We start from the raw sequence: 53104 nt of genomic DNA, 5'->3' as shown, positions 1-53104 counted from the left end.
CTCGACGACCCCGCCGCCCCCGAGGACCCCGCCGACACCGGGGAGCCCCGCGATCTGCGGCCGCGGGGCGCCGGGCGCGGGGGGGGGGGCGGGCCCGGGGCCGCACCCGGCCCCCCCCGGCCGCGGGCCCCCCGCGCGCCCCCCCCCCGGCCCCCCCACGTCCGGCTCAGCTCTGCACGAGCCCCTTGGCATCGCGGGCCAGGGCCGTCAGACGGGATATCGCGCGGAAGTACTTCTTGCGATAGCCCCCGTTCAGCATCTCCTCGCTGAACAGCTTGTCGAAGGGCTCGCCGGAGGCCAGGACCGGGATCTCGCGGTCGTACAGGCGGTCGGCGAGGACCACGAGCCGCAGCGCCGTCGACTGGTCCGGGATCGCGCTGACCTCGGTCAGGCAGACCGCCTTCAGATGGTCCGTCAGGGCGCCGTAGCGGCTGGGGTGCACGCGCGCGAGGTGCTCGAGCAGGTGCGGGAAGTCGTCGAGCGAGGCGCCCTCGGTCGCGTACGCGGCCTTGGTGACCTGCTCCTCGGAGTACGGGGGCGGGGCCTCGGGCAGGCCCCGGTGGCGGTAGTCCTCGCCGTCGATGCGCAGCGGGCGGAAGTGCGCGGACAGGCCCTGGATCTCGCGCAGGAAGTCGGCGGCGGCGAACCGGCCCTCGCCGAGCTTGCCCGGCAGCGTGTTCGACGTGGCGGCGAGCGCGACGCCCGCGTCGACCAGCTTGCCGAGCAGGGTGGAGACCAGCACGGTGTCGCCCGGGTCGTCCAGCTCGAACTCGTCGATGCACAGCAGCCGGTGGCCGCTCAGCGTCTTCACGGTCTGCTGGAAGCCCAGCGCGCCCACCAGGTTCGTCAGCTCGACGAAGGTGCCGAACGCCTTCTGCTCGGCGGGCGCCGGGGTGGCGTGCCACAGGGAGGCGAGCAGGTGGGTCTTGCCGACGCCGTAGCCGCCGTCGAGGTAGACGCCGCGCGGGGCGCTCGGCGCGACGGCCGGCTTGCGGCCGAAGCCGAACAGGCCGCGCTTCTTGCCGGTGCCGGCGGCGGGCCCGCCGAGCCCGGCGGCGAAGGAGCCGAGGATCTGGACGGCCTGCGTCTGGCTCGGCTGGTTCGGATCCGGGATGTACGTCTCGAAGCGGGCCGAGCTGAAGCGCGGCGGCGGCACCATCTCGGCGACCAGGCGCTCCGCCGGGACGTGCGGTTCGCGTTCGCACAGGGACAGCGGGCCCGCGTCGGTCAGGGGGGCGGTACCCGCATGGCGGATGTCTGCGGCTTCGGTGGAGGACGACACAGCTCCTCAGTCTAGGCGCCGTGCCAGACTGCACCCATGCGACGCCTGTTCCCTGTGACGTACGAAACAGCAGATCACCAGGGCCGGGAGGGGCGGGACGGCCCCGCGGACGGTGAGTGGGGCCTCGACGCGCTCGCCGACGCCTACGCCTACCCCGACCTGGCCGAGGGGGACGTGTGGCTGCGCGCCAACATGGTCTCCACCCTGGACGGCGCGGCCCAGCACGACGGCCGCTCCCAGCCCATCTCCTGCCCGACGGACATGCGGATCTTCGGCACCCTGCGTGGACTCGCCGACGTGGTCGTCGTCGGGGCCGAGACGGTCCGCCTGGAGGGGTACCGGCCGGCCCGCGCCCGGGAGGCCTTCACCGCGCGCCGGGAGGCGGCGGGGCAGGGTCCGGCCCCGTCCATCGCCGTGATCAGCGGCTCCCTGGACCTGGACTTCACCCTGCCGCTCTTCACCGCGCCGCTGGTCCCCACGTACCTGATCACCGGTGCGGGGGCTCCGCCGGACCGGGTGGAGGCGGCGCGCGAGGCGGGTGCGGAGGTGCTCATCGCGGGCGAGGGCCGGGCGGTGGATCCGCACCGCGCGGTCAGGGCGCTGGCCGGGCGCGGGCACCGGCGGCTGCTCACGGAGGGCGGGCCGCGGATGCTGGGTCAGTTCATCGCCGCGCAGGTGCTCGACGAGCTCTGTCTGACGCTCTCGCCGATGCTCACGGCGGGCGACGCGCAGCGCATCGCGGGAGGTTCCGCTCTTGTCGTGCCGGAACGTTTCGACCTGGCATCTCTTCTGGAGGAGGACGGTTTCCTCTTCTCCCGGTACCGGTGTCGCCGACACTCGGCGGAATGAGTCGTTCCGTTTCGCTTCCGCTGGGCACACTAAAACTCGCAGACCCCGTGCGGCCACGGGGCAGGATGGTTTCCGCAGGTCCCCAGTGACCCGCTCCCGGGCGGGCCACGGTAGGAGAAGAAGGGCGCCCGTCGTGTTCACGAGCGTATTGATGATCGAGAAGGCCCTGACGTCCGCCGACGTGGAGTTCGTCACGACCTTGCACGGCGACGAAGAGGTCTCCTTCCACGTGCTGCTCCAGCCCCGCGGCGACCAGGCGGACCGCCTGCTGCGGGCCATCGACGACGTCGCGATGGGGGAGCTGGACGAGGCGGCCAAGGAACGCGACGTCCCCGAGGGCGACGACGCCCGGGGCCCCGCCGAGCAGGCCCTCGCGGTCTCGCTCACGGCCCTGCACCAGGCCGGCTGCGCAGCCGAGGGGCGCCTCGTCGAGGACCACCCGCTGGACGCGCTGAAGACCCGGGTGGACGAGGTCGACGCGGACGAGGTCATCGTCCTCACCGACCCGCACTACGTCGAGGAGTTCTTCCACCGCGACTGGGCCTCCCGAGCCCGCCACAAGGTCGGCGTCCCGGTCCTCAAGCTCTTCTCCCACAGCAAGGCGTAGCGCCTGCCGGCGGGGTCGCGGATCTCTGCCGCTCCGGGCCGGAGAGCGGCCCGCCAGCGCCCGCGCTCTCGCCCGGCGGAGGGGGCGAGCGCCTGGAGAGCGGGCGGCCCGGGGGACCACCCGTCGGGCCGGCGCCCGCTCGCCGGGTGGGATCGTGGCCCGTCTGCCGAGCCCGCGCCTTGCCGCGTCCGCGGGGGTGGGGCGACCCGCCGTGGGGCGAGGCGGGCCGTGGTGCGGGAGCCGGAGCGGTGAGGCAATAGGCTGGGAGCGGCCCGGGGGCTTTGTGACCGCGGGCCCGGCACGGCCGGTACCTCACCGGCACCTCAGAGGACTCAGGGGAGACACACCTATGGCACCGGGCCTTCCTACCGCCATGGACCGACCGCACTTCATCGGCATCGGCGGCGCCGGAATGTCGGGCATCGCCAAGATCCTCACCCAGCGCGGTGCCCGCGTCGCCGGCAGCGACGCGCGCGAGTCCGCGACCGCGGAGGCCCTGCGCGCGCTCGGCGCCACGGTCCACATCGGGCACGACGCCGCGCACGTCGCGCCGGACGCGACCGCGATCGTGGTCTCCTCCGCGATCCGCGAGGACAATCCGGAGCTGGCCCGCGCCAAGGAGCTCGGCATCCCGGTCGTGCACCGCTCCGACGCCCTCGCCGCCCTCATGGACGGCCTGCGCCCCATCGCGGTGGCCGGTACCCACGGCAAGACCACCACGACGTCGATGCTCGCGGTGTCCCTGTCCTCCCTCGGCCTGAATCCGTCGTACGCGATCGGCGGCGACCTCGACGCCCCGGGCTCGAACGCGCTGCACGGCGAGGGCGACATCTTCGTCGCCGAGGCCGACGAGTCGGACCGAAGCTTCCACAAGTACACGCCGGAAGTCGCGATCATCCTCAACGTCGAGCTCGACCACCACGCCAACTACGCGTCGATGGACGAGATCTACGACTCCTTCGAGACCTTCACCTCGAAGATCGTCCCCGGCGGCACCCTCGTCATCGCAGCCGACCAGGCGGGCGCCGTCGAGCTCACCCGCCGCATCCGCGACACGACGTCCCTCAAGGTCGTCACGTACGGCGAGTCGGAGTCCTCCGACATCCGCATCCACAAGATCACCCCGCGCGGCCTCACCAGTGAGGTGACGGTTCTGCTCGACGGGAAGCTGCTGACCTTCACCGTCTCGGTCCCCGGCCGCCACTACGCGCACAACGCGGTCGCGGCCCTCGCGGCGGGCGTCGCCCTCGGCATCCCGGCCCGCAACCTCGCCTCCGCCCTCAAGGCGTACACCGGCGTCAAGCGCCGCCTCCAGCTCAAGGGCGAGGTGAACGGCGTGCAGGTCATCGACTCGTACGCGCACCACCCCACCGAGATGACCGCCGACCTGGAGGCCATGCGCTCGGCCGCCGGTGACGCCCGCCTCCTCGTCCTCTTCCAGCCGCACCTCTTCTCCCGTACCCAGGAGCTCGGCAAGGAGATGGGCGACGCCCTCGCCCTCGCCGACGCCTCCGTGGTCCTCGACATCTACCCGGCCCGCGAGGACCCGATCCCGGGCATCACGAGCGCCCTGATCATCGACGCGGCCCGCGCCGCCGGCGCCGACGTGCAGGCCGCGCCCGACAAGGACGCCGCCGTCGCCGCGATCGCGGGAATGGCCAAGCCCGGCGATCTCGTTCTCACCATGGGCGCGGGCGACGTCACGGACCTCGGCCCGCGGATCCTGACCCAGCTGGAGGGATGAGCACATGTCGTACGACGTCGAGAAGCCGGACGAGCAGTGGCGCGCGGAGCTGAGCCCGGCGGAGTACGCGGTACTGCGCCAGGCCGGCACGGAGCCCGCCTTCGTCGGTGAGTACACGGACACCAAGACGCAGGGCGTCTACTCCTGCCGCGCCTGCGGCGCCGAGCTCTTCACCTCCACGGAGAAGTTCGAGTCGCACTGCGGCTGGCCGTCCTTCTACGACCCGAAGGACTCGGACGCCGTGGAGCTGATCGAGGACCGCTCGCACGGCATGGTGCGCACCGAGGTCCGCTGCTCCCGCTGCGGCTCCCACCTCGGGCACGTGTTCGAGGGTGAGGGGTACCCCACCCCGACGGACCAGCGGTACTGCATCAACTCGATCTCGCTGCGCCTGTCGCCGACGGAGTAGCCGGTCAGCTCCGGGTCACCCGGAGCTCCTTGATCCCGTTGATGAAGTTCGACACCAGCTGGCGCGGCGGCTCCGCGAGCCGCAGCGCCGGCGCCGCCCGGCCCAGCTCCTCGTGGAGCACCCGCAGCTGAAGCCGCGCGAAATGCGCGCCGAGGCACACGTGCGGGCCGTCGCCGAACGAGACGTGCGGGTTGGGGGAGCGGCCCAGGTCCAGGCGGAACGGGTCGGGGAAGACCCGCTCGTCGTGGTTGGCGGACGCGTGGAACACGACGACCTTGTCGCCCCGCGCGATGCGCGTGCCCGCGAGCGTCGTGTCCCGCGCCGCCGTGCGGCGGAAGGTCAGCACCGGCGGGTGCCGGCGCAGCAGCTCGTCCACGGCCGTCGGCACGTCGGCCCGGCCCGACCGCAGCCGCTCGTACGCGGACGGGTCATCGGCGAGGAGCGCCACGCCGCCGGGGGCCGCGCTGCGCACCGTGTCGTTGCCCGCGATCGTGAGCAGGAAGAAGAACATCTGCCGCTCGCCCGGGGTGAGATCCGGGTCCGTCGCGAGCGTCGTCATGATGTCGTCGGCCGGGTGCGCGCGCTTGTAGGCCGACAGTTCGTCCGCGTACGCGAACATGTCGGCCAGCGCCGAAGGGGAGCGCGGGTTCACCAGCGGGCCGCCGTCCGCGGACCCGGCCGCCTCGTCCGGGTCCTGGTAGCCGATGACCCGGCGCGTCCAGTGCAGCATCAGGCCCCGGTCGGACTCCGGGACGCCGAGCAGGTCCGCGAGATTCAGCAGCGCGTAGTCGTCGGTGACCGTGCCGACCAGGTCCACCGTGTCCGCGCCGTCGGGTCCGAGGGCCTTGGCCAGCAAGGACGCCGCCCGCTCGCGCACCGACCTCTCGAACGCCTCCACGCGGCGCGGCGTGAACGCCCGGCTGACCAGACGGCGCAGCCGGCCGTGGGACGGCGGATCCTGGTTGAGCATCATGCCGCGGATGAACGGCAGGTCCGCCGGGTCCGGGTCGCGGATCTGGGTGGCGCCCAGGAACGACGAGTACGTCCGCGCGTCCTTGAGGACCCGCACCACGTCCGCGTGCCGGGTCACCGCCCAGAAGCCGGGGCCCTCGGGCCAGCCGAGGACCGCCGGTTCCGCCTGCCACGCCACGGGGTGGCGGTCGCGCAGGACGCGGTACCGGTCGTGCGGGACGCCGTGACCGTACAGCCGCGGGTCGAAGACGTCCGGCACCGCGCCGCTCACGCGCCGTCCGCCCGCAGGAAGTCCTCCACCACCCGGATCAGCGCGAGCGGCGCCTCGTCCATCGCGTAGTGCCCGCACACCGGCAGGTCGACGAGCTCGCCGCGGGTGAACCAGCGCAGCCACGTGCCGCGCATCAGCTCCGCCGACAGCGCCGGGTCGAGCTGGCCCGTGACGGTGAGCGCGGGGGTCGTACAGCCCTCCAGGTCGGTGTGGAAGTCGTCGCCGGTCCACGAGTCGAGCCAGGCGCGGAACGCCTTGACGTCGCTGACCGCCAGGGAACGCTCCACCATCCGGTCCAGCCACGCCGCCGGGCGGACGCCGCCCGTCGTGACGTCGAGGATCGCGCGGCGGTGCTCCGGCTTCGTGTCCGCCGTGGAGAACAACTCCCACTGCTCGGGCGGGAGTTGCAGACCCGACGCCGGGACCGGCGAGACGCCCGCGAGCCGCCGCACCCGGTGCGGGGCCGTCGCGACCACGCGCTGCGCCACGCTGCCGCCCATCGAGTGCCCGATCAGCGAGAAGCGCTCCCAGCCGAGCCGGTCCGCGAGATCCAGCACGTCGGCCGCGCCCTCGGCGGTCGTGTACGCGCCCGGGGTGTCCTTCGCCTCCCCGTAGCCGCGCAGGTCGACCAGCGCGTACTGGAAGGAGGAACGGTCCAGATCGGGGACGACCGGCGCGTAGGCGGAGCGGTCGGCGAACCAGCCGTGCACCGCGATCACCTTGTGCGGACCGTCGCCGTGCAGTGCGTGCGGCAGGACAAAGGAGGAGGCCACGTCGACTCCTGGGGATGAGGGGCGGTGCCGGACGCCGTCCACGGTGACGCGGGGCCGCGAAGGCCACAAGAGGGCGCGCGGGGGCGATCGGCGACAATGGGGGGCGTGACCTCCCGCGAGACCCCCCGCACCACGCCCGACCCCACCGCCGCCACCGCCCCCGAGGCCTCCGGCACCGGCCGCCGGCGCCTCGATCTCGTCGCCGACTGCGGCGACTGCTTCGGCCTGTGCTGTGTCGCGCTGCCCTTCGCCAAGTCCCACGACTTCGCGGCGAACAAGGCGGCGGGCTCACCGTGCCGCAACCTCCAGGACGACTTCCGGTGCGGCATCCACGCCTCGCTGCGCGACCGCGGCTACCCGGGGTGCACCGTCTTCGACTGCTTCGGCGCGGGCCAGAAGGTCTCCCAGGTCACCTACGAAGGCGTCAGCTGGCGCGAACGGCCCAAGACCGCCCGGCAGATGTACGAGGTCTTCCCCGTCATGCGCCATCTCCACGAACTGCTCTGGTACTTGAGCGACGTCCTGGACCTCGACCGGGCCCGGCCCGTGCACCGCGACGCCGAGCGGGCCCGCGCCGACCTCGAGCGGCTCACCCGCGCGAGCGCCGGGGAACTGCTCGCCGCCGACGTGCCCGCGATCCGCGACGAGGTCAACACGCTGCTGCTCAAGGCCAGCGAACTCGTCCGCGCGCAGGTGCCGGGCCGCAGGAAGAACCACCGGGGCGCCGACCTCGTGGGCGCCCGCCTGCGCAAGGCCGACCTGCGCGGCGCCACCCTGCGCGGAGCCCTCCTCGTCGCCGCCGACCTGACCGGCGCCGACCTGCGCCACGCGGACCTCATCGGCGCCGACCTGCGCGACACGAACCTCACCGGCGCCGACCTCACCGGGGCCCTGTTCCTCACCCAGGCCCAGCTCAACGCGGCCCGCGGCGACGCCACCACGCGCGTACCGCAGGGCCTGAACCGGCCCGCGCACTGGGCCTAGGCCCGCTAGCCGCACACCGAGGGCAGCGCGCGGGCCAGCGCGCCCGCGTGGAGCGCGTCGAACCCGTGCGTGTGCGCCGCGCGCAGGGCCGCCGAGGCCAGCAGCGGCGTGCAGGCAGGTGACGTACGGGCGGGGGCCGTCGCGCGCAAGGCGTCGAGGAGTGCGACCGTGATGCGGTCGAGCGCCGGGCGGACCTCCTTCGCCAGGTCCGGGCGCTCGGCGGGCCGCTCCTCGGGATGCGCGTCCCAGCGGGCGTACAGGCCGCGCTGCACCTGCTTGTTGGCCTCCATCTGGTCGCGGAACACGGCCTGCGCCCACGCGGGGTCCAGGCCGAGCGCCACCGCCCGGCGGGCCACGTCGTCGAGGACCTGCCGCTCGCGCGCCGGGTCGTCGATCGGGGCCGGCGTGCCGTACTTCGCGGCCGCCACCTTGTCGGCGAGCGCGAGCCGGTCCGCCGCGAGCGAGGAGACCTCGGTGAGGGCGTGCGGGGCCGCGCGCGCCGTACGCGGCGCGGGCGCGGCAGAAGCCGTGGCGGGGAGCGCCGCGCCGCCCAGGGCGAGCACGGCGGCGCAGCCGGCGGCGAGCAGGCGAGGGGACAGGCAGGCACGTACGGGCGTCTTCGGCACGGGACGTGTATAGCGCGCCACTCTCCCGAAGTCGCCCCGAACAGGCGTCCGTTCACGCGATAGGACGATCATGTGCTCCGTCGCGGATGGGTGGATCGGCCCCCGGGTAGGGCCGCGCACATGACTGACCCGTCCTCGCAGCCGTTCCACCTGCCGCGCTTCTACATGCCGTACCGCGCGCGGCTCAACCCCCACCTCGACGAGGCGCGCGCCCACTCCACCGCGTGGGCGCGCGAGATGGGCATGCTGGAAGGAAGCGGCGTCTGGGAGCAGAGCGACCTCGACGCGCACGACTACGGGCTGCTGTGCGCGCACACGCACCCCGACTGCGACGGCCCCGCGCTGTCGCTGATCACCGACTGGTACGTGTGGGTCTTCTTCTTCGACGACCACTTCCTGGACATGTACAAGCGCACCAACGACCGGGAGGCCGGCAAGCACCACCTGGAGCGGCTGCCGCTCTTCATGCCGATGGACCTCGCCACGGCCGTGCCCGAGCCGGAGAACCCGGTCGAGGCCGGTCTGATCGACCTGTGGCGGCGCACCGTGCCCGCCATGTCCCTGGACTGGCGCCGCCGCTTCGCCGAGTCGACCGAGCACCTGCTCAACGAGTCGATGTGGGAACTGTCCAACATCAACGAGGGGAGGATCGCCAACCCCGTCGAGTACATCGAGATGCGCCGCAAGGTGGGCGGCGCCCCTTGGTCGGCCGGACTCGTCGAGTACGCGACCGCCGAGGTCCCCGCCGCCGTCGCCCGCTCCCGGCCCCTGCGCGTCCTCATGGAGACGTTCTCCGACGCCGTCCACCTGCGCAACGACCTCTTCTCCTACGAGCGCGAGGTGCGCGACGAGGGGGAGCTCAGCAACGGCGTCCTCGTCCTGGAGACCTTCTTCGGCTGCACCACCCAGGAGGCGGCCGAGGCCGTCAACGACGTACTGACCTCGCGCCTGCACCAGTTCGAGCACACCGCGCTCACCGAGGTGCCCGGCCTCGCCGCCGAGCACGGACTCACCCCGGACGAGGTCGCCGCCGTCGCCGCCTACACACAGGGGCTGACGGACTGGCAGTCCGGAGGCCATGCCTGGCACATGAAGTCCAGCCGCTACATGAACAAGGAGGCGCCGCCCGCCACCGCGCCCCTGTTCGGGCCGGCCGGCCCCGGCTCCGGGACGACCGACGTGGTCGGGCTCCTCAAGGACCTCGGGGCGCAGCGGCTGCGCGCCTACACGCACGTGCCGTACCAGAAGGTGGGGCCGTCCCGGATCCCCGACATCTACATGCCGTTCGCGCTGCGGCTCAACCCGGAGCTGGACGGCGCCCGCGCCCGGCTCGTGCCCTGGGCGCACCGCACGGGCATCCTGTCCGAGGGCGTCTGGGACGAGGACAAGCTGGCCTCCTGCGACCTCGCGCTGTGCGCGGCGGGCATCGCCCCCGACAGCGACGCCGAGGCCCTCGACCTCAACGCCCAGTGGCTGGCCTGGGGCACGTACGGCGACGACTACTACCCGCTGGTCTTCGGGCACCGGCGCGACCTGGCCGCCGCCAAGGCGTGCACGGCCCGGCTGTCCGCCTGCATGCCCGTCGAGAGTCATGAGCCTCCGGTGGTGCCGGTCAACGCCGTGGAGCGCGGCCTGATCGACCTGTGGCGGCGTACCACCGCGGTCATGACGCCCGACCAGAAGCGCACCGTGAAGGCGTCCGTCGACGTGATGACGGAGAGCTGGGTGTGGGAGCTCGCCAACCAGATCCAGAACCGGGTCCCCGACCCGGTCGACTACCTGGAGATGCGCCGCGCCACCTTCGGCTCCGACCTCACGATGAACCTGTGCCGCATGGGCCACGGCCCCGCCGTCCCGCCCCAGGTGTACCGCAGCGGACCCGTGCGCGCCCTGGAGAACGCGGCGGTCGACTACGCGTGCCTGCTCAACGACGTGTTCTCGTACCAGAAGGAGATCGAGTACGAGGGGGAGATCCACAACGCGATCCTGGTCGTGCAGAACTTCTTCGGCATCGACTACCCGCGGGCGCTCGCGATCGTGAACGACCTGATGACCCAGCGGATGCGGCAGTTCGAGCACATCGCCGCGCACGAGTTCCCCGTCCTCTACGACGACTTCCGGCTGTCCCGGGAAGCGCGCGCGGTGATGGAGGGATACGTCCAGGACCTGCGGAACTGGACGTCCGGCATCCTCAACTGGCACGCCGAGGTGGACCGTTACCGGGCCGGCTACCTCGCCGGCCGGGCCCACGGCTTCGTACCCGACCGGACCCCCGCGCCGCCGCCCGGCGGTTTCCGGAACTTCGCGTCCGGAATGGGTGGTTCAGGGAACTTCGCCGGAACTCGGGTCGTCTAGGGAGGTGAGAGCGCCGCACGGCGCGGCTCACGGCCACTGACCGGCCGTACAACGGGGGAATCGAGAAGAACACACGGGGGTGTTCTTGCCTTGACCGACATCATCGAGCACACACAGACCGGCACGGCGTCAGGCCCGGCGTCCGGGGCGGGGACCGGGGGAGCGGAACTGGCGCCGTACGTCGCGCCGTTGACCGTGCCGCCGGTGCTGCGGCCCGCCGCCGGGGACGTGCGCAGGGAGACCGAGATCGCCCTGCGCCCCACCTGGCAGCGGCTGCACCCGCAGCTCCCGCCGACCCTCATGTGGGGGTACGAGGGCACGGTGCCGGGCCCGACCATCGAGGTGCGGCGCGGACAGCGCGTGCGCATCGCGTGGACGAACCGCATTCCTAAGGGCGGCGCGTACCCGGTCACGGCGGTGGAGGTGCCCATCGCCGCACCGAGCCCGACCACCCGCCCGGGCCGCGAGGGCGCGCCGCCGAACGAGGACGTGGCGGCGCTGCCCGCCTGGTCCGTGACCCATCTGCACGGCGCCCAGACGGGCGGCGGCAACGACGGCTGGGCGGACAACGCGGTGGGCTTCGGCGACGCCCAGCTCGCCGAGTACCCGAACGACCACCAGGCGGTGCAGTGGTGGTACCACGACCACGCCATGAACATCACGCGGTGGAACGTGCAGACGGGCCTGTACGGCACCTACCTGATCCGGGACGACGAGGAGGACGCCCTCGGGCTGCCCTCCGGGGACCGTGAGATACCGCTCCTGCTCGCCGACCGGAACCTGGACACGGACGAGGACGGGGCGCTCAACGGGCGGCTGCTGCACAAGACGGCCGTCGTCCAGGCGGCGAACCCGGAGACGGGCAAGCCGGTCTCCATCCCGTTCACCGGCCCGTACACGACGGTCAACGGCCGGATCTGGCCGTACGCCGAGGTGGACCCGGCCTGGTACCGCTTCCGCCTGGTCAACGCGTCGAACGCGCGCATCTTCGACCTCGTCCTCGTCGACGAGGACGGGCAGGCGGTGCCCGGGGTCCTGAAGCAGATCGGCAGCGACGGCGGCCTGCTGCCGCGCCCGGTGCCGGTCGACTTCGAGGGGGCGCTGCCGGCGCTCACGATCGCGCCGGCCGAGCGGATGGACCTGCTGATCGACTTCGGGGCGCTCGCCGGCCGCCGCGTCCGCCTCGTCAACAAGGGGCCGGGCGAGGCGCCGGGCGTGCCCGATCCGGCGGGCGACGTGCCGTACCCGCACGTGCTCGAGTTCCGCGTGGGGACCTCGTGCGCGCCGGACCCGTTCACCCTGCCCGAGGTGCTCTCGGGGTCCTTCCGGCGGCTGACGCACGACATCGAGCACGGGCACCGGCTGATCGTGCTGACCCCTCCGGCCACGAAGGGCGGCGGCGGGCACCCCGAGATCTGGGAGATGACCGAGATCGAGGAGCCCGAGGGGCTGAGCCTGCCCGCCGAGGGCATCATCCAGGTCGCCGACGCCGAGGGGGCGGTGAAGACCTACCGGCGCACCGCGCGGACGTTCAACGACGGGCTCGGCTTCACCCTCGCCGAGGGCTCCCACGAGCAGTGGAGCTTCCTGAACCTCGCGGTGAACCCGCCGGTCGTGCACCCCATGCACATCCATCTGGCCGACTTCCAGATCCTCGGCCGCGACGTGTACGACGTCACCGGCTTCGACGTGACGACGGGCGGCACCGCGAAGCCGGTCCGCCCCGAGCCCGGCGGCGCGGTCCCGGTCCCGCCGAACGAGCAGGGCCACAAGGACGTCTTCCGCGCGCTGCCCGGGCAGATGCTGCGTGTCATGGGGCGCTTCGACGGGGCGTACGGGCGGTTCATGTACCACTGCCACCTGCTGGAGCACGAGGACATGGGGATGATGCGGCCGTTCGTCGTGATGCCGAAGGAGGCGCTGAAGTTCGACCACGGCGCCGGGCACGGCGGAGACCACGGGGGAGGTCACGAGGGAGGTCACGCGAGCCACGGGGGATAACCGGGGCGGTCGTGCCGGGCCGTGCTCGATCACGGCCCGGCATGCTCACTCGTTCGAGGAACGTGGCGCGCCCGCCCGGAGGGTAGAGCTCCGGCCGGGGGACGGGCGAGCTACGGAGGCGAGCGAGCTATGGAACAGACCGCGTTGCGTCCCAAGTCCCTGCCGGGGTCCGGTCCGGCGGGAGGCTCCGGTGGCCGCGGGGGCACCAGTGGTACGGATCGGGAGCCGCGGCCCAGGCGGCGGCCGCACGCGGCGCGGCGTCGCGGCCGGCGGCTCGTCACCTGGCTGACCGGGCTGTGCTGCGCCGTGGTCCTGGTGCTCGCCGGGATCGGCCTCGGCACCGTCGGGACCGGTGTCATCGCGCTGAGCAGGATGGCCGAGATGCGGGAGGCACAGCAGGCGGTGCCCCCGGGCACGGGCGGGACGGCCGGGACGCCTGGGGCCCCGGGGGCGTCGGGAACGGCGTCCGCGCGGCAGTCCGGACCGGCCGGTTCGGCCGGAGCCGCCGCGTCGCCCGCGCGGTCGGCGGCGCCGGGCCCGGACCGGGCGCCGGCGCGCGCCGGCCTCGGCCTGGAGGTGGTCGACGCACCCGGCGGGCCCGGGGCGCTGGTCGTGGCGGTGCACGTGCCGGGGCCCGGCTACACGGCCGGGCTCGTGCGCGGGGACGTGCTGCTGCGGCTGGGGGCGGACGAGATCGGCTCGGCGAGCGACCTCGCCGCCCGCGTCGCGGACGCCCGGCCCGGCCGCGAACTGCGGGTGAAGGTCCGTCACGGCGACGGCGGGCGGCAGGACCTGACGGTCGTGCCGGGCGTCGTCACCTGAGGCCTCCCGGCAGGGGCCGCCGGGTTCAGACGGTGCGGAAATGGGTCGTCAGGCGGTGCGCGTCGTCCAGGACGTGGAAGGCGAGGCCCACCGGGGCGTCCCGGTCCGCGATCTGCTCGCCCTCCCAGGGCAGGCGCAGGGTCCAGGTGACTCCGGGGCCCACGAGCAGCGGCCGGCCCGCGAAGGAGGTCGCCGCCGGGCTGTGGGCGTGGCCGGTGATCAGCGCGACGATCTCCGGGCGCCGCTCCAGGAGCCGGGCGAGCCGGCCCGGGCGGCCCAGCGGGTAGCGGTCCGGGAGCGGGTGGTGCAGGGCGACCGGCGGGTGGTGGAAGGCGAGCAGCACCGGGGTGCCCCCGTCCAGGGCGTCCAGCTCCGCCTCGATCCATGCGTACGTCGTCTCGTCGAGGTCGCCCTCGTCGGCGCCCGGCACGCTGGAGTCGCACATCAGGAGCGCGGCACCGCCGATCCGGTGCGCCCGGTTCACGGGGCCGTCCGCCGGGGGCTCGCCCAGCAGGGCCTTGCGGTAGGCGGAGCGCACGTCGTGGTTGCCGGGGCAGGTCAGGACGGGGAAGGGCAGCGCCGGTCCGCCGCGCAGCCCGAGCAGCGCGGCCGCCTCCTCGTACTCGGACTCGGCGCCGTGGTCGGCGATGTCGCCGGTGACCAGGAGGGCGTCGACCGGTCCCGGCAGGGCCCGCAGACGCTCCGTCACCCGGCGGGCCCGTTCGCTCGCGCGCGGCGTGCCGTCGAGGTGCAGATCGCTGATCTGGGCGAGTACGAGCATGGCGGGAGGTCCTCCACGGGCTGACAGGGTCCGGCACGCGCCGACGCGTCCCGTTCCGGCACGGTTCTAATGGGTCGGGCTGATTCAAGCATTAGTCCTAATGGTTGGGCAATGGCCAAGCGTTAGCGAGGGTGGAGGTGGGGCCGTGTGCGCGGGAACCGGCTCGCGCGGTCCTGCGAGGGCGGGCAGGATGCTGCCCGTGGACGTATCGTTCCGCTCCGCGACGATCTCGCGATGGACACCGCTCACCGTATGGAGGCACCGGACATGACGACCGGCACACCCGCGCCCTTCACCGCCGCCGACTACAAGGCCCGGATGGACCGTGCCGCGCAGTCGGCCGCCGACGCCGGGCTCGCCGGAGTGCTCGTCGCACCCGGCCCCGACCTGGTCTGGCTCACCGGATACCACGTGACCGCAGAGACCGAGCGGCTCACCCTGCTGGTCCTGTCCGCGGGCCAGGAGCCCACGCTCGTCGTGCCGACCCTGGAGGCGCCCGACGCCGCCCGGTCCGCAGGCGCCGCCGCGATGACCCTGCGGGACTGGACCGACGGCAAGGACCCCTACGAGGTGACGGCCCCGCTGCTGGACGGCGCGGGCCGCTTCGGCGTCAGCGACAACGCCTGGGCCATGCACCTGCTCGGGCTGCAGAAGACGCTGCCCGACAGCTCCTACGTGTCCCTCACCGAGGCCCTGCCGATGCTGCGCGCCGTCAAGGACGCCGCCGAGCTGGAGCGGCTCGCCGCGGCCGGCGCCGCCGCCGACGCGACGTACGAGGAGATCAAGAAGGTCGCCTTCGCGGGGCGCAAGGAGAACGACATCGCGCGTGAACTGTCCGACCTGCTCAAGCGGTTCGGGCACTCGCAGGTCGACTTCACGGTCGTAGGCTCCGGTCCCAACGGCGCCAACCCGCACCACGAGGCGGGCGAGCGCGTCATCGAGCGCGGCGACATGGTCGTCCTCGACTTCGGCGGCCTCAAGCACGGCTACGGCTCCGACACCAGCCGCACCATCCACGTCGGCGAGCCCACCGCCGAGGAGCGCGAGGTCCACGACATCGTGCGCGCCGCGCAGAGCGCCGCCTGCGAGGCCGTAAGGCCCGGCATCGCCTGCCAGGACGTCGACCGCGTCGCCCGCAAGGTCATCACCGACGCCGGGTACGGCGAGTACTTCATCCACCGCACCGGCCACGGCATCGGCGTCACCACGCACGAACCCCCGTACATGATCGAGGGCGAGGAGCAGGAGCTCGTGCCCGGCATGTGCTTCTCCGTCGAACCCGGCATCTACCTGCCGGGCCGCTTCGGTGTGCGCATCGAGGACATCGTCACCGTCACCCCGGACGGCGGCCGGCGCCTCAACGCCACCGCGCGGGACATGGCGATCGTGGACTGATCCGCCGTGCCGCCGACCCCGCACCCCACCGACGAGACGGTGCGCCGCGTCCTGAGGAGCCTGCTCCCGGACCGTGGCGCCACCGCCGAGGTACGGCCTGTCGAAGCGCCCGGCGCCGGTGGCGCGGGGGTGATCTCCTGGTGGGTCGGGGACCGGCACGTGCTGCGGTTCGCCCTCGACACGCGGGCCGGACAGTGGTTGCGGCGCGAGGTGCGGCTGCGCGACCTCGTCCGCCCGCACCTGCCGCTCGCGCTGCCGGCCGGCGTCGCGGCGGGGGAGTGGGCGCCCGGGCTCGTCTGCGTCGTCGAGACGCGGGTCCCGGGCGAGCCGGCCCGGATCCAGGACGTCACCGCGCTCGGCGAGGAGGACCTCGCCGGACTGCTCACGGGGCTGCGCGCGGTCCCCGTCGAACGGGCCGTGCCGCTGGGCGTGCCCACGGTCGCGCCGCGGTCCCTGGAGAACGTGCGCCGGGAGGCCGGGGCGGCGGCCCAACGGCTCGACGAACAGGGGGAGTTCGACGCGGCGCGGCTGCGGCAGTTCACGGCGCGGGCCGTGGCCCAGCTCGGCCCGCAGTCCGGCGCGGCGCTCATCCACCACGGGCTCACGGAGGAGCGCTTGCGGGTGTCCGCGGACGGGCACGTGCGCGGGGTCCTCGGGTGGGGTGACGCGGTGATCGGCGACGTGGCCGAGGACATCGCCGGGCTGGTCGTCTCCGTGGGAGCACGGGCCGCGGTGAGGGCGGCGACCCTCGCCGGGTGCGGGGCGCGGATCTGCCTGCGGGGACTGTGGCTCGGGCGCTGTGACGCACTGGTGGGGCTGGACGCGGGGGCGGAGACGGGGCGTTGGGGCCGCGGGGTCGAACGGGCCTGGGAACCCATCCTCCTGGAGCTGGTCTCGGAGTGACCCGAGGTTTCCCGCCCACTCGCCGTGGCCCCTCGGCCGGATGCCGACCACCGGCCGGTGGGGGCCGTTCGCGCCCCGCGGCGGAGCCGCTCAGGGACACGGCCCCGCGCCCCTGAAACGCAGGCGCTGCGCGCCGCATTTCCCCGATCAAGATGCGGGGCGCCTTTCATCTGAGGAAGGCGCGGCGAAGCCGCATGCCTTCCAGGGGCGCGGGGAACTGCGCGACCAGCCCCCACCGGGCCGCACTCGCCGACGAACGGACGGAGCTACGGCGCCTCGGCGATCACGCACGAATGAGGCGGCACCGTCAGGACTCCCTCCGCGCCGACACCCTCCACCCGCTCCCACGCGGCCAGCACGCGCGCAACGGGCCGACCCAGCGGGATCGACACCGGCACCTCGGACAGGTTCACCGCCACCCGCACGTCCCCCCGCCGGTAGGCGATCCACCGGCCCCCCTCGTCGAAGGCCACCCGTACCGCCGCGAGATCCGGGTCCCGCAGATCCGCCCGCTCCCGCCGCAGCGCGATGAGCTCCCGGTACCAGGCGAGCATGCGCGCGTGCTCGCCGGCCGGCCGCTCGGACCGGTCCAGACACGACCGCTCCCGCGTCGCCGGATCCTGCGGATCGGGAACGTCCGCCTCCGCCCAGCCGTGCGCCGCGAACTCCCGCCGCCGCCCCTTGCGCACCGCGTCCGCGAGCGCCGGGTCCGTGTGGTCCGTGAAGTACTGCCAGGGCGTGCTCGCCGCCCACTCCTCGCCCATGAACAGCATCGGCGTGGCGGGGCCCGTGAGCACGAGCGCCGCCGCGCACGCCAGCAGCCCGGGCCCGGCGAGCGCGGAGAGCCGCTCGCCCCGCGCCCGGTTGCCGATCTGGTCGTGGGTCTGGGTCGCGGCGACGAGCCGGTGCGCGGGCATCCGGGCCCGGTCGACCGGGCGCCCGTGGTGCCGCCCGCGGAACGCCGAGTACGTGCCGTCGTGGAAGAAGCCGTGCGTCAGCGTCTTCGCCAGGGCCGCCATCGGAGCCCGCGCGAAGTCCTCGTAGTAGCCCTGCCGTTCGCCCGTGACGGCGGCGTGCACGGCGTGGTGGACGTCGTCGTTCCACTGCCCGTGCAGCCCGAGCCCGCCCTCCTCGCGCGGGGTGACGAGCCGCGGGTCGGCCAGGTCGGACTCGCCGATCAGGAACAGCGGGCGGCCGAGCTCCTCGGCGAGCGCGTCCACGGCCGCCGACAGCTCCTCCAGGAACGAGAGCGCCCGCCGGTCCCGCAGTTCGTGCACCGCGTCCAGGCGCAGTCCGTCGAGCCGGTAGTCGCGCAGCCAGGCCAGTGCGCTGCCGACGAAGTAGTCCCGCACCTCGTCGGAGCCGGGCGCGTCCAGGTTCACCGCGTCGCCCCACGGGGTCCGCGCGGTGTCCGTGAAGTACGGGCCGAACGCCCCCAGATGGTTCCCCGACGGGCCCAGGTGGTTGTGCACCACGTCGAGGACGACACCGAGTCCGAGCTCGTGCGCCGAGTCGACAAAGCGCTTCAGCGCCTCGGGCCCGCCGTACGGCTCGTGCACCGCCCACGGGGCGACCCCGTCGTACCCCCAGCCGTGCCGCCCGGGCATCGGGCACAGCGGCATCAGCTCGATGTGCGTCACGCCCAGTTCGGCCAGCTCGCCCAGGTGCGCGGCGGCCGCGTCGAGCGTGCCCTCCCGCGTGTACGTGCCGATGTGCAGCTCGTACAGGACGGCGCCGGGCAGCCCCTGACCGGCCCCGTCCGTGCGCCACGCGTAGAGGTCGTGGTCGACCACCGCGCTCAGCCCGTCCGGGCCGTCCGGCTGGCGGCGCGAGCGCGGGTCGGGCAGCACCGGGCCGTCGTCGAGCGCGAACCCGTACCGCGCGCCGTCCGCCGCCTGAGCCTCGCCCGCCCACCAGCCGTCTCTGCCGGCCGCCCGCGTCAACGCGCGCGTGGCGCCCTCGCAGTGCAGCGTGACCCGCTCGGCCTGTGGTGCCCACACCTCGAACTGCACGGAGCGTTCTCCTCGCGATCAGACGGTGACGAGGTGTCCATCGTGCGCCAGGAATGATCCTCACGGGGTGGATTCGCCCGGGCCCGGCGCGGAATCGTCCGGGTCCGGACACGGCCCGTCTCGTTTTCTGGACACTCCGGCCTCCGCTGCCCGACAATCGCGGTGTGACGTCATCGTTCGAACACCACACGCACCCGGCGCGGCTCTCCGACGCCGAGCGGGACCGTGCGCTGAAGGTGCTCAAGGACGGTGTCGCGCTCGGGAGGCTCTCCCACGACACCTTCGTGCGCCGGATGGAGCTGGCCCTGGCCGCCCGCCGCCCCGACGAACTGGACGCGCTCACCGCCGACCTGCGCACCGAGGGCCGCTGGACCCGGGCCGTGGTCGGGGCCGTCGGCGCGGTCTCCGGGTTCACGGTGCGGATGCGCCGGGCCTGGACCGTGGAGCGGCTGCCGAAGCTGATGCTGCCGCGGCAGGGCGACCCGTACCCGCTGCGCATCGGCCGCGACCCGGCCAACCGGCTGCGGCTCAGCCACGAGTCGGTCTCCCGGGTGCACGCCGAGCTGACCTCGCAGGGCGGCCTGTGGGTGCTGCGCGACCTCGGCTCCACGAACGGCACGTCGGTCAACGGCCGGCGGGTCGTCGGCGCCGCCGTCGTCCGGGACGGGGACCAGGTCGCGTTCGGCCACATGTCGTTCCGGCTGTCCGCCGACTGACGCGCCACGCCGTCCCGTTCGGGGGACACGGCCGCGTGTCCGGTGGGGCGCGCCCGCCCGCGCGGTCAGGGATGCACCGCGGGCCCCCGCCCGCGCGTACTCCCGAACGCGAGGAACGGTGACACCCCATGGTCAAGGCCACGCTCACGACGGCGCGCCGCGCCCTGGCGGCCGCGGCGGCCGCGGCCGCCCTGCTCGGCACGACCGCCGCCGGCGCCCAGGCGGCGCCGCCGGACGCCCCGCCCACCGACACCGGGAACTGGGTGCGGGTCACCGTCATGCAGGGCGACGGCCCGACCGGCGCCACCAGCAGCGCCCTGCTCGACTGCACCGCCGAACGCGGCGACCACCCGCACACCGAGCGGGCCTGCGCCGAACTCGCCGAGGCCGCCGGTGACGTGGACCGGCTGCGCGCCGACGAGGACGCCATGTGCCCGATGGTCTACAAGCCGCTCACCGCGTACGCGCACGGCATGTGGAACGGCCGGCGCGTCGCCTACGCCCGCAACTTCGCCAGCGACTGCGTCCTGTACGCCTCCACCGGTTCCCTCTTCCGCCTCGCCGACTGACGCACGGCCGGCCGGGGGCGGCTCAGACGTCGCCCTCGGTGCGCGCGTGCCGCACCGCCGCGATCGTCGTCCGCGCCTGGTGCTCCACCTGGTGGGCCAGCGGCACCCAGCGCGCCCCGAACCGCTCGGCGTACCCCTCGCACCAGTCCGTGACGAGGGCGTCGAGCCGGGGCGCCGCCTCGTCATCCGCCTCCTCGAGGACTCGCAGCAGCATCGCGGCGGCCCGCAGCGGAAGCCGCCGCGCGAACGCGTCGATGCTCCCGACGTACGCCATCGTCGCGTCCGGCGGCGGGGGCTGCGCCCAGTCCCGCGCGAGGCCCGGCACCAGGGCCAGCGCCCAGCGCGCCGCCCGCAGCAGCGGGCTCCCGGTGTCGGGCAGCCGCGGCAGCGCCTGCGCGAGCACCGCCTCCACCCGCCGGGTGTCCTGGCTCAGCCGCTGCGACAGGCGGCGCATCGCGTGCTCCGGCGCCGGGTGCGGGGCCGGGTCGTCGACCAGGTCGCTGGCCCACATCGGCACCTCGACGATCGCCGTCGAGCCGCCGTAGCGGTGGGCGTGGTGCCAGGTGGAGTGCCGGGCGTCGTCCGGCAGGCTCGGGAACGCGGCCCGCGCGTCCGGCGCCGGCATCACGTGCACACCGGGACCCGAGGCCGGCCAGCCCGCCGCGTCGGACGCGCCCGTCTCCACCGGTATGTGCAGCTCCGCCGCCGACTTCGCGAACGGCTCGGCGAGACCGGGGATGTCCCGGGTCAACTGCACCCAGCTGCCGCCGAGTTCGGTGCCGTGCAGCGACACCTGGAGGTAGGGGCGCAGCTCGTCGATGATCCCGGTCAGTGCCCGTGTCTCGGGCGGCAGCCGGTCCGGGGGCAGCACCGAGGGGGACCACTCCGGCTGCTCCTCGCCCGCGGGCCGGAAGAAGTGCCGGTGGTACTCGAGCAGTGTGCGCGGAGCCGGAGTGCGGTGCAGGGCCGCACCGTCCGGGTCCGCGCACAGGAGGAAGTGCCAGGACCGGTCCTCGCGCAACGATCTGTCCACCAGGGCGCGCCGGGCGAGGTGCAGCGCCGTGGCGCCGCCCGTCGGCTCGTTCGCGTGCGCGCCCGCGACGATCAGCACGGTGCGCGGATCGTGCCCGACGGACAGCAGGTGCAGTGGGCGGCCCGCCCGGGACGTGCCGATCCGCCGCAGGCGGCAGAGGTCGGGCCGGTGAGCCGTCAGCTCCCTTGCCGACCGGGCCAGTTCGGCCGAGTTGGGGTACCGCTGCTCCGTCAGGTGACTCACCCCCGTTGGTGCTCCCGCGTCAGCAATCCGCAGTACCCCACGCCCGGCCGCCGGTGTCAAGAAGGCCGGTCGCTTCCTTCACCGCTGGTGCGGTCCGCGTCCGGCGAGGGTGAGGAAGGTCTCGCCCACGGCCTCGGACAGGGTGGGGTGGGCGTGGACGGGGTGGGCCCGGTCGGCGTGTGCACCGCCCCGGCGCACAGGGTCACCGGGGCCGTCGGCGAGGACTGCGTCGTGCTCACCGTCGACCCGCCCCGGCGCCGCCCCTGGCCGTGTCCGCCCGCGTCGAGCCGACCGGCGCCGCCGCACGGTTCGTGGACCCGCTGCGCGCCGCGTGGCCGTACCGGGGACGGGGCCGGCTCACCCGTCCGGCCCGCCGGGGGCTGCGCCGGGCCGGACCCGGTGGTCCGCTGAGGGCATTCGCGCGCCGCCCCGTGCGCGCCCGGCCCTGGGGGTGACCCGGTGCTGTGCCCCACCGGACCGGACGCGAGCGCGCCCGGAGCCCCCGCGCGGACCGCGCCCCGCCCGCCGAGCCTCACGGACCCGGCGGTGGCCCGCGACCCGTACCCCCTGTACCGCCGCCTGCGTGACACACACCCTCTCGTGTACGACGAGCCGTTCGGCGCCTGGCTGCTGAGCCGCCATGCCGATGTGACCTCCGCCCTCACGGACCCCCGCCTCGTGCCTCTCGGGCCGGGTGGCGCGGGCCCGTACCCGCGCGGCCACGACGAGCCCCTCGGCGCCGGGCACGCCGGCAGCGGCCCGCTCCCGCCGGCCGACGCGTCACCGGGCGGGGCCGGTGACCGCCACGCGCGCGTGCCGGACGCGTCCTTCGGTACCGCAGGCACGGGCGCCGACTCCGCTCGGCGCGGCGGTTCGCCCGGACCGTGCGGCGTGGGTCCGTACGCGCGCGTGCACGACGAGCTCCTCGCCGCCGGGCCCATGGGCGGCGGCCCGCTCCCGGCGTGTCCGTCAGAGGACCGTGATCCGTACGCACCCCCGCCGGACGAGCGGCCCGGCCGGGGCCCGTCCGGCGGCGGGACCGACCTGGGGCACGTGGATCCCGCGGCGGCCACCGGTGCCCCGTACGCGTGGCCCCGACCGGCCCACGGGCACCGGCACGACCCGCGCCTCACCCCCGGTCACCCCGAGGACGTCCCCCGCGCCGCACGCCGCGCCCTGCTCTCCCCGGCGCTCCAGGACCGGGCCCTGGCCGCCCTCGCCGCCGGCGCCGAGCGCACCGCGCATGTCCTGGCCCGGCGCCTGGCCCGCCGTCAGGAGGCCGATCTCGTCGCCGAGTTCTGCCGCTGGCTGCCCGCGGCCACCGTCGTCGCCGCGCTCGGCCTGCCCCACGAGACCACCGCGCACATCACCGCGCGGCACCGCACCGCACTCGGCACCGCCGCCCTGCACACCCTGCTGCGCCCCCACGCAGTGCGCCGCCGCGCGCACCCCGGCACCGACCTGCTGTCCGTCCTGTGCGCCGCCCCCGACGACGACGGACCCCTGTCCGACACCGCCGTCACCGGGCTCGTCGCCGTGCTGCTCGGCGCGGGCGGCCAGGCGACCGACGGGGCCCTGGCCGCGCTCCTGGCGAACCTCCTCGACCACCCCGCCCAACTGGACCTCGTACGGGCCGACCCGGAACTCGCCGACGCCGCCTGGACCGAGTCCCTGCGCCGCGACCCCGCCGCGCACATCGTGCTGCGCCGCGCCCTCGCGCCGGTCCCGGCGGAAGGCGGCACGATACCGGCGGGGGCCACCGTCGCCTGTCTGGCCGGCGCGGCGGGCCGGGACGCCGCGCGGTTCGCCGACCCCGACCGCTACGACCTGTTCCGCACCCCCGCCGACCCCGGGCCCGCCTGCCTCGGCGCCCGCCTCGCCCGGCTCACCGCGCGGACGGGACTGCACGCCCTGCTGTCCACCTTCCCGCACCTGCGCTGGGCCCCGGGCTTCCGTCCCACCCCCGAGGGCCTCCTCACCCGGGCCCCGTCCTCCCTCCGGGTCCACCTCGGCTGAGCGTCACACCCGGACCAGCAGCGCCACCGGCCGGTCCGCGAACAGTTCCGCCGCACGCGCGTGCCCCGAGAACCTCCGCTCCGGGCCCAGGAGTTCGGCCCAGGTGCCGTCCGGGAGGGGAAGCGCCGTGTCCTGCCAGCCGCCCGCGTCCGCGAGCCGCAGCGACAGCCGGGTGACCGCCACGGCCACCCGGCCCGCTCGCGTGAAGCCCACACAGTGCTCAGCGCCCGGCCCCCGCGCCGTCAGCGGCTCGTACGCGCCCTTGCCGCCGAACCACTCCGGGTGCTCCCGGCGCAGCGCGAGCACGGTCCGGGTGAGCGACTCCTTCTCCGCCGAGAGGCCGTCCCCGTCCTCCTCGCCCGCGTCCCCGAACGTGGCCGGCGCCCGGTTGTCCGGGTCGACCAGGGCGCGGTACTCCCGCTCGGTGCCCTGGTACAGGTCGGGGACGCCCGGCATCGTGAGGTGGACGAGGGCCGCGCCCAGCACGTTCGCCCGTACGTGGGGCCGCAGTTCCGCCATGAGGCGCAGCACCGCCTCGCCCGGCGGACCGCACGGGCCCGCCGCGACGAACGCCCGCAGCGCCTCCTCGTACACCGCGTCCTGTTCCGTCCAGGTTGTGTCCAGACCCGCCTCGCGCGCGTGCTTGAGCATCGCCTCCTGGACGCGCTCCGGATCGGCGGGACCCAGCCCCGCCACCGTCTGCCACGCGGCCCACGCCGCCCCGGGCCCCGGGCGCGCGGGGTCGTCGTGCGCGGTCCGCGCCGTGACCTCGTCGACCAGTGCCGCCCACCGGTCCGGGCACTGCGAGAGCACCGACACGGCGGCCCGCACGTCGGCGCTGCGCTTCGTGTCGTGCGTCGACAGCACCGTCGACGCGTCGGGCCACGCGCGCAGCATCCGCGTGCAGTACGCGTGGAAGCGGTTCACGGTCACCGCCGGAGCGGCCGGCTCGCCGCCCACCTCCAGGGCCGAGAGCAGCGGCGTGTACCGGTAGAACGCGGAGTCCTCCACCGACTTCGCCCGCAGCGCCGCCGCCGTCTGCGCGAACCGGTCGCGGAACGCCGTGTGCGCCGGGTCCCGCCCGTGCCGCCCCAGCGCCAACTCCCGTACGGCGTCGACCGCGCGGGCCTCCTCCGGGACCGTGAACGCAGCCTTGGCCGCGGTCGCGTCGGCCGGCGTCAGCACCGTCTCGGGGGCGTCGCCGCCGGACGCGTAGGGCCGGTAGACGGGGACGCGGACGAGGAGTTCGCGCACCGCCGTGCGCAGCGCCCACACGGCGTGATCACGCAGCGCCGGGTCCGCCGCGCACAGGGCGGCCGCCTCGCGCACCAGCCGCTCCACCTCGGCGGCCAGCTCGTACGTGACCACGTGCCGTGCCGCCCGCCGCACCGTCGGCGCCCAGCGCCCGCCGAGGTCGTCCGGCGCGCCCGTGAAGCGCCGGAAGTGACCGTCCAGGGCCTCCGCGCCCCCGGGGTCCGTGAACAGGCCGTCGATCCGCCGCAGCGCGTCGTAGCCCGTCGTGCCGGCCACCGGCCACGCCGAGGGCAGCTCCTCGCCGTCCGCGAGGATCTTCTCCACGACCGTCCAGTGACCGGACGCCGCCTCCGACAGGCGGCGCAGATAGCCGCCCGGATCGGCGAGCCCGTCCGGATGGTCCACCCGGAGCCCGTCGACGACTCCCTCCACCATCAGGCGCAGCACCGTCGCGTGGGTCGCCGCGAACACCTCCGGGTCCTCCACGCGCACGGCGATCAGGTCCGAGATGGTGAAGAAGCGCCGGTAGTTCAGCTCCGCGCGGGCCAGGCGCCACCAGGCGAGCCGGTACCACTGCGCCTCCAGGAGGCGCGGCAGCGGCAGCCCGCGCGTGCCCTCCCGCAGCGGGAACACGTGCTCGTGATAGCGCAGCACGTCCCCGTCCACCCACAGGTCCGCCAGCGCGTCCCGCAGCGGGGTCCCCAGCACCGGCAGCATGATCCGGCCGCCCTGCGCCGCCCAGTCGACGTCGAACCAGCGCGCGTACGGCGACGCGGGCCCCTCCCGGAGCACCTCCATGAGCGGCCTGTTGTGCCGCACGGACGCCGCCATGTGGTTCGGCACGATGTCCACCACCAGGCCGAGCCCGTGCTCGTGCGCCCGCGCGGCGAGCGCCCGCAGCCCCTCCTCGCCGCCCAGCTCCGCCCGCACCCGGCCGTGGTCGACCACGTCGTAGCCGTGCGTCGAGCCGGGCACCGCCTCCAGGACCGGCGACAGGTGCAGATGCGAGACCCCGAGCCCGGCCAGCCACGGCACCGCCTCCGCCGCGGCCGCGAACCCGAAGGCGGGCTGGAGCTGGAGCCGGTACGTGGCGGTCGGGACCTGGGCGCGCTGAGGGGTCATGCGAAGCTACGTACCCGCGCGGGCGCGTTTCGTGTCATTCCCCCATGCGTGCGGGCGAACGGCGGTCGTTAACGTCGGACGATGACCGGCCCCAGCACCCAGAAGACCGGCCCCGACACCCCGACGACCGGCACCGCCACCGACACCCCGACGACCGCCACCGAGGAGTCCGGCCCGAGCCGCCCGCCGGAGGGTACCGAGACCGGGCGCCCCCTCGACACGTACCGGCAGGTGCTCGCCGCGACCGGCCGGCTGCTGCCGCTCGTGTCCTTCCTCGGCCGGCTCCCGGTCGCGGTGATCCAGTTCGGCAGCGTCCTCCTGGTGACCCGCACCAGCGGCTCGCTGGCCACCGGCGGCACCGTCGCCTGCGCCCTCGCGCTCGGCCAGGTCGCCCTCGGCCCGCTCGTCGGACGGCTCGCCGACCGGCACGGCCAGCGGCCCGTCGTCCTCGTCGCCTCCTTGCTCAACGCCCTCGCGATCGCCGGCTACACCCTGGGCGCGCTCCAGCACCTCGCCACGCCGCTCCTCGTCGTGCTCGCCGTCCTCGCGGGCGCCACGGTCCCCGGCATCGGGCCGCTCGCCCGCGCGCGCGGGGTCGCGCTCGTGCGCCGCGCGGGCGGCGGAGAGCGGACGGTGGACGCCGTGCTGTCCCTGGAGTCGACGGCGGACGAGGTGTCCTTCGTCCTCGGCCCCGCCCTGATCGGCGTCGCCGCCGTCCTCGCCCACCCCGCCTACGCGTTCGGGGCCGCCGCCCTGCTGGTCGCGGTCTGCGGCACCTGGTTCGCCCTGCACCCGACGGCGACCGCCGTCCCCCGCGCCGACCGCCCCGCCGAAGCCGCACGCGCGCGCGGCGCACGTCCCCGCATGCCGCGTCAGGTGCACCTCGTACGGCTCGGACTCGTCCTCCTGGGCGTGCTGCTCGGCGGACTCGGCGCCGGGATCACCGCGCTCACCCAGGAACTCGGGGCCGAGGACCAAGCCGGGCTCGTCTACGCCGCGATGGGCGTCATGAGCGCCGTCGTCGGCCTGTCCATGGCCGCCGTGCCCCCACGCTTCGCCCTGCCGCTGCGCTGGCGCGTCGCCACGGCGGGCGCCGCCCTCCTGTCGCTCCCGCTGATCGCGACCCACACCCTGCCGCTCCTCTACGTCTTCGTGACGCTGTTCGGCGCCCTGTTCGCCCCGAACCTCATCACCGCGTTCGCTCTCACCGAGCGGGCCGTGCCGCGCGCACGGCTCGCCGAGGGCATGACGGTCGCCGCGAGCGCCTTCGTCGGCGGCCAGGCCGTCACCCTCGCCGCCGCCGGTCGCCTCGCCCAGACGTACGGCCCGGCGGCCGCGTTCACCGTGGGCAGCCTCGCCGCCGCCCTCGCCTTCCTCGTCGCCCTGCGGGTACGGACGTTGCCGCCCGATCTCCCCGAAATCGACGGAACCACACCGGAGTTGGACCCCTCTTACCGGACGACCATGTGAGGCCGGGACCGCCCGGGGCGGCCCGGCGGGGAACCGGGGAAGCAGGGGGAAGATGTGCGCGCGCTAGCAAGACGCCATCTGGGCAAGCTGGTGACAGGGGTGGCCCTCGCGGTCGCCGGAGCCGCCGTGGCGGTGGGCGTGAGCCTGCCCGACGACGCCGGGGCCGCGGGGGACGCGGCCAAGGCCGCGGCGGCCGAGCGGGACGCGGTGGCTCCCGAGGGCACGGTCGAGGCCGCGCCGGAGGAGGGGGAGAAGGGCGTCGGACGCGATCCGCTCACCGACGCCGAGATCGACCGGGCGGAGCGGCTCGCGGTGGCGAGCAGCAATCTGCGCAGGAACGCCCTGGACGTCGAGGGCGACCGGGGCCCGGAGCGCCTGTCGACGAACCTGACGGAGACCGACCCGCGCCTGAGCGGCGCGGCCGCGGCCCAGCGCCGCGCGGACGTCGTCTACTACGACTACAAGAGCGACGCGGTCGTCACCAAGACCGTCAATCTCGACACCGGCAAGGTCGAGGACACCAGCACGGACCACGGAGTGCAGCCGCCGCCCGGCAAGGACGAACTGACCGAGGCGGCCCAGCTGTTGATCGGCGACCGGCTCGGCGCCGGCCTGCGGGCCGACTACAAGGACGCCACCGGCAAGAAGCTCACCGGGCCGGACCAGCTGGAGCTCAGCGGCATGGTCTTCCGCAAGGGCACGGTCGCGAACGTGCCGGCGGACCTCGCCGCGTGCGGCACGCACCGCTGCCTGCGCGTCATCACCAAGGTCAAGAGCGGCCCGTGGATCGACACGCGCGCCCTCGTCGTCGACCTCAGCGACCGCACGGTCGGCCGTCTCTCCTGAGCCGGGCCGTCACGGCCCTCCTTCGACCTCCGACTTCTTCTCCTGCACGAGGGAGCACTTCCGCATGCCCGAGACACCCACCAGGACGTCCACCGGCCGCGAGCCGCGCAGACGCCGCGCGTTCGCCCTGACCGGCCTCGCCGTCACCGCCCTGCTCGGCGGGCTCGCCACGAGCCCCGGCGCCCAGGCCGCCCCCGCCGCCCCGCAGCGGGCCGCGGCGGCCGACGCGCCCGCCTGCTCGGCCGCGTACCGCATCGAGCAGACCCTCGACGGCGGCACCACCTGGCGCATGTGCTGGCACTACAACACGCTGGCCGGGCTCGTCCTCGACGACGTCAGCTACCAGCCCAAGGGCGAGGCCGCGCCGATCAAGGTCCTCACCAGCGCCCGCCTCGCCCAGGTCCACGTCCCCTACGACGACGGCCAGGCCGAGTACGACGACATCACCGGCACCGACTTCGGCCAGGCCTTGCAGAACCTGCGGCCCGCCGAGTGCCCCGGCGGCACCATCAAGACCGTCAAGGTCCCCGACACCGGCGACGTGAAGGGCTTGTGCGCCACCACACGTGCGCGCGGGCACGCGTACCGGCTCAGCGACGACGAGTCGACCGGCGGCAGCGGCAAGCTCTACAGCGCCCAGGGCAAGGACCTGCTCCTGTACACGGTCAACAAGGCGTCCTGGTACGAGTACATCACCGAGTGGCGCTTCTCCTCCGACGGCACCATCACCTCCAACGTCGGCGCGACGGGCAGCCTCTCCCCGTACGACTACGACGGCACCGACGGCAAGGGCTGGCCCATCGGCAAGGGCGCCACCGCCTACGCGGAGAGCCACAGCCACAACGTGTTCTGGCGGCTCAACTTCGGCCTGGACGGCTCGCCCAAGGCCAAGGTCGAGCAGTACGACTCCAAGGTGACCGCGCCGCGCGGCGCCGGCTCGCCCACCACGAAGACGACCCGGACCCCCGTCACCAAGGAACTCGCGGGTGACGTCAAGGACATGCGCTGGTGGCGCGTCGTCTCCAAGGCCGGCAAGAACAAGGACGGGCACCCCCGCTCCTACGAGTTCGTCCCCGGCCGCTCCAGCCGCTTCCCCGGACGCTCCTTCACCAAGCACGACGTGTACTTCACCGAGTACAAGAAGTGCGAGCAGTACGCGAGCGACAACCCCTCGGCGCACTGCGGCGGGACGAGCGTGGACAAGTGGGTCGGCGGCGAGACGCTGACCCACCCGATCACGTGGGTCAACATAGGGTTCCACCACATCGCCCGGGACGAGGACCAGCAGCCCATGCCGGTCCACTGGCAGGGCTTCTCGCTGGCCCCCAGGGACGTGACCGCTATGAATCCGCTCACGCCCGCCGACCTGGCGGGGCAGAACGGGGTTCCCGGAAACGGCAGTTGAGAAACTGACGCCCGCATCGGGCTGCACCGCCGCCCGCTCCCGGAGTACCCTTCCTTGATCGTTGCCGAGGGGAAGGCGCGAAACGGCTCGGGGGCGGAAGGCGGTGCGGAGCGGGTGAGCTCGGGAGGGCTGGAGCTGCCCCCAGGCGACGAGGGTCACGAGGGCCAGGACGGCCAGGGGGCGGCCTCCGCGGACATCCCGCCCGGAGCGGTGTCGCTGGCCCGGCCCATGGACGTGGGCTCGCAGATCGGACCCGAACTGGACTGGGGCACCGAGGCCTGGCGCGAGGTGCGCACGCGCGCGCAGCGCGCCGGCCGCGCCTACATCTGGCTGAACCTGGTGGAGCAGCGGCTGCGCGCCGTCGTCGCCGCCGTCCTGCGGCCCGTCTACGAGCCCGTGCACGGCGACGACTGGGTGGTCGCCGCCGCCGGGCCCGCCGGGCAGGAGTGGGTGCAGCGGGCGGTCGCCGTGCGCGAGGTCAGCCGCCGCAAGGGCTACCTCCTCGACCCGGCGGACGACAACGTGCTGTCGTTCCTGACCCTTCCGCAGCTGCGGGAGCTGATGGTCCAGCACTGGCCGTGCTTCGAGCCGTACTTCGACGACCGGCGCGACGTCGAGCTCGCCCTCGACGAGCTGGAGGTCACGCGCAACGTGGTCTCCCGCAACCGCGCCCTGTCCGAGGCCGTCCTCGCCCAGGCCGAGCGGGCCTCCGCGCGCCTGCTGGAGATACTCGGCGCCGGGTCGGACGTGCCGTCCGCCCGCAGACTGCCCGTGGACGCCGTAGAGGACCTCGTCGGCGACCGGTACGCGGACGTGGTCGCCGTCCACTCGGACCGGGTGCGGCTGCTGCGCCAGTTCCCCGCCGAGGACCTGTTCGGCGGGGCCCGCCGCCTCGACGCCATCGGCATAGGGCTCAACCTGCTGGTGCAGAACTTCTCCGGCCGCCGCCTGATCCGGCTCGCCGAGTCCGGCTGCCGCGTCCGGCTGCTCTTCCTCAACCCGGCCTCCAGTGCGGTCAAACGCCGCGAAAGGGAACTGGGACTCAAAAGGGGCGAGTTGAGCCGCGCCGTCGAGATGAACATCCTGCACATGCGGCGCGTGCGGGCCCGGCTGCGCGACCCCGGGGCCTTCGAGATCCAGGTCTTCGACGAGACCCCGCGCTTCACCGCGTACCTCGTCGACGGGGACGGCTCGGACGGGGTCGCCGTCGTGCAGACCTATCTGCGGCGCGCCCGCGGCATGGAGGCGCCGGTGCTCGTGCTGCGCGGCGGGGGCCGCGTGGTCCGCTCGGGCCGTTCCCCCGACACCGGGGAGAACGGACTCTTCGTGACGTACCGCGACGAATTCGAGCAGGCCTGGGCGGACGCGCGGCCGGTCTCGTAGATCCCGCGGGAACGGGGTGCCGGGCCGATTGTCAGTGGCCCGTGCGAAGGTGGTGGCCACTGGGGGAACGCACCACGAGAAGGGGGCTGCCATGGGCTGGCACCGGGAGCTGCTGATCGGCTTCGACCTGGAGACGACGGGGACGGATCCGCGCGAGGCGCGCATCGTCACCGGCGCGGTCATCGAGGTCAGGGACGGCGCGGTGCTCGGGCACCGCCAGTGGCTCGCGGACCCGGGCGTCCCCATCCCCGCCGACGCGGTCGCCGTGCACGGCATCAGCGACGAGCGGGCGAGAGCCGAGGGCGAGCCGGCGGACCGGGTCGCCGACGCGATCGCCGAGGTCCTCGTCGGGTACTGGCGCACGGGCGTCCCGGTGGTGGCGTACAACGCGACGTTCGACCTGACCCTGCTCTCCGCCGAGCTGGCCCGGTACGGACTGCCCTCGCTGCGCGAGCGGCTCGGCTTCGACCCGGCCCCGGTCGTCGACCCGTACACGATCGACCGCAGCGTGGACCGCTACCGCAGGGGCAAGCGGAACCTGGAGGCGGTCTGCACGGAGTACGGCGTCACGCTCGACGCCGCGCACGATGCCTCGGCCGACGCGCTGGCCGCGGCCCGGCTGGCCCGCGCGATAGGCGAGCGCCACGCGAAGGTCGCCGCCCTCGGCCCCGCCGAACTGCACCGCCGTCAGGTGGACTGGTACGCGGACTGGGCGACGGACTTCCAGGCCTTCCTGAGAAGCAAGGGTGACGAGACGGCGACGGTGGACACGGTGTGGCCCATACGCGAGCCGGCCGCCGACCCCAGCGTCGTCTGAGCGCCGGTCCGGCTGATCCAGCCCGTCCGGCGTTTGAGGACCGGGGTCCGGGGCGGAGCCCCGTGCCCACGGCGGGAGAGCCGACCCTAGAACGGATACCACCGCACGGCCGGATCCCCGTCCCGCAAAGACGCCACCCTCCGCCGGAACTCGGCCAGCGCCTTGGGGTTGCTCGGCGCGTGCTGGGCGACCCACGCACAGGACGCGGTCTCCCGGGCCCCCCGCAGCACGGCGCACCCCTCCCACTCCCGCACATCCCACCCGTACGCCCCGACGAACGCGTCGTAGGCCGCCGCGGGCACCCCGTACCGGTCCCGGGACAGCGCCATCACGACGAGGTCGTGCTCCCGCAGGTCGCAGGAGAACGTCTCCAGGTCGACGAGCACCGGCCCGTCCGGCCCGATGTGCACGTTGCGGGGCAGGGCGTCCCCGTGGATCGGCCCGGGGGCGAGGTGCGGGGTGAGCGCGGCCGCGGCGGAGGCGAACCCGTCCCGCCGCTCCCGCAGATAGTCCGCGTCGGCCGGATCGATCGCGTCCCCGGCAAGGCGCAGCCACCGCTCGACGCCGCCCAGCAACTCCCGCCGCGGCAGGGTGATGCCGGTGGGCGCGGGCAGCGCGTGCACCCGCTGCAGCAGTTCGGCCAGATCGCGCGGCTCGGCGGGCCGCACCGCGTCGGGGATGCGGTGCCACACGGTCACCGGGTGCCCGTCGACCACGAGCACGTCGTCGTTCGCGGCGCGCACCGCGGGCACCCCGTGCTCGGCCAGGTAGCCGGCGATCGCCACCTCGCGGCGCGCCCGGTCGAGCAGTTCGGTCCCGCCCGTGGCGCTGTCCCGGCCCACCTTGACGACGAGGTCCCCGGCGGCGAACACCGCGTTCTCCCCGAGGGCGAGCAGCCGGGCGCCGGATGCCGGTCCGTCCACCACACCCGCGCGCGCCAGCACGTCCCGTGCCTGTGCCTCGTCCATCATGAGCCTCCCGCGCTTCCTGCCTGAGCCACGGGCTCAGTCTCGCACTCGTCCGAATGTCTTGACGTGGCAGGACGGGGTCACGACCATGACAGAGCCATGACATGGGCCGCCGGGGCGGCCGGAAGCCGCACGTGCCGTCCGAACGCCCGAACCGGCCCGAAGGAGTCGCACCGGTGACCACGGCGACCACAGTGAAGCGACCCGCGACGGACCGCCCGGCCCGTGCGCCCCGCGGCGCCGGACCCCCGGGCGACCGCGGTGCCTGGTTCCTCGTACTGCCCGCGCTGCTGCCCATCCTCGTCCTGAGCGTCGGCCCCCTCCTGTACGGGATCGGCCTCTCGCTCACCGACGCCCAGTCGGGCCGCACCGAGCCCACCCGGTGGGTCGGCGCCCTCAACTTCAGCGACCTGTTGCACGACACCCTGTTCTGGGACTCGTTCCGCATCGGCCTGCTGTGGGCCGTCGGCGTCACCGTGCCGCAGTTCCTGCTCGCGCTCGGCCTGGCCCTCCTGCTCAACCAGAACCTCCGCTTCCGCTGGCTGGCGCGGGCCCTCGCGATCGTCCCCTGGGCGATGCCGGAGGTCGTCGTCGGCATCATGTGGCGGCTCGTCTACCACCCCGACGCGGGCGTCCTCAACCAGACGCTGGCGGACCTCGGCCTCGGCGACGGCCGGGACTGGCTGACCGGGCTCGCCACCGCGCTGCCCGCCGTCATCGTCGTCGGCATCTGGGCGGGCATGCCGCAGACCACCGTCGCCCTGCTCGCCGGGCTCCAGAACACCCCGCGCGAGCTGCACGAGGCGGCCGCCATGGACGGGGCCGGCGCATGGCGCCGCTTCCGCACGGTGACCTGGCCCGCTATCCGCCCGGTGGCCCTCGCCGTCACCGCGCTCAACTTCATCTGGAACTTCAACTCCTTCGCCCTCGTCTACGTCCTGACCAACGGCGGCCCCGGCGGCCGCACCCGCCTGCCGATGCTGTTCGCGTACGAAGAGGCCTTCCGCTACGGCCAGTTCGGCTACGCGGCGGCGATGGGCTGCGTCATGGTCGCAGTGATCTCCGTGCTCCTCGCCCTCTATCTCGTGGGCCGGCTGAAGGGAGCCGACGAGCAGTGATGCGGACCTCGAAGCCCGCCCGCGCGGGCCAGTACCTCGCGCTCCTCGCCTATCTGGTCTTCCTGGCCTTCCCGTTCCTGTGGCTGGTCTCCACCGCGTTCAAACCGCCGCGCGAACTCGCGAGCCTGCACCCCACCTGGATCCCGAAGGACCCCACCCTCGACAACTTCCGGCAGGCCTTCGACGAGCAGCCACTGCTGCGCGCCGCCGGGAACTCGCTGCTCGTGGCCGTGTCGGCCGCCGTCATCGCCGTCGTCATCGCGACCCCGATGGCCTATGTGATGGCCCGGCACCGCTCGTTCCTGTCGCGGGCGGCGACCGGCTGGGTCGTGGTCAGCCAGGCGTTCCCCTTCGTCCTGGTGATCATCCCGCTGTTCCTGATCCTGAAGAACCTGCACCTGATCAACGCGCTGCCCGGCCTGATCATGGTCTACGTCGTATGGGCGCTGCCTTTCGCGCTCTGGATGCTCGTCGGCTACGTACGGGCCGTGCCGCGCGAGATGGAGGAGGCGGCGGCCGTCGACGGCGCGGGCCGGCTGCGGATCCTCGTCTCCGTGACGGCGCCGCTGCTGACGCCGGGCATCGTCGCGACGGGCCTGTTCGCGTTCGTGACGGCGTGGAACGAGTTCTTCTTCGCGCTGGTCCTGATGAAGTCGCCCGAGAGGCAGACCCTGCCGGTGATCCTCACCCACTTCCTGGGCGCCGAGGGCGTCGCCGACCTCGGGCCGCTCGCCGCCGCCGCGTTCCTCGCGACCCTGCCGTCCCTGCTGATCTTCTCCGTGATCCAGCGGCGGATCACCGGCGGCCTGCTGGCGGGGGCGGTGAAGTGATGCCCCGTCGTGTCACCGGGCTCCGGACGACGCTGACCGCGCTCGCCGCGTCCCTGACCCTGCTCCTCGCCGGCTGCACCGGCGACTCGGGCGACGGGGCGGACGGGAGCGGCCGGATCACCCTCGAGTTCCAGTCGCTGGCCTGGCAGAAGGAGTCCGTCGACGCCAACAGGCAGCTCGTCGCGGAGTGGAACGAGCTGCACCCCGACATCCGCGTGAAGTACGTCCAGGGCAGCTGGGACAGCGTCCACGACCAGCTCCTCACCTCCTTCGAGGGCGGCGAGGCGCCCGACATCATCCACGACGCCTCCGACGACCTTGCCGACTTCGCGTACGGCGGCCACCTTGCCGACCTGCGCCCGTACCTTCCCGCCCGGCTGAAGTCCGACATCCCCGAGCGCAGTTGGGAGACGGCGACCTTCGGGGACGGCGTGTACGGCGTCCCGTTCCTCCAGGAGCCGCGCGTCCTCGTCGCGAACGCGAAGCTGCTGAAGGAGTCCGGGGTCCGGGTGCCGACGCCCGCGCACCCGTGGACCTGGGACGAGTTCCGCGCGGTCACCCGCAAGCTCAGCGGCAAGGGCCGCTACGGGGTGGCCTGGCCGCTCAAGGAACCCGTGTCGGCGACCCTGAACCTGTCCCTCTCGGCGGGCGGCCGGCTGTTCCACCGCGGGGCCGACGGCAAGGTCACCGTCCGCTTCGGGGCCGCCGACGCGGTCGTGCCGCGGACGGTGCACGACCAGGTGAACACCGACCGCAGCGCCTCCGGCACGACCCTCGGCATGGGCGGCTCCGACACCCTGCCCGGCTTCTTCGCCGGGAAGTACGCGATGGTCCCGCTCGGCTTCTCCTACCGCCAGCAGATCGCGCAGCAGGCGCCGAAGGGCTTCGACTGGCAGGTGCTGCCCGCACCGGCCGGGGCCGACGGGCTCGCCCAGGGCGTCAGCCCGCAGACCCTGTCGGTCGCCGAGGACAGCCCGCACAAGAAGGAGGCCGCACGGTTCATCGACTTCCTGCTGCGGCCGCCGAACATGGTGCGGCTCGCGCGCGGCGACTGGATGCTGCCCACGGGCGCCGAGGCCCTGAAGGACCCGGCGCTGCGCACCGCGAAGGACGACTGGGCGGTCGGCACGGCCCTCGCCGCGCACCTGAGTCCGGCGCCGGCCCAGTCGGTGCGGGGCTATCCGGAGTGGAAGGACAAGGTGGCCACCCCCGCGCTCCAGGAGTACTACAGCGGCGCGATCGGCCTCGGCGAACTGCGCCGCCGCCTGGTCGACGACGGGAACCTGGTCCTGGCGCGGTACCAGCGGTAGCCGCCGCCGGGGGAGGCACGGAATCCGCTCGGTCGGATAACGCTCGGGTAACGGCGGATCTCCTTGCAGCTCTCCTGGATCCGGTTGCCCCGTACGACCGTTACCCCTCGGTAAAGGTTGTACACCGAGCATCTTGAATCTTGCTGAAACCGCTTCCTAGCGTGAGGTGAACATGTTCTGAACAGAGGAAAGATGGTCGGCACGATGCCCCGAGACATACCGCCGTTGCGCGAGGTACGTCGCATCACCCAGAAGAAGCGCGACGCCTGGTGGACCGTGCTGCTCGTCGATCCGGTCGCCACGCCGCTCGTCCGGCTGACGGCCCGATGGACGCGCATCACGCCGAACCAGATCACCTGGGGAGCCCTGCTGCTCGGTCTGGTCTCCGCCGCCTGCTTCGCGATGGGGGACTGGCGCTGGCTGATCCTGGGCGCGGTCGTCTACCACCTGAGCTTCATCCTCGACTGCATGGACGGCAAGGTCGCCCGGCTCACCGGGCAGGGCTCCGTCTTCGGCGCGTGGCTCGACTACATCTTCGACCGCATCCGCGTCATGGCCTGTGCCGTCGCGCTGATGGCCGGCCAGTACCACCGCACCGGTGAGCTCATCTATGTGTGGCTCGCGGTGGTCGTCGTCTTCCTCGACGGCCTGCGTTACATCAACTCGCTGGAGATCTTCAAGACCCGGCACACGATGCGCAAGCAGATCAAGTCGCGTATGCGCGCCGCCCGCCGGGCCGAGAACGCGGCGGGCATCGCCTTCATGGAGGACCTGCTGCGGGCCAACCCCGAGGCCGACATCGAGCAGGACCTGCGCACCGCCTCGCAGGACGCGCGCGACGAGGAGGCCCTGGAGGAGCAGGAGGCCGTCCCGGCCGACGAGGCGCGGGAGGAGGCCGGCGAGGAGGCGCCCGTCAAGCGGCGCAAGGCGCAGGTCGTCGACCTGCACCAGGAGTTCCGCAGCCGCTTCCCGATCTACCTGCGCTTCCGCTCCTTCCTGCTGCGGCACCGCATCCGCACGCACCTGGTGAGCGGCATCGAGTTCCAGATGGCCGTCTTCATCGTCGGCCCGCTCGTCGACCAGGTGATCGGCGCGACCGTCGTCGCGGGCGCCCTGCTGCTCGTCTTCGAACTCGCCATCATCTACAAGCTGCTGCTGTCCACCCGTGACTTCGGCCGCACCCTCGCGTCGTTCGAGGAGTCGGAGCAGCGGCGGGAGTCCGGGGAGAACGGCGGGTCCGAGGGGAACGGGCTGTCCGCCGTCGCCTGATCCGTCCCGGATTCCGCTCCGGATTTCTTCACAAGTGAGGGCCCGCGTCACCTGACGCGGGCCCTCGCCTTTTGCTGTCAAGTGCTGTCGTCCTGGCACGAATTGCTGCGCCGCCTGGCCGATCTGTCTTGTTTGTTATTACAGAACCTTGTTGAACAAGTCACAGGTGTATGTAGGCCTTGATCTGATCGCGTCAATCGGACAGGGTTTCGTCCCAACCCCGGGACATCTTCCGGAGATTGACCGAGGTTGCACGAATTTGCGCGCCCCCACGCGCGTAGAACCGTGCGCGCACGCTGTCTTGTGCGCAGAACTTCACATCCCCCCACACACCACGAGGAGACCCCTCTTCATGGCAACTCACAAGCGTGGCCGCTCCATCAAGCTGACCGCTGCGATAGCCACCGCTGCCACCGCCGTGGGCGTCACCGTCCTCACCGGCGGCTTCGCCGGCGCCGCCGCCCCCGCAGAGGGCAAGGTCTACGGCCTCGACGCCAAGGGCGCCGTCTCCGGCAGCTACATCGTGCTGCTGGACCAGAAGACCGGCGCCGACGCGAAGAAGGACCTGGCCAAGGAGTACGGCGGCACGCTCGCGCGGAACTACAAGTCCGCCGTCAACGGCTTCTCGGTCAAGGGCCTCTCGGAGACCGAGGCCAAGCGCCTCGCCGCCGACAAGTCGGTCGACAAGGTCGTCCAGAACAAGAAGTTCCACATCGACGCGACCCAGGACAACCCGCCGTCGTGGGGCCTGGACCGCATCGACCAGGCGGACACCGCCGGCGACAGCAAGTACACCTACCCGGACTCCGCCGGCGAGGGCGTCACCGCGTACGTCATCGACACCGGTGTCCGCATCAGCCACAAGGACTTCGGCGGCCGCGCCTCCTACGGCTTCGACGCCGTCGACAACGACGACAGCGCCGACGACGGCAACGGGCACGGCACGCACGTCGCCGGCACCATCGCCGGTGACGCCCACGGCGTCGCCAAGAAGGCGAAGATCGTCGCCGTCCGCGTCCTCGACGACCAGGGCTCCGGCACCACCGAGCAGGTCGTCGCCGGCATCGACTGGGTGACCCAGAACCACCAGGGCCCCTCGGTCGCCAACATGTCCCTCGGCGGCGGCGCGGACGAGGCGCTCGACGCCGCGGTCCAGAAGTCCATCGCGTCCGGCGTCACCTTCGCCGTCGCGGCGGGCAACGAGTCGTCCGACGCCTCGCAGTCCAGCCCCGCCCGTGTCCCGGAGGCCATCACGGTGGCCTCCTCCACCAAGGACGACGAGCAGTCCGACTTCTCCAACTACGGCGAGATCGTGGACATCTACGCCCCCGGCTCGGACATCACGTCCGACTGGAACACGGGTGACGACGCCACGAACACCATCTCGGGCACGTCCATGGCCACCCCGCACGTCGTCGGCGCCGCCGCCGTCTACCTCGCGGGCCACCCGGACGCCGCCCCGGCCGACGTCGCCAAGGCGCTCACCGACGGTGCCACCCCGGACGCGATCAAGAACGCGACCGAGGGCACCCCGAACAAGCTCCTGAAGATCGTCGAGTAACACCCCGGTCGGCACCGACCGGCGGCCGTCGTGCTCACCCCCACGGGGCACGGCGGCCGCCTCGGCGTCCCGGGGACCGCACGGACACGCCCTAGGGTGTGCCCATGACGGTCAAGCGATACGCGGCGCTGCTGCGCGGCATCAACGTGGGTGGCGGGGTCAAGGCCAAGAAGGTCCCGATGGCGCGGCTGCGGTCGCTGATCGAGAGCCTCGGCCACACCGGCGTACGGACCTACCTGCAGAGCGGCAACGCGGCCTTCACCGCGCGGGTCACCGACGACGACGTGCTCGCCCGCGAGATCGAGGCGGCGATCGCCGCCGAGTTCGGCTTCACCGTCGAGGTCGTGGTGCGCGACCACGCCTACCTCACCGCCGTGCGCGACAACTGCCCCTTCCCGGCCGCCGAGTTGGAAGGCAAGCAGCTGCACGTCACCTACTTCTCCGAGCCGGTCACCCCGGAGCGCTTCGCCGCCGTCGACCCGGCCGCGTACGCCCCCGAGGACTTCCGCCTCGGCGACCGCGCCCTCTATCTCTACGCGCCCACCGGACTCGGCACCTCGAAGCTGGGCGCCCGCCTCTCCAGCGCCGCGCTCAACCGGGGCCTGATCGCCACCAGCCGCAACTGGAACACTGTCGAGAAGCTCGTGGAGCTCACGGCGCCGGAGGTCACGGCGTCGCAGTGAGCGCGTCCAGCCGGGCCAGCTCCCGCACCGTCAGCCGGATCGCCGCCGCCCCCAGGTTCTCCTCCAGGTGCGCGACCGAGCCCGTGCCCGGCGTCGGACACAGCACGGGGGAGTGGTGCAGCAGCCAGGCCAGCGCGATCTGCGACGGCGTCGCGCCGTGGTCCCGCGCGATCGCGGCGCACTCCGGGTGGTCGGTGAGGCCGCCGTTGCCCAGCGGGAACCACGGCAGGAACGCGATGCCCCGCGCCTCGCACAGCCGCAGCAGCGGCTCCGACACCCGGTCCAGGACGTTGTAGCGGTTCTGCACGGACACGATCGGCACGATGTCCAGATCGAGCGCCGCCCGCAGCTGCTCGGCGGTCACCGAGTCCAGACCCACGTGCCGCACCTTGCCCGCGTCCCGCAACTCCCGCAGCGTGCCCAGCTGTTCGGCCATCGGCACCTCGCGGTCGAAGCGGTGCAGCTGGTACAGGTCGATCCGGTCCGTGCGCAGCCGCCGCAGGCTCTCCTCGCACATCGCGCGCAGCCGCTCGGGCCGCCCCTCGACGTGCCAGGCCTCGGCCGACGTACGCACCACGCCGCCTTTCGTGGCGACGACCAGCCCCTTCGGGTACGGGTGCAGGGCCGCCGCGACCCGCTCCTCGACCAGCCCGGGCCCGTAGTTGTCCGCCGTGTCGACCAGCGTCACACCGAGCTCGACGGCCCGCCGCAGCACGGCCGTGGCCTGCGCGTCGGTGCCGCGCGGACCCCAGACCCCGGGCCCCGCCAGCTGCACCGTCCCGTACCCGAGCCGCCGCACGGGCAGATCGCCGCCGAGGAGGAACTCCGGGGCGGGCGGGGGTGCGGACGGGCCGGGGCGCGGGGAAGCGGACATGCTCCGACCGTATCCGATCGAGGACCACTCGGGATCCCGAATCCCGTGGCAGGCTCGGCCCCATGCGCTACGTGATCATCGGAGCAGGAGCGGTCGGCGGAGCCGTCGGCGGGCGGCTCGCCCAGTCCGGCCACGACGTCGTCCTGGTCGCCCGCGGCCCCCAGTACGAGGCCCTGCGCACCCACGGTCTGCGCCTGCGGACCCCCGACGGCGAACACCTGCTGCGGCCCCCGGTCGTGGACGGACCCGAGGCCCTCGGCACCCTGCGCGCCGACGACGTCCTGCTGCTCGCCGTGAAGACCCAGGACAGCGTCGCCGCACTCGACGCCTGGTCCGGCCGGCCCGTCGAAGGCGGCGGCACCGCCGCCGAGCGGCTCCCGCTCGTGTGCGCGCAGAACGGCGTCGCGAGCGAGCGGTTCGCCGCACGCGCCTTCCGGCGCGTGTACGCGATGTGCGTCTGGCTCCCCGCCACCTTCGTCGACCCCGGCATCGTCCGCGCCGACGGCACCCCGCTCACCGGCATCCTCCACCTCGGCGGCTACCCGGCGGGCGCCGACGACACCGCGCGGGAGATCGCCGCCGACCTGAAGCGCTCCCGCCTCGACGCCCCGGTCGTCGCCGACGTCATGCGCTGGAAGTACGCCAAGCTCCTCGCGAACCTCTCCAACGCGATCGAGGCGCTGTGCGCGGAGCGGACCTCCGACGCGACCCGGGCCCTGCACGCGCGGGCCCGCGCCGAGGGCGAGGCCGTCCTCGCCGCCGCCGGCATCCCCTACGCCTCCCCGGAGGAGGAGCGGGCCTGCCGCGGGGACCGGATCCGGCTCGAGTCCTTCGACGGGACCCCGCGCGGCGGCGGCTCCTCCTGGCAGTCGCTGAAACGCGGCACCGGCACGATCGAGGCCGACTGGCTCAACGGCGAGATCGGCCGCCTGGGCAGGGAGCACGGAATCCCCACGCCCGTCAACGACGTGCTCGGCGAACTGGCCGGGGAGGCCGCGCGCCAGGGCCGCCCGCCGGGCGCGACACCGGTCGCCGTACTGACCGCCGCCGTCGACGCGCGGGCCGCCCGCTGACACCTGTCGCGTTTGTTCAAGAGACCGAGCGGCCCGCTCCGTAGAGTCGACGGCATGGAACTTCGACGCGAGAACGTACAGCCCCATCTGAGCGAGTGTGCCGCCGAGTCCGCCCGCGTCGCGGCTGGTGTCGGCCAGAGCCGGCTCGGGGAGCCGTCCGGCTGCGGCGACTGGGACGTGCGCACCCTGGTCAACCACTGGGTGCTCTACGGCTCCCACGGCCTGGAGCACCGCGCCCTGCGCAAGGCGCTCCCCGACGAGCTGACCGCCCGCGACTTCACCACCGACCCCGACTGGGCGGCGGCCTTCGCGGCCCAGCTCGACCGGGCCGTCGCCGCCTGGGCCGAGCCCGCCGCGTGGGAGGGCGAGATCGACCTCGGCTTCGCCCAGCAGGCCGCCCCCGAGGTCGCCGCCCTGCTCCTGCTCGAACTGGCCCTGCACGGCTGGGACGTGGCCCACGCCACCGGCCAGGACTTCAAGGTCTCCGACGCCGCGGGCGCCGTCATCCTCGACGTCGTCTCCGCGAACGCCGAGATGTACCGCCAGTACGAGGGCTTCGGCGCCGCGATCGAACTGCCCGACGGCGCCTCGGACTTCACCCGCGCCCTCGCCCTCAGCGGACGCGACCCGCGCTGACCGCCGGGCCGCACCCGGTCACTCGCCGCGCCAGGCGTCCCGCCGCGCCCGGCGCACCGCGGGAGCCATGCCCAGGCCCGCGCCGACGAACAGCACCGCGAGCACGGCCCAGCCCAGCGGGCCGTGCTCGATCGCGGTCACCGTCACCAGGGCGGGCGCCGCCATCGTCGCCGCGGCCTGCCCCGAGTTGAACACACCCTGGTAGACGCCCTGGGCCCGGGCGTCGGCGAGCCCGTAGCCGACCGTCCAGCCGCCCGCCGCCGACAGCACCTCGGCGAGCACCTGCACCACCGCGCCCACCACGAGCACCCCGAGCGCCGCCATCGGCGACAGGCCCGCCGCGCACGCGAACGCCGCGCACGACAGCGCCAGCAGCAGCCCCGAGCGCCGCATCGCCCGCACCGCGCCCGGCAGGTCCTCCACACCCCGCGTGACCCGCACCTGAAGCAGCGCCACCAGGACGCAGTTGAGGATCATCAGCAGGGCCGCGGTCCAGCGCGGCGCGTCCGTGTGCTGCACGATCCACAGCGGCAGCCCCACCTCCAACAGGCTGTACTGCAAGGCCAGTACGGCATTGGAGCAGGTCACCGCGAGGTACGGCAGATCGCGCACCGCCCGCCAGCGGCTGCCCTCCGGCGCGTCCCGCTCCGCCCGCCGTCCCGCGCCGCCCGGCAGCCGCAGCACCATCAGCGCGGACACCGTGAACGCGACGGCGTCCACCAGGATCAGCACCGTGTACCCGGCGCGGCTGTCCGCCTGGAGCGCCAGCGCGCCGAACGCGCCGCCGATCCCCATGCCCACATTGGTGACCATCCGCAGATGCGCCCGCCCCTCGACCCGCGTCGAGGGCGGCAGCACGTCCGCGTACAGGGCGTTGCGCACGCCCATGCTCGCCTGGCAGAGCGCCGCGTAGCCGATCGCCGTCGCCAGGAACGCGGCGTACGAGCCGACCACCGTGTACGCGACCAGCATCACCCCGCACCCCACCCACAGCGCGGTCAGCACGGGGCGGCGCCCCCACCGGTCCGAGGCCCGACCGGCGGGCACCCCGGCCGCGATGCCGAACAGGCCCGCGATCGTGAGGCCGACGCCCACCGACGTGGCGCCCAGGCCCACGACACGGGTGAAGTACAGGACACTGACGGGGAAGAACAGGCCCCGCCCGAAGGCGTTGAGCAGGGTCAGCAACGACAGGCGCAGCAGCTGCGGATCGGTCGGCAGAAGACCGGCGAAGCGGGTGGCGGGCACCCGTTCGGCGGCGGACACGGGTGAGGGGACCGGTGGTGACGAGGTCATGACTCCAGGGAACCGGCCCGCCCCGCCCCGGCGACATTCTTTTAGCCCCTGACTAAAGCCGGCCTCCGTCGGGAGCCGGTTTCCGTGGGGAGCTAGCCTCTGGACAGAGCCTCGCCGGGGGAGCGGGGCGCCGGGGCCGTGGGGGCGCGCAGTGATCGAGTTCCGCTTCGTCGTCGGGGACCTCGCCCGCACCTCCTTCGCCTACTCCCCGCTCCAGGAAGCCGTCTACTCGCTGCGCTGCTGGCGCGACTCCGCTCGCTACCCGCACCAGCGCCCCTGGCTGCGCCGGCTGGGCCCCGCCTTCCGGCGCCTCGACGAGGCCGACCTGCTCACCGCGCTGATCGCCCCGAGACTGTGGATCCCGGACTTCCTCACCCCGCGCCCCGACCGCCCGCGCCCCGTCTTCGCCCGCCAGCTCGCCGAGCTGCGCACCACCCCGCCCGGCCTGCTGCGCCCCCAGTTCACCGCCGCGTACGGCGCCGACGCCGTGGACCTCCCGCCGGTCCTGCGGGACGGACTCGCCGACCCGGAGCGCCTCCTGGACCGCATCTGCCGTGCCCTGGACGACTATTGGCACACCTGTCTCGCCCCCGACTGGTGGCCGCGCGTGCACCCCGTGCTCGAAGCCGACCTCGCCCACCGTGGGAAGGTCCTCGCCGAGGAGGGCGCGGGCGGCCTGTTCTCCAGTCTCGACCCGCGCCTCACCTGGGACGGCGAGGTGCTCACCATCAGGAAGAAGGGCGACGGCCACCCGTGGCCCACCGCCGACATCGAGATCGGCGGCCGGGGCCTCGTCGTGATCCCCACGCTGTTCGCGCTCGGCGCGCACACGAACATCGACCCCACGCTGCCGCCCCTGCTCAGCTACCCGGCCCGCGGCCGCGCCACGATCTCCGAGACCCCGCCCCCGGTCACCGACGCGGCGCTCAGCCGCCTCCTGGGCGTGCCCCGCGCCCGCATCCTGCTCCTGCTCGCCGACCCGGCGTCCACGACCGAACTCGCCCACCGCCTGTCGGTCACCCCCGGCGCGGTCAGCCAGCACCTGTCCGTCCTCTACGACGCCGGACTCCTGCGGCGCACCCGCAGCGGCCGCAGCGTCCGGTACGCGCGCAGCGAGCTGGGGGAGCGCCTGTGCGGCTGAACCCGCTCAGCCGGCCCGAAGTCCCCGGGCGGTGGCGAGGAGTTCGGCCGGAAGGCCCGGCCCCGCGCACGCGAGGTCGATCAGCAGGTCCCGGTACGCGGGGTTCGGCAGCAGCGGCGCGACCTCGATGAGCGTGCTCAGGTCGGCGGGCGCGCCCGTGTGCCGGGCGCGGTAGGCGGCGGCCGCCGCGCGCAGGGCGGGCTCGGCGGGCTCGTGCCGCAGCCCCTCGCCGGCCAGCCGGGCGGCCTCGGCGAAGTCCCCCTGCTCGGCGCGCACATCGGCCAGGTCGAGATGGAGCGACCAGTTGGCGGGGTCGAGGACGAGGGCCCGCTCGAACGCGGCGACCATCCGCTCGGTGTCCCCCGCTTTCCGCCAGGTGCCCGCCCGCACGACCTCGGTGAACATCACCCGCTCGACGGCGTCCGCCCGGTCGCACAGCTCCAGGGACGCCTCGACAAGACCGCAGGCCCGCAGCATGATCGCCATCCGGGCGAGCGCCTGCGCCGCGGGCCGGCCGGCGACGACGGCGTCGAAGGCGGCGCGCCAGGGCCGCACCCGCTCCCGCATGCCGTCGCTGTCCAGGTCGTGGCCGTGGTCCATGGTCCGCATCGCGGCCTCGGCCAGCGCGTCCGCGCTCACCGAGCCGAGGAAACGGTCGTCGCCGAACCAGGGCGCGTCGGCCCACGCGACGTCGGGCCGAGCCCCCGTGACCGAGCCCATCGCCAGCGCGGCGGTGTCCATGTCGCCCCGCAGGAAACTGACGTACGACAGCGCGAGGACCGCGGGCAGGGAGGTCCCGCCGTCGACGACTCCGGCGAGGCCGTCGGGCCGGTCCCGCCACAGGTCGGCGAGGACGGCGTAGGACTCGGGGTCCGAGGGCGCGGCGGCGATCGCGGCCGCCAGATGGCGTACCGCTTCGGCGGGGTCGCCCCCGCAGTGGGCCATCACCCGGGCGAGGCCCACGGAGGCTGAGGCTGACGTGTTCGGCACGCGCCGAGGATAGACCGCGGTCCCGCGGGCACCCTAGGCCCCCAGCGCCGCCAACGCGCCGGCCGACGCCTCCTCGTAGCGCTCGATCAGCACCCGCGCCACCTCCGGCGCCGGTCCGAGGACGCCGGACAGGACGTCCGCCTCGGCCGCGCCCGCCGCGATGCGGTCCGGGAGGCGGCCCGGGGCCAGGACGTAGGGGGCGACGGCGACGCGGGCGCAGCCCAGGGCGCGCAGGGCGCGGACGGCGTCCTCGGTGCGGGGAAGGGATGCGGAGGCGAACGCAGGCCGCACGGCGCACCAACCGGTGTGCCGCCACTCCCGCGCGATGTCTGCGATCACTGCGATCGCCTCCGGGTCGGTGGAGCCCGCCGAGGCCAGGACGACCCCGGTCGTGGGCTTGTCGGCCGGCGTGAGACCGGCCTCGTACAGACGGCGGTCCAGGGCCGTCAGGAGGAGCGGGGACGGGCCGAGGACGTCCGCGCGGTGGACGCGCAGGGACGGCGGGGCCTGACGGAGGACCGCCGGGATGTCGGCCTTCGCGTGGAACGCCCGGGTGAGGAGCAGCGGGAGGGCGACCACGTCGCGGACGCCCTCCGCCGCGAGGGACTCCAGGACACCGAGCGGGCCCGGCACGTTGAAGTCCAGGAACGAGGTCTCCACGCGCAGCCCCGGCCGCTGCGCCCGCGCCTCGCGGACGAGGGCGTGCACCGTCGCGGCGTGCCGCGGGTCGCGGCTGCCGTGGGCGATCACCAGGAGGACGGGGCGGGACACGGCGTGCTCAGCTCCGGACGAGAAGGCCGCGGCCGCGCAGGACGCGCCGCTCCAGCGGGCTGAAGATCAGCAGGTCGATGACGATGCCGACGATCAGGATGAGGAGGATGGCGAGGAAGACCATCGGCATGGAGCTGGCCGTGCGCCCGTTCTCCAGGAGCTGGCCGAGGCCCACGCCCAGGTCCGGCGAGTTCGCGATGATCTCGGCGGCCATCAGCGAACGCCACGAGAACGCCCAGCCCTGCTTCAGACCGGCCAGGTAGCCGGGCAGCGCCGCGGGGAGCACCACGTGCCACAGTCCGCGCACGCCGGTCGCGCCGAGCGTGCGGCCCGCCCGCAGGAACAACGGAGGCACCTGGTCGACGCCGGAGACCAGACCGTTCGCGATCGACGGGACCGCGCCGAGCAGGATCACCGCGTACATCATCGAGTTGTCCAGGCCCAGCCAGAGCACGGCCGGCGGCACCCACGCCACCGACGGCAGCGACTGGAGGCCCGACAGGACCGGGCCGATCGCGGCGCGCACGAACTTCACGCGCGCCACGAGCAGCCCCAGCGGGGTGCCGATGAGCAGCGCGAAGAAGAAGCCGAGCAGGCCGCGCGAGACGCTCGTCCAGATGTAGCCGAGCAGTTCGCCCTTCAGCCACGCGGTCTGGACCTCGTCCCACACCGCCGACGGCGGCGGCAGCTTCGTCGGGTCGTCGACCACGCCGAACGAGACCAGGCCCTGCCACAGCAGGATCACCAGCACGACCGCCGTGAGCGGCGGGAAGATCTTCTCGCGGAACGTCTTCGAGAACGGGGTGCGCCCGGACTGGACCGTCTCCAGTGCGTCCAGGCCCGCCTCCAGACCCGCGAGGTCGTCCTTCGCGGCGACCGCGTCGGCGGGCTCCACCGTGGCGGTGGCCGTCGGTTCAGTCCTTGCCATGGCGGCGGATCTCCCCACGCAGTTGTTCGGTGATCTCGACGGAGAGCTCGGCGACCTCGGGGTCCTCGATGCGCCGCGGCTGCGGGATGTCGACCGTCCACTCGCGGGCGATCCGGCCCGGCCGCGAGGACAGCAGCACCACGCGCTGCGCGAGCCGCACCGCCTCGCGCACGTTGTGCGTGACGAACAGGACCGAGAGGTGGGTCTCCTCCCAGATCCGGGTCAGCTCGCCGTGCAGCACGTCCCGGGTGATCGCGTCGAGCGCCGCGAACGGCTCGTCCATCAGGAGCAGCCGCGCGTCCTGCGCGAGCGCCCGCGCCAGCGCCACCCGCTGGCGCATGCCGCCGGACAGCTCGTGGACCCGCTTGCCGTACGCGCCCTGCAGCCGGACCAGCTCGAGCAGCTCCTCGGCGCGGTCGCGCCGTTCGTTCTTCGGCACGCCCCGCAGCTTCAGGGCGAGCTCGATGTTCTTGCCCGCGGTCAGCCACGGGAACAGGGCGTGCTCCTGGAACATCAGGGCGGGCCGCCCGTCCGTCGCGATGGAGCCGGCCGACGGGGCGTCGAGCCCCGCGACCAGGTTGAGCAGCGTCGACTTGCCGCAGCCCGAGGCACCCAGGAGGGTGACGAACTCGCCCGGAGCGACATCGAGGCTGATGTCGTCCAGGACGAGCTGCGGGCCGGCGGGTGTGGCGAAGGACTTCGAGACGTGCTCGATCCGGGTCGCCTTGCCGTCCGCCACCGCGGCGGAGTCGGCAGCCTTGGCGAGGATGGTCGCCATGGTCGTCACCTCCTGGGAACTGGGTTGGCTGGTGGGCTACTTGACGCCGAGACCGGCGTCGTCGACCTTGGTGCCGCCCTCGGCCGCGAGGACCTTGTTGAGCGGCTTCAGGTCGTAGATCCCGGACAGGTCGGGCTTCTCCAGCAGGCCGGCCTTCACCGCGTGCGCCGCCTCGGAGTCGAGCGTCGCGGCCAGCGGGTCGTCCGTGAACGCGATGGACTTCCACGCCGGGTCGAGGATCTCGGCGGGCAGCGCCTTGCCGGAGTCCTGCTCCAGCTGCTTGTTGGCCGCCGCCTTCGCCTCGTCCGGGTTCGCGGTGATCCACTTGTTCGTCTTCACGGAGCCGCGCAGCACCGCCTCGACGACGTCCGGGTGCTCCTTCAGGAACTTCTGCGACACGATGATGTTCGTGATCACGAACTTCTTGCCGGGCCACAGGTCGGCCTCGTCGAGGATCGCCTTGCCGCCCTCGGCGACCAGCTTCGAGGCGGTCGGCTCGGGGACCCACGCGCCGTCGATCGAGCCGGACTTGAAGGCGTCCGGGGTGATCTTGTTGTCCGTGCGGATCACGGACACGTCACCCTTGCCGGAGTTGGCGTCGACCTTCCAGCCCTGCTCGGCGGCCCAGTTCAGGAACGCGACGTCCTGGGTGTTGCCGAGCTGAGGCGTGGCGATCCGTTTGCCCTTGACGTCCTTCAGCGACTTGATCTTCTTCGGGTTCACGACCAGCTTCACGCCGCCGGACGCCGAACCGCCGATGATGCGCAGCGACTTGCCCTGCGACTTGGTGAAGCCGTTGATGGCGGGGGAGGGGCCGATCCAGCCGATGTCGATGGAGCCGGCGTTCAGCGCCTCGATCTCGGCCGGGCCCGCGTTGAAGGTCGCGTACTTCGCCTGCGTCCCCTTCAGCTCCTTCTGGAAGAGGCCCTGCTGGCGGCCGACGAGCGCGGTGCCGTGGGTCAGGTTCCCGAAGTAGCCGATCTTGACGGTGTCGGCGGACAGGGCCTTGCCCTTCGCGGCGACGTTCTCCTTGGCGCTGTCGGCCTCGGACCCGTAGCCGCAGGCCGTCGCGGTCAGCGCGAGCAGGGGCAGGACGGTCAGGGCGAGCAGCGAACGTCGCTTCGGGGAAGGGAAGTTGGCAGGCACGGGAGGGTTTCCTCTCGTTGGCCCGGCGGTCACACCGTCAGGGTGCGGCCGGGAGGTCGGCAGGTCTTCGATGTCGTCGAAGGGCGTGGGTGCGGGGGGTGAGGGCGCGCATGCGGTGCGCGTACGTCAGCACGCACATCGCGCGACCCCGCCCTGTCCGCTGCCGAGGGGGCCGCTGCCGACGCGGCCGCCCTCCTTGGCGAACGTCCCGTAGTAGTCGATGAGGGTCATGGCGGTCAGAAGTCCCAGCCCTCGTCGTCCGCGACCGGGAGCTCCTTCTCCGCGGCGAACGCCTCGCCGGCCATACCGGCCGCGAGCGTGGTGCCGTCGGAGGGGTCGATCAGCAGGAACGAGCCGGTGCGGCGCGAGGCCGCGTACGAGTCGAGGGCGATCGGCTCGGCGATGCGGACCTTGACCCGGCCGATGTCGTTGGCGACGAGCTGCCCGGGCTCCGGGTGCTGGGAGAGGTCGTCGAGGGTGAGCCGCGACGGGATCTCCTTGACGATCGCCTTGACCGTGCGGGTGGTGTGCTTGAGCAGCACGCGCTGGCCCACGGTCAGCGGGGTGTCGGCCACGTGGCACACGGTCGCCTCGACGTCCTGCGAGGTGGCCGGGGCGTCGTGGCTCGGCACGATCAGGTCGCCGCGCGAGATGTCGATGTCGTCCTCCAGGAGGAGGGTGACGGACTGCGGGGTCCACGCCACGTCGACGGCCTTGCCCAGCAGGTCGATCCCCGCGATCTTCGACGTGCGGCCCGAGGGCAGCACGGTCACGGACTCGCCGACGCGGAAGGTGCCCGCGGCGATCTGGCCCGCGTAGCCGCGGTAGTCGGGGTGCTCGGCGGTCTGCGGCCGGATCACGTACTGCACGGGCAGCCGGGCGTGGCAGCTCGTCAGGTCGTGGCTGACCGGCACCGTCTCCAGGTGCTCCAGGACGGTGGGGCCGCCGTACCAGTCCATGTTGGCGGACGGCTCCACGACGTTGTCACCGGCGAGCGCCGAGATCGGGATCGCGGTGATCTCAGGGACGCCCAGGTCGGAGGCGTACGCGGTGAACTCCTCGGCGATCTTCGCGAAGACGGACTCCTCGTAGTCGACGAGGTCCATCTTGTTGACCGCGAGCACCACGTGCGGGACGCGCAGGAGCGCGGCCACGGCGGCGTGCCGGCGGGTCTGCTCGATGACGCCGTTGCGGGCGTCGACGAGGACGACGGCGAGGTCGGCGGTGGAGGCGCCGGTCACCATGTTCCGCGTGTACTGCACGTGGCCCGGGGTGTCCGCCAGGATGAAGCGGCGGCGCGGGGTCGCGAAGTAGCGGTAGGCGACGTCGATGGTGATGCCCTGCTCGCGCTCGGCCCGCAGGCCGTCGGTGAGCAGCGCGAGGTCCGGCTCGGCGGCGCCGCGCGAACGCGACGCGTGCTCGACGGCCTCCAGCTGGTCGGCGAGGACCGACTTGGAGTCGTGCAGCAGCCGGCCGACCAGCGTGGACTTGCCGTCGTCGACGGAGCCCGCGGTCGCGAAACGCAGCAGGGTGGTGGCCGAAAGACCGGCCAGCTCCTCGGCAGTGGTGGTGCTCATGTCTAGAAGTACCCTTCGCGCTTGCGGTCTTCCATCGCGGCCTCGGACAGCTTGTCGTCGGCGCGGGTCGCGCCCCGCTCGGTGAGCCGGGAGGCGGCGATCTCGGCGATGACCTTCTCGATCGTCGTCGCGTCGGAGTCGACGGCGCCGGTGCAGGACATGTCGCCGACGGTGCGGTAGCGGACCAGCCGCGTCTCGACCGTCTCGTCGTCCTTCGGGCCGCCCCACTCGCCGGCGGTCAGCCACATGCCGGAGCGCTTGAACACCGGGCGCTCGTGCGCGTAGTAGATCTGCGGGAGCTCGATGTTCTCGCGGGCGATGTACTGCCACACGTCCAGCTCGGTCCAGTTGGACAGCGGGAAGACGCGGACGTGCTCGCCGGGCGCGTGGCGGCCGTTGTACAGCTGCCACAGCTCGGGGCGCTGACGGCGCGGGTCCCACTGGGAGAACTCGTCGCGCAGCGAGAACACCCGCTCCTTGGCGCGGGCCTTCTCCTCGTCGCGGCGGCCGCCGCCGAAGACCGCGTCGAACTTCTCCTGCTGGATCTTCTCGGTCAGCGGGACCGTCTGCAGGGGGTTGCGGACCCCGTCCGGGCGCTCCTTGAGGACGCCGCGGTCGATGTAGTCCTGCACCGAGGCGACGTGCAGGCGCAGCCCGTGCTCGGCGACGACCCGGTCGCGGTAGTCGATGACCTCGGAGAAGTTGTGGCCCGTGTCCACGTGCAGCAGCGAGAAGGGGATCGCCGCGGGGGCGAACGCCTTCAGCGCCAGGTGCAGCATGACGATCGAGTCCTTGCCGCCGGAGAAGAGGATCACCGGCCGCTCGAACTCGCCCGCGACCTCGCGGAAGATGTGCACCGCCTCGGACTCGAGCGCGTCGAGGTGGGTGAGCGCGTAGGGGCTGTCCGTCTCCTCGGAGACGTTCGAAGCTACGGTCGTCATGCGGCGAGACCCCTCTCGGTGAGCAGCGCGCGGAGCGCTGCCGCGGACTCCTGCACGGTCTGGTTCTGCGACTCGATGCGCAGGTCGGGCGACTCGGGCACCTCGTAGGGGTCGTCGACCCCGGTGAGGCCCTTCAGTTCACCGGCGGCCTGCTTGGCGTACAGGCCCTTCACGTCGCGCACGGAGCACACGTCGAGCGGTGTGGCCACGTGCACCTCCAGGTAGGCGGTGCCGGCGCCCTGGTGGCGCTTGCGGACGGCCTCGCGGCTGTCCGCGTACGGGGCGATGACCGGGACGAGCGTCAGCACGCCGTTGCGGGCGAGGAGTTCGGCCAGGAAGCCGATGCGCTGCACGTTGGTGTGCCGGTCCTCGCGGCTGAAGCCGAGGCCCGCCGAGAGGAACTCACGGATCTCGTCGCCGTCGAGCACCTCGACGGTGCGGCCCTCGGCGCGCAGCGTCGCGGCCAGTTCGTTGGCGATCGTGGTCTTGCCGGCACTCGGCAGACCCGTGAGCCAGATGGTGGCTCCGGTCACTTGCTTCTCCAAAGTCTCTGGTGCCGTCGTCATCAGCCGTGCAGTCCGCACTCGGTCTTGGCCCGGCCCGCCCAGCGGCCGGCGCGGGCGTCCTCGCCCTCCAGGAGGCGGCGGGTGCACGGGGCGCAGCCCACGGATCCGTAGCCGTCCGTCAGGAGCGGGTTGGTGAGCACGCCGTGCTCGGCGACGTACGCGTCGACGTCGTCCTGGGTCCAGCGGGCGATGGGGGAGACCTTCACCTTGCGGCGCTTCTCGTCCCAGCCGACGACCGGGGTGTTCGCCCGGGTCGGGGACTCGTCGCGGCGCAGTCCCGTGGCCCACGCCGTGTAGCCGGCGAGGCCCTCCTGGAGGGGCCGCACCTTGCGCATCGCGCAGCACAGGTCGGGGTCCCGGTCGTGCAGCTTCGGGCCGAACTCGGCGTCCTGCTCGGCGACCGTCTGCCGCGGGGTGAGCGTGATGACGTTGACGTCCATCACGGCCTCCACGGCGTCGCGGGTGCCGATGGTCTCCTCGAAGTGGTAGCCGGTGTCGAGGAAGACGACGTCGACGCCGGGCATCGCCCGCGAGGCAAGGTGCGCGACGACCGCGTCCTCCATGGACGAGGTCACGCAGAACGTGTTCCCGAAGGTCTCCGTCGCCCACTGGAGGATCTCCAGGGCCGAGGCGTCCTCCAGGTCGCGCCCGGCCTGTTCGGCGAGCGCCTTCAACTCGTCCGTGTCCGAGGTGATGTGAGCCGTCGTCATATCTTTTCCCCTCCACCGTCGGTGCGCCGAAGTCCCTGGGCGAGCAGCCCGAGGAACTTCAGCTGGAAGGCCCGGTTGCACGCCCCGCACTGCCAGGCGCCGTGACCCGCCTCGTTCGGACGCAGGTCCTCGTCGCCGCAGTACGGGCAGAAGAAGGGCGCGGCACGCTCGCTCATGACAGGGCCTCCCCTTTGTTCGAGGCTCGGTTCGCCTCCGGGGCGCCTGTTGCCGGTGTCGAGACGACGACCGTGCTCGGCCCTCCTTCGTCGGGCCTCCGC

General features: G+C 73.6%; 48 protein-coding genes. 27 read left to right on the top strand and 21 right to left on the bottom strand.

The genetic code is table 11. The features are described from left to right. Positions 1–166: 166 nt before the first annotated feature. Positions 167–1282 carry a cell division protein ZapE gene (zapE, locus tag ACFW9D_RS00775; protein ID WP_384616495.1) on the bottom strand — a complete coding sequence of 372 codons (1116 nt, stop codon included), beginning with the start codon at positions 1280–1282 and terminating at the stop codon, positions 167–169. A gap of 36 nt (positions 1283–1318) precedes the next feature. Between zapE and ACFW9D_RS00770 the strand changes: the two genes are divergently transcribed. From ACFW9D_RS00770 to msrB, 4 genes are all read left to right on the top strand, one after another. Continuing rightward, positions 1319–2131: a pyrimidine reductase family protein gene (locus ACFW9D_RS00770; protein ID WP_384616493.1), complete on the top strand. Its 813-nt coding sequence runs from the start codon at positions 1319–1321 to the stop codon at positions 2129–2131. 133 nt (positions 2132–2264) lie between these two features. After that, the gene (locus tag ACFW9D_RS00765) at positions 2265–2738 is read left to right on the top strand and encodes an indole-3-glycerol phosphate synthase (protein ID WP_188336320.1); all 474 of its coding nucleotides are present in this window, start codon (positions 2265–2267) and stop codon (positions 2736–2738) included. 349 nt (positions 2739–3087) lie between these two features. Then, the gene (gene murC, locus ACFW9D_RS00760; RefSeq protein WP_384616491.1) at positions 3088–4482 is read left to right on the top strand and encodes a UDP-N-acetylmuramate--L-alanine ligase; all 1395 of its coding nucleotides are present in this window, start codon (positions 3088–3090) and stop codon (positions 4480–4482) included. A gap of 4 nt (positions 4483–4486) precedes the next feature. Continuing rightward, positions 4487–4891 (top strand): peptide-methionine (R)-S-oxide reductase MsrB, encoded by a 405-nt coding sequence (msrB, locus tag ACFW9D_RS00755; protein ID WP_384616490.1) that lies wholly within the window; start codon positions 4487–4489, stop codon positions 4889–4891. Positions 4892–4895: 4 nt separating this feature from the next. Here msrB and ACFW9D_RS00750 read toward each other — a convergent pair whose 3' ends face one another. After that, on the bottom strand, positions 4896–6134 hold the full coding sequence (locus ACFW9D_RS00750; protein WP_384616488.1) for a cytochrome P450: 1239 nt from the start codon (positions 6132–6134) through the stop codon (positions 4896–4898). Then, positions 6131–6907, bottom strand: coding sequence for an alpha/beta fold hydrolase (locus ACFW9D_RS00745; protein WP_384616486.1), 777 nt, complete (start codon positions 6905–6907; stop codon positions 6131–6133). The genes ACFW9D_RS00750 and ACFW9D_RS00745 overlap by 4 nt, the downstream gene beginning before the upstream one ends. Before the next feature lie 96 nt (positions 6908–7003). On the opposite strand from ACFW9D_RS00745, the gene ACFW9D_RS00740 reads away from it, so the two are divergent. Continuing rightward, complete coding sequence (locus tag ACFW9D_RS00740; protein WP_384616484.1) at positions 7004–7891, top strand: pentapeptide repeat-containing protein; 888 nt, start codon at positions 7004–7006, stop codon at positions 7889–7891. Between the two features lie 5 nt (positions 7892–7896). On the opposite strand, the gene ACFW9D_RS00735 is transcribed toward ACFW9D_RS00740, so the two are convergent. Then, the gene (locus ACFW9D_RS00735) at positions 7897–8517 is read right to left on the bottom strand and encodes a chorismate mutase (protein ID WP_384616483.1); all 621 of its coding nucleotides are present in this window, start codon (positions 8515–8517) and stop codon (positions 7897–7899) included. Between the two features lie 120 nt (positions 8518–8637). Here ACFW9D_RS00735 and cyc2 point away from each other — a divergent pair, with 120 nt between their 5' ends. The 3 genes from cyc2 to ACFW9D_RS00720 all read left to right on the top strand — a co-directional run bounded on the left by cyc2 (position 8638) and on the right by ACFW9D_RS00720 (position 13695). Continuing rightward, the gene (gene cyc2 / locus ACFW9D_RS00730; RefSeq protein ID WP_384616481.1) at positions 8638–10872 is read left to right on the top strand and encodes a germacradienol/geosmin synthase Cyc2; all 2235 of its coding nucleotides are present in this window, start codon (positions 8638–8640) and stop codon (positions 10870–10872) included. Between the two features lie 90 nt (positions 10873–10962). After that, entirely contained in the window at positions 10963–12873 is a 1911-nt protein-coding gene (gene phsA, locus ACFW9D_RS00725) for an O-aminophenol oxidase PhsA (RefSeq protein WP_384616479.1), read from the top strand. 129 nt (positions 12874–13002) lie between these two features. Next, on the top strand, positions 13003–13695 hold the full coding sequence (locus ACFW9D_RS00720) for a PDZ domain-containing protein (RefSeq protein ID WP_384616478.1): 693 nt from the start codon (positions 13003–13005) through the stop codon (positions 13693–13695). A 25-nt stretch (positions 13696–13720) separates the two neighbouring features. Here the strand turns inward: ACFW9D_RS00720 and ACFW9D_RS00715 are convergent, their stop codons facing one another. Further along, positions 13721–14476, bottom strand: a complete 756-nt coding sequence (locus tag ACFW9D_RS00715) for a metallophosphoesterase (RefSeq protein ID WP_384616476.1) — start codon at positions 14474–14476, stop codon at positions 13721–13723. Positions 14477–14743: 267 nt separating this feature from the next. Between ACFW9D_RS00715 and ACFW9D_RS00710 the strand changes: the two genes are divergently transcribed. Both ACFW9D_RS00710 and ACFW9D_RS00705 read left to right on the top strand, forming a co-directional pair. Beyond that, on the top strand, positions 14744–15871 hold the full coding sequence (locus ACFW9D_RS00710) for an aminopeptidase P family protein (RefSeq protein ID WP_384616542.1): 1128 nt from the start codon (positions 14744–14746) through the stop codon (positions 15869–15871). 6 nt (positions 15872–15877) lie between these two features. Beyond that, positions 15878–16774, top strand: a complete 897-nt coding sequence (locus ACFW9D_RS00705) for an aminoglycoside phosphotransferase family protein (RefSeq protein ID WP_384616475.1) — start codon at positions 15878–15880, stop codon at positions 16772–16774. 266 nt (positions 16775–17040) lie between these two features. On the opposite strand, the gene treZ is transcribed toward ACFW9D_RS00705, so the two are convergent. Next, a complete protein-coding gene (treZ, locus tag ACFW9D_RS00700) occupies positions 17041–18786 on the bottom strand; it encodes a malto-oligosyltrehalose trehalohydrolase (RefSeq protein ID WP_384616474.1) in 1746 nt (581 codons plus the stop codon). Positions 18787–18950: 164 nt separating this feature from the next. Here treZ and ACFW9D_RS00695 point away from each other — a divergent pair, with 164 nt between their 5' ends. Next, positions 18951–19502 carry an FHA domain-containing protein gene (locus ACFW9D_RS00695; protein ID WP_188336309.1) on the top strand — a complete coding sequence of 184 codons (552 nt, stop codon included), beginning with the start codon at positions 18951–18953 and terminating at the stop codon, positions 19500–19502. Between the two features lie 128 nt (positions 19503–19630). Beyond that, positions 19631–20071, top strand: a complete 441-nt coding sequence (locus ACFW9D_RS00690) for an SSI family serine proteinase inhibitor (RefSeq protein WP_188336308.1) — start codon at positions 19631–19633, stop codon at positions 20069–20071. Between the two features lie 22 nt (positions 20072–20093). Here the strand turns inward: ACFW9D_RS00690 and ACFW9D_RS00685 are convergent, their stop codons facing one another. After that, a complete protein-coding gene (locus tag ACFW9D_RS00685; protein WP_384616473.1) occupies positions 20094–21347 on the bottom strand; it encodes a M14 family zinc carboxypeptidase in 1254 nt (417 codons plus the stop codon). Positions 21348–21947: 600 nt separating this feature from the next. Here ACFW9D_RS00685 and ACFW9D_RS00680 point away from each other — a divergent pair. After that, the gene (locus tag ACFW9D_RS00680) at positions 21948–23363 is read left to right on the top strand and encodes a cytochrome P450 (protein ID WP_384616471.1); all 1416 of its coding nucleotides are present in this window, start codon (positions 21948–21950) and stop codon (positions 23361–23363) included. Between the two features lie 3 nt (positions 23364–23366). On the opposite strand, the gene treY is transcribed toward ACFW9D_RS00680, so the two are convergent. Beyond that, on the bottom strand, positions 23367–25739 hold the full coding sequence (gene treY / locus ACFW9D_RS00675; RefSeq protein WP_384616469.1) for a malto-oligosyltrehalose synthase: 2373 nt from the start codon (positions 25737–25739) through the stop codon (positions 23367–23369). Positions 25740–25820: 81 nt separating this feature from the next. Between treY and ACFW9D_RS00670 the strand changes: the two genes are divergently transcribed. The 5 genes from ACFW9D_RS00670 (at position 25821) to ACFW9D_RS00650 (ending at position 31660) form a co-directional block, all read left to right on the top strand. Continuing rightward, positions 25821–27209, top strand: a complete 1389-nt coding sequence (locus tag ACFW9D_RS00670; RefSeq protein WP_384616467.1) for an MFS transporter — start codon at positions 25821–25823, stop codon at positions 27207–27209. 54 nt (positions 27210–27263) lie between these two features. Further along, the gene (locus ACFW9D_RS00665; protein WP_384616465.1) at positions 27264–28055 is read left to right on the top strand and encodes a Tat pathway signal sequence domain protein; all 792 of its coding nucleotides are present in this window, start codon (positions 27264–27266) and stop codon (positions 28053–28055) included. Between the two features lie 64 nt (positions 28056–28119). Next, positions 28120–29460, top strand: a complete 1341-nt coding sequence (locus ACFW9D_RS00660; protein ID WP_384616463.1) for a copper amine oxidase — start codon at positions 28120–28122, stop codon at positions 29458–29460. 114 nt (positions 29461–29574) lie between these two features. Then, the gene (locus tag ACFW9D_RS00655) at positions 29575–30843 is read left to right on the top strand and encodes an SAV2148 family HEPN domain-containing protein (protein WP_188336302.1); all 1269 of its coding nucleotides are present in this window, start codon (positions 29575–29577) and stop codon (positions 30841–30843) included. A gap of 91 nt (positions 30844–30934) precedes the next feature. After that, positions 30935–31660, top strand: a complete 726-nt coding sequence (locus ACFW9D_RS00650) for a 3'-5' exonuclease (protein WP_384616462.1) — start codon at positions 30935–30937, stop codon at positions 31658–31660. Between the two features lie 86 nt (positions 31661–31746). Here ACFW9D_RS00650 and ACFW9D_RS00645 read toward each other — a convergent pair whose 3' ends face one another. Then, positions 31747–32628: a phosphotransferase enzyme family protein gene (locus ACFW9D_RS00645; protein ID WP_384616540.1), complete on the bottom strand. Its 882-nt coding sequence runs from the start codon at positions 32626–32628 to the stop codon at positions 31747–31749. Between the two features lie 176 nt (positions 32629–32804). Here ACFW9D_RS00645 and ACFW9D_RS00640 point away from each other — a divergent pair, with 176 nt between their 5' ends. The 6 genes from ACFW9D_RS00640 (at position 32805) to ACFW9D_RS00615 (ending at position 39399) form a co-directional block, all read left to right on the top strand. Beyond that, complete coding sequence (locus tag ACFW9D_RS00640) at positions 32805–33746, top strand: carbohydrate ABC transporter permease (RefSeq protein WP_384616460.1); 942 nt, start codon at positions 32805–32807, stop codon at positions 33744–33746. Then, positions 33746–34576 (top strand): carbohydrate ABC transporter permease, encoded by an 831-nt coding sequence (locus tag ACFW9D_RS00635; RefSeq protein WP_188336299.1) that lies wholly within the window; start codon positions 33746–33748, stop codon positions 34574–34576. Before ACFW9D_RS00640 ends, ACFW9D_RS00635 begins: the two co-directional genes overlap by 1 nt. Continuing rightward, a complete protein-coding gene (locus ACFW9D_RS00630; protein ID WP_384616459.1) occupies positions 34576–35886 on the top strand; it encodes an ABC transporter substrate-binding protein in 1311 nt (436 codons plus the stop codon). The genes ACFW9D_RS00635 and ACFW9D_RS00630 overlap by 1 nt, the downstream gene beginning before the upstream one ends. Before the next feature lie 204 nt (positions 35887–36090). After that, the gene (locus ACFW9D_RS00625) at positions 36091–37155 is read left to right on the top strand and encodes a CDP-alcohol phosphatidyltransferase family protein (RefSeq protein ID WP_188336297.1); all 1065 of its coding nucleotides are present in this window, start codon (positions 36091–36093) and stop codon (positions 37153–37155) included. A 352-nt stretch (positions 37156–37507) separates the two neighbouring features. Continuing rightward, entirely contained in the window at positions 37508–38716 is a 1209-nt protein-coding gene (locus ACFW9D_RS00620) for a S8 family peptidase (protein WP_188336296.1), read from the top strand. Between the two features lie 104 nt (positions 38717–38820). Next, positions 38821–39399 (top strand): DUF1697 domain-containing protein, encoded by a 579-nt coding sequence (locus tag ACFW9D_RS00615; RefSeq protein WP_384616457.1) that lies wholly within the window; start codon positions 38821–38823, stop codon positions 39397–39399. Here ACFW9D_RS00615 and ACFW9D_RS00610 read toward each other — a convergent pair. After that, on the bottom strand, positions 39383–40273 hold the full coding sequence (locus tag ACFW9D_RS00610) for an aldo/keto reductase (protein WP_384616455.1): 891 nt from the start codon (positions 40271–40273) through the stop codon (positions 39383–39385). The genes ACFW9D_RS00615 and ACFW9D_RS00610 overlap by 17 nt on opposite strands. 62 nt (positions 40274–40335) lie before the next feature. On the opposite strand from ACFW9D_RS00610, the gene ACFW9D_RS00605 reads away from it, so the two are divergent. Then, positions 40336–41346 carry a ketopantoate reductase family protein gene (locus ACFW9D_RS00605; protein ID WP_384616454.1) on the top strand — a complete coding sequence of 337 codons (1011 nt, stop codon included), beginning with the start codon at positions 40336–40338 and terminating at the stop codon, positions 41344–41346. Positions 41347–41400: 54 nt separating this feature from the next. Beyond that, positions 41401–41982, top strand: coding sequence for a TIGR03086 family metal-binding protein (locus ACFW9D_RS00600; protein ID WP_384616452.1), 582 nt, complete (start codon positions 41401–41403; stop codon positions 41980–41982). A gap of 18 nt (positions 41983–42000) precedes the next feature. Here ACFW9D_RS00600 and ACFW9D_RS00595 read toward each other — a convergent pair whose 3' ends face one another. Beyond that, positions 42001–43278 (bottom strand): MFS transporter, encoded by a 1278-nt coding sequence (locus tag ACFW9D_RS00595; RefSeq protein WP_188336291.1) that lies wholly within the window; start codon positions 43276–43278, stop codon positions 42001–42003. Between the two features lie 151 nt (positions 43279–43429). Here ACFW9D_RS00595 and ACFW9D_RS00590 point away from each other — a divergent pair, with 151 nt between their 5' ends. Beyond that, positions 43430–44419, top strand: coding sequence for a helix-turn-helix domain-containing protein (locus tag ACFW9D_RS00590; RefSeq protein WP_384616450.1), 990 nt, complete (start codon positions 43430–43432; stop codon positions 44417–44419). A 6-nt stretch (positions 44420–44425) separates the two neighbouring features. Here ACFW9D_RS00590 and ACFW9D_RS00585 read toward each other — a convergent pair whose 3' ends face one another. The 10 genes from ACFW9D_RS00585 to ACFW9D_RS00540 all read right to left on the bottom strand — a co-directional run bounded on the left by ACFW9D_RS00585 (position 44426) and on the right by ACFW9D_RS00540 (position 53002). Continuing rightward, positions 44426–45409 carry a hypothetical protein gene (locus tag ACFW9D_RS00585; protein WP_384616449.1) on the bottom strand — a complete coding sequence of 328 codons (984 nt, stop codon included), beginning with the start codon at positions 45407–45409 and terminating at the stop codon, positions 44426–44428. A gap of 33 nt (positions 45410–45442) precedes the next feature. Beyond that, positions 45443–46180, bottom strand: coding sequence for a sirohydrochlorin chelatase (locus tag ACFW9D_RS00580; RefSeq protein ID WP_384616447.1), 738 nt, complete (start codon positions 46178–46180; stop codon positions 45443–45445). 7 nt (positions 46181–46187) lie between these two features. After that, entirely contained in the window at positions 46188–47108 is a 921-nt protein-coding gene (locus ACFW9D_RS00575; protein WP_188336289.1) for an ABC transporter permease, read from the bottom strand. Next, positions 47095–47886 (bottom strand): ABC transporter ATP-binding protein, encoded by a 792-nt coding sequence (locus tag ACFW9D_RS00570; RefSeq protein WP_188336288.1) that lies wholly within the window; start codon positions 47884–47886, stop codon positions 47095–47097. The genes ACFW9D_RS00575 and ACFW9D_RS00570 overlap by 14 nt, the downstream gene beginning before the upstream one ends. Positions 47887–47922: 36 nt before the next feature. After that, the gene (locus ACFW9D_RS00565; RefSeq protein WP_384616445.1) at positions 47923–49032 is read right to left on the bottom strand and encodes an aliphatic sulfonate ABC transporter substrate-binding protein; all 1110 of its coding nucleotides are present in this window, start codon (positions 49030–49032) and stop codon (positions 47923–47925) included. 236 nt (positions 49033–49268) lie between these two features. Continuing rightward, positions 49269–50609 carry a sulfate adenylyltransferase subunit 1 gene (locus ACFW9D_RS00560; protein WP_188336285.1) on the bottom strand — a complete coding sequence of 447 codons (1341 nt, stop codon included), beginning with the start codon at positions 50607–50609 and terminating at the stop codon, positions 49269–49271. 2 nt (positions 50610–50611) lie between these two features. Further along, complete coding sequence (gene cysD / locus ACFW9D_RS00555) at positions 50612–51550, bottom strand: sulfate adenylyltransferase subunit CysD (protein WP_188336284.1); 939 nt, start codon at positions 51548–51550, stop codon at positions 50612–50614. Then, positions 51547–52116 (bottom strand): adenylyl-sulfate kinase, encoded by a 570-nt coding sequence (cysC, locus tag ACFW9D_RS00550; protein ID WP_188336283.1) that lies wholly within the window; start codon positions 52114–52116, stop codon positions 51547–51549. Before cysC ends, cysD begins: the two co-directional genes overlap by 4 nt. Further along, the gene (locus ACFW9D_RS00545) at positions 52116–52826 is read right to left on the bottom strand and encodes a phosphoadenylyl-sulfate reductase (RefSeq protein ID WP_188336282.1); all 711 of its coding nucleotides are present in this window, start codon (positions 52824–52826) and stop codon (positions 52116–52118) included. The genes cysC and ACFW9D_RS00545 overlap by 1 nt, the downstream gene beginning before the upstream one ends. After that, entirely contained in the window at positions 52823–53002 is a 180-nt protein-coding gene (locus tag ACFW9D_RS00540) for a hypothetical protein (RefSeq protein WP_188336281.1), read from the bottom strand. Before ACFW9D_RS00540 ends, ACFW9D_RS00545 begins: the two co-directional genes overlap by 4 nt. Positions 53003–53104 lie beyond the last annotated feature (102 nt).

The organism is Streptomyces sp. NPDC059524 (genome assembly GCF_042749255.1).
GTDB lineage: Bacteria > Actinomycetota > Actinomycetes > Streptomycetales > Streptomycetaceae > Streptomyces > Streptomyces xanthii.
Note: the sequence above shows the minus strand (reverse complement) of the source record. Positions and strands in the feature narration are given on the sequence as shown.

Excerpts from the sequence above, each read along its gene's own strand:
- ACFW9D_RS00740 (WP_384616484.1), top strand. The coding sequence starts at position 7,004 with ATGGGGGGCGTGACCTCCCGCGAGACCCCCCGCACCACGCCCGACCCC.
- ACFW9D_RS00600 (WP_384616452.1), top strand. The coding sequence starts at position 41,401 with ATGGAACTTCGACGCGAGAACGTACAGCCCCATCTGAGCGAGTGTGCC.
- treY (WP_384616469.1), bottom strand. The coding sequence starts at position 25,739 with ATGACCCCTCAGCGCGCCCAGGTCCCGACCGCCACGTACCGGCTCCAG.
- ACFW9D_RS00575 (WP_188336289.1), bottom strand. The coding sequence starts at position 47,108 with ATGGCAAGGACTGAACCGACGGCCACCGCCACGGTGGAGCCCGCCGAC.
- ACFW9D_RS00770 (WP_384616493.1), top strand. The coding sequence starts at position 1,319 with ATGCGACGCCTGTTCCCTGTGACGTACGAAACAGCAGATCACCAGGGC.
- msrB (WP_384616490.1), top strand. The coding sequence starts at position 4,487 with ATGTCGTACGACGTCGAGAAGCCGGACGAGCAGTGGCGCGCGGAGCTG.
- ACFW9D_RS00710 (WP_384616542.1), top strand. The coding sequence starts at position 14,744 with ATGACGACCGGCACACCCGCGCCCTTCACCGCCGCCGACTACAAGGCC.
- ACFW9D_RS00650 (WP_384616462.1), top strand. The coding sequence starts at position 30,935 with ATGGGCTGGCACCGGGAGCTGCTGATCGGCTTCGACCTGGAGACGACG.
- cysD (WP_188336284.1), bottom strand. The coding sequence starts at position 51,550 with ATGACGACCGTAGCTTCGAACGTCTCCGAGGAGACGGACAGCCCCTAC.
- ACFW9D_RS00545 (WP_188336282.1), bottom strand. The coding sequence starts at position 52,826 with ATGACGACGGCTCACATCACCTCGGACACGGACGAGTTGAAGGCGCTC.
- ACFW9D_RS00540 (WP_188336281.1), bottom strand. The coding sequence starts at position 53,002 with ATGAGCGAGCGTGCCGCGCCCTTCTTCTGCCCGTACTGCGGCGACGAG.
- ACFW9D_RS00690 (WP_188336308.1), top strand. The coding sequence starts at position 19,631 with ATGGTCAAGGCCACGCTCACGACGGCGCGCCGCGCCCTGGCGGCCGCG.
- cyc2 (WP_384616481.1), top strand. The coding sequence starts at position 8,638 with ATGACTGACCCGTCCTCGCAGCCGTTCCACCTGCCGCGCTTCTACATG.
- ACFW9D_RS00610 (WP_384616455.1), bottom strand. The coding sequence starts at position 40,273 with ATGTCCGCTTCCCCGCGCCCCGGCCCGTCCGCACCCCCGCCCGCCCCG.
- ACFW9D_RS00560 (WP_188336285.1), bottom strand. The coding sequence starts at position 50,609 with ATGAGCACCACCACTGCCGAGGAGCTGGCCGGTCTTTCGGCCACCACC.
- cysC (WP_188336283.1), bottom strand. The coding sequence starts at position 52,116 with ATGACGACGGCACCAGAGACTTTGGAGAAGCAAGTGACCGGAGCCACC.
- ACFW9D_RS00620 (WP_188336296.1), top strand. The coding sequence starts at position 37,508 with ATGGCAACTCACAAGCGTGGCCGCTCCATCAAGCTGACCGCTGCGATA.
- ACFW9D_RS00570 (WP_188336288.1), bottom strand. The coding sequence starts at position 47,886 with ATGGCGACCATCCTCGCCAAGGCTGCCGACTCCGCCGCGGTGGCGGAC.
- ACFW9D_RS00595 (WP_188336291.1), bottom strand. The coding sequence starts at position 43,278 with ATGACCTCGTCACCACCGGTCCCCTCACCCGTGTCCGCCGCCGAACGG.
- ACFW9D_RS00630 (WP_384616459.1), top strand. The coding sequence starts at position 34,576 with ATGCCCCGTCGTGTCACCGGGCTCCGGACGACGCTGACCGCGCTCGCC.
- ACFW9D_RS00635 (WP_188336299.1), top strand. The coding sequence starts at position 33,746 with ATGCGGACCTCGAAGCCCGCCCGCGCGGGCCAGTACCTCGCGCTCCTC.
- murC (WP_384616491.1), top strand. The coding sequence starts at position 3,088 with ATGGCACCGGGCCTTCCTACCGCCATGGACCGACCGCACTTCATCGGC.
- ACFW9D_RS00660 (WP_384616463.1), top strand. The coding sequence starts at position 28,120 with ATGCCCGAGACACCCACCAGGACGTCCACCGGCCGCGAGCCGCGCAGA.
- ACFW9D_RS00605 (WP_384616454.1), top strand. The coding sequence starts at position 40,336 with ATGCGCTACGTGATCATCGGAGCAGGAGCGGTCGGCGGAGCCGTCGGC.
- ACFW9D_RS00645 (WP_384616540.1), bottom strand. The coding sequence starts at position 32,628 with ATGGACGAGGCACAGGCACGGGACGTGCTGGCGCGCGCGGGTGTGGTG.
- ACFW9D_RS00670 (WP_384616467.1), top strand. The coding sequence starts at position 25,821 with ATGACCGGCCCCAGCACCCAGAAGACCGGCCCCGACACCCCGACGACC.
- ACFW9D_RS00720 (WP_384616478.1), top strand. The coding sequence starts at position 13,003 with ATGGAACAGACCGCGTTGCGTCCCAAGTCCCTGCCGGGGTCCGGTCCG.
- ACFW9D_RS00625 (WP_188336297.1), top strand. The coding sequence starts at position 36,091 with ATGCCCCGAGACATACCGCCGTTGCGCGAGGTACGTCGCATCACCCAG.
- ACFW9D_RS00615 (WP_384616457.1), top strand. The coding sequence starts at position 38,821 with ATGACGGTCAAGCGATACGCGGCGCTGCTGCGCGGCATCAACGTGGGT.
- ACFW9D_RS00715 (WP_384616476.1), bottom strand. The coding sequence starts at position 14,476 with ATGCTCGTACTCGCCCAGATCAGCGATCTGCACCTCGACGGCACGCCG.